Here is a 56,260-nt window from a genome sequence, read left to right on the forward strand (position 1 = left end):
TTCTCGGCACCGATACTTTCCAGACCACCGCTGCCGACGATGCTGAAGGCCGGGTAGAACGAGGCCGTGGAAACTCCCACCTTGGCGTTCGCCTCACGCATTTTCTGCTCTGCCGCGCGGATGTCAGGCCGACGCTGCAGGAGTGTGGAGGGCAGCCCGCCGGGCACTTTCGGCGGCCTTGGCAGGCTGGTGGCCTTGGCGATGTGGAAGTTCGAAGGGATTTCACCGCAGATGACCGCGAGAGCGTTTTCGGCATTGCCGCGCTGGCGCTCCAGTGCGGCCAGATCGTTGCGGGCGAGCTCCAGTTCCGTCCGGGCGCGGGCCACGTCCATTTCGTTCGCCAGGCCGCCTTTGAAGCGTGATTCCTGAAGCTTCAGCGCTTCTTCGCGCCAGGTCTGCGTGCCGATCACGACCTGCATCTGACGATCCAGCGAATGAGTTAGGAAGTACAACCGCGCCACTTCTGCGGCGAGGGTCAGACGCCTGGCGGAGAGAGTCTCCATGGCGGCAAACTGGGAGGCTTTGGAGCCTTCCACACCGCGACGCACCCGGCCCCAGAGGTCAAATTCCCAGCCCAGTTCGAGCAGGTTTTGAAACCGGCGGCGTTGCGTCTTGGGCAGGGAGACACCGGGGGGAAGGTTGGCACCAAAGGAGCTTTGCGAAAGGCGCTCATAATTCATCCCATTTTTCATGTCGAGCTGGGGGAACCAGTCCGCCTGCTGCACGCCGACTAGCGCGCGAGCGGTTTCGACACGTGCCAGAGCACTGCGCAGCTCCTGATTGTTCTCCATTGCGCGTTCTTCCAGCCGGTTCAGTTCAGAGGAGCCAAACAGCTTCCACCATTCACCGGGGACGGGGATGTCCGCCGTGCTGGCAGTGCCGCCATTCTTCCACTTGGAGGGCATCAGCACATCCGGCAGTTTGAAGTTTGGCCCGACGCTGCAGGAGGCACACGTCAATGTGGTCGTGAGGCAGAGAATTCGAAAGTGGTTCATGCGCGCCTATTCATGGGGTGAAACGTTCTTAGTGCAACCATCAAGACAGAGGTTCGTCCCCGGCTACTGAGGCAGACAGCCTGCCACTTTCTGCCGCCAGCTGGCGAGGACATCGTTTGCAACCTCATGCGCTTCCTCAGCGCTGACGTGCTCGGTGACAGCATGTGCGGCGGGCAGCCAGGAGGGAGTGGAGACTTCACCGATGTGATCGTGCTTTTCGGCACGGAGGAAGGCGCGCAGCTGCACGGTGAGCAGGTTTGTGCTGCGGTCATGGCTGGCGACCGCCTCAACACAAACTTCAAACGGAACTCCTTCAATTTCAAGGATGCGGATGACTTGAGTGGTATCGAGCAGTGAGTGAATCATGGTTTGAGGTTCCTGAGCAATGCCGGGGTGTCGCTGCCATGTATGCGCTTAATTTTGCGAAGGTTTACGCACCAAGCCCTCGTTATGACGCAGCCATGCGTTTTCTTCTTTGCTGCCTAGCCCTGACCACCCTCGCCACTGCGGCTGACAAGCCGCTGAACATCCTCTTTCTCTTTGCCGACGACTGGGGCCGCTATGCGAGCATCTACGCAGAGCACGAGAAATTTCCTTCGCCCAACCAGGTGGTGAAGACGCCGAACATCGACCGCATTGCCCGCGAGGGTGCGCTGTTTCGCCGGGCCTATGTGAACGCGCCAAGCTGCACGCCCTGCCGGAGTTCCCTGCTGTCAGGCCGCTATTTCTTCAACTGCGGACGTGCCGCCATCCTGAACGGTGCGGTGTGGGACCCGGCGATCCCGAGCTACCCGCTGCAGCTCAAGGACCAGGGCTACCACCTCGGCAAGTCCTTCAAGGTTTGGAGTCCCGGCGAGCCTGCGGACGCGCCGTATGGCGGCCAGCAGTTTGCGTATCAGAAGAGTGGCGGGCGTTGCAATCAGTTCTCTGAAGAGGTCACCAAGATGGTCGCCAATGGTGTGCCGCTGGAAACGGCGAAGCAGCAGATCTACGACGAAGTGCGGGGCAATTTTGACAGCTTCCTGGCCGCCCGCCCCCAAGGCGCGCCGTTTGCCTTCTGGCATGGCCCCACCAACGTGCATCGCAAGTGGGTCAAGGGCAGCGGGCAGGCGCAGTGGGGCATCAATCCGGACGACTTGAAGGGCAAGCTGCCCAAGCACCTGCCCGATGTGCCGGAATTCCGCGAGGACTTCGGCAGCTACCTGGGTGAAATCCAAGCCTTCGATGCGCAGGTGGGCGTGATCCTCAAGCGTCTGGAAGAGGCGGGCGAGTATGACAACACCGTCATCGTCATCAGCGGCGACCATGGCGCTCCCGGATTCCCCGGCGGCAAGTGCAACCTCTATGACTTTGGCGTGAATGTGACCCTGGCGATCCGCTGGCCGGGACAGCCGGGCGGACGGTATATTGAGGACTTCGTGAACCTCATGGACCTGGCGCCCACGTTCATGGAGATCGGTGGGGCCAAGATTCCTGAAGGGGTGAACGGCAAAAGCCTCGTGAGCTTGATGAAATCCGGCAAATCCGGCCAGATTGAGAAGGAACGCGACTACGTCATCACAGGGCGTGAGCGCCACGTGAGCATCGCCCGGGAAGGCAACCTCCCCTACCCGCAGCGTGCGCTGCGCAAGGACGGCTTCCTTTACATCCACAACTTCAAGCCCGAGCGCATGCCCATGGGTGACTACAAATCGCTGACCGACAGCTTCACCCCTTCACAGGACGCGCTGGAGAATGACACCTATGCCGCTTTTCCTGACATGGATTCCTCTCCCGCCAAGGCCTGGCTGATCGAGCATCGCAATGACTCGCAGTACAAGTGGCACTTTGACTATGCTTTTGCCAAACGCCCCGAAGAGGAGCTGTATGACCTCAGCAAAGATCCCGACTCCACGATCAATGTGGCGAAGGAACCTGCGTATGCGGACGTGAGAGCCAAGATGGCTGCCGAATTGCAGGAGAAACTCAAGGCCGTGGGTGATCCACGCGTGACGATGGATCCCGTGCCGTTTGAGAACCCGCCGTTTACGCTGGACACCAAGTCGGACAAACCCGGCAAGGGGAAGAAGGGTAAAGGGAAGGCGAAGGCGGAGTGAGCACTGCGCCACACCCGCTTTTCCTTGTTTCCCATTCCCCCTCTAGAGAACTTTTTGTGAAAACGAGGCGTGCGGACCCCCTCGCATTCGGGCGTTTTTGACGGAGAATGCGCCATGAATCTTTACGAGGTCATTTTCCACGGTTCGTATGGTAAGGCGGACGACGCTGATACGATTTACCTCGTGTCAGCACCCGATTTCAAGTCAGCCATTGACGCGGTCTGGTGCAACGCATCATCGAGCAATCATGGCGGCGAGCGATTCCCGTTGGCTGACGTTGTTCACGAGATTGGTGTAGATTCATCACGTCACGCAGAAGCCGTCGGCACTCGGATCATACGTGGACCATATATCCAGTGCGCTTATAATTACGGCTGGAAGTCGTGGAACCGAAAGATTGATGGTTCTGAAAAAACAAACGAGTGGGAGGAAAATTGACAAAGTCAAAAGCTGGCAGCAGTCACTTGTTTAGACTAGCACGGGAGCAGCGGCACCTTTCCAGAGTGAGCTAAAGCTCACGAGTACTTTCGTCACTCCCCCTGCTCCTCCCAGAACTTGCGCAGTTCACGCAGTTGTTTCTTGTCCGGTTTGGCGACAACTTCATGCGCGCGGGGTTGGATGAGCTCACGCTCGCGGCGGAGTTCGCTTGCGCGTTGAATCCACTCGATGGGGGTGAGGTTTTCGCAAAACTCGGGGACTTTGGGCGGGCCGAGGCGCTGGGGAGAGAAGGCGATGACACGCAGGCGCAGGCGGAGATCGCCGCGCACCACTTCGAGGATGTCGGTCGGTTTGAGATCGCGGGAGGCTTTCACGGGCTGGCCGTCGATGGTGACGTTGCCGCGGGCGCAGGCCTGGGTGGCGAGGGTGCGGGTTTTAAAGACGCGCACGTGGTGCAGCCATTTGTCGGCACGCTGGCTCATGCAGCGGTCTGGTAGGTTCGTTCACCAAAGATGGCGCTGCCGACGCGGACGATGGTGGCGCCTTCTTCGATGGCGATTTCGAAGTCGTGACTCATGCCCATGCTGAGGCGCGGGAGCGGTGCGCCGCCGCGTTGGGCGAGTTCGTCGCGGAGCTCGCGCAGGTGCGTGAAGTAGGGGCGGCTTTTCGCAGGGTCGGCATCGAAGGGCGGAATGCACATGAGGCCCTGGATTTCGAGGCGCTTGAGCGCATAGAGTGCTTCCAGGCTGGCGCGGAGCTGCTCGGCGCTGAAGCCGTGCTTGCTGCTTTCGGCGGCCAGATTGACCTCGATGTAAACCTGGGGAAAGAGGCCGAGTTCTCCGGCGATGCGGTCCACATCGCGAGCAAGATCTAGCGAGCCGATGCTGTGGATGGCCTTCACATGCGGCAGGACTTTGCGCACTTTGTTGGACTGCAGATGGCCGATGAGATGCCAGTGCAGATTCGCGGGAAGCTGCGGGGCTTTGGCGAGGATCTCCTGCACCTTGTTTTCACCAAAGAGAAGCTGACCGGCATCCACGGCTTCGCGGATGGCTTTGACGGGGAAGGTTTTTGAGACGGCGAGCAGCTCGATCGAAGCAGGATCACGGCCGCAGCGCTGGGCGGCGGCGGTGATGCGGTCGCGGATGGCTTGCAGGCGGTCGGAGAGGGCGTTCATATCTTGGCAAAGAGAAACGGAAGATGGGCTGGCCGCGCAACGTATTTTCGCGCTCCACCTATTCATTCCACATGCAATCACGCCGCCATTTCATCCGTCAGTCCGCCGCCACGCTGTTCGCCGCCCCCTGGGTCACCACCGGGATGCGTGCCGCTTCTCCGAACGGCAAGCTGCGCCATGCGGCCTTCGGCGCCTCGGGCATGAGCATGGCGGACATGAGCGCCATGTCCAACCACCCGATGTGGGAACTGACGGCGGTGTGTGATGTGGACACCCGCAACTTCAAGAAAGCGCAGGAAAAATGGCCGAACATCAAGGTGTATCAGGACTGGCGCGAACTGCTGGAAAAGGAATCTGCCAACATCGACAGCGTGAACGTTTCCACGCCTGACCACATGCACGGCAGCATCGGCCTGGCCGCCATCGCGAAGGGCAAGCATGTGTATGGCCAGAAGCCGCTGGCGCACAATCTGTGGGAGTGCCGCCAGATGGTGGAGCGTGCACGTGACAAAGGCGTGATGACGCAGATGGGCATCCAGATTTCATCGGCATTCACGGAACGCCATGCGGTGGCGCTGATTCAGATGGGGGCCATCGGCAAGGTGAAGGAAGCCCACACGTTTTCGAACAAGAAGTGGGGCGATCTTGAAGTGCGTCCGACGAAGAGCGATCCGATCCCCGAAGGCTTCAACTGGGACAAGTGGCTCGGCGTGGCGAGCGAGCGCAGCTACATCCAGGGCTACGATCATCCGGGCCAATGGCGCAAACGCCGCGACTTCGGCACCGGCACCCTCGGAGACATGGGCTGCCACATGTTCAGCGGCTGGTTCCGCTCGCTGGATCTCGCCGCTCCGATCTCGGTGAAGTCCAGCGGTCCTGTCCCCAACAAGGACAACTGGGCCATCAATGCGGTCGTGGAATACACCTTCAAAGGCACGAAGTACACCGCTGGCGACACCATGAAGGTGACCTGGACCGACGGCGATGCGCGTCCGCCGGCAGAAGTCATGGCTTTGGTGGGTGATGTGGCCAAGTTCCCCGGCCAGGGCACCATTTACCTAGGCACCGAGGGCGTGCTGCTCTCCCCGCACGGCTCCACACCGCTGCTGTACCCGCGTGAAAAGTTTGCCAAATTCGGCGCTTATCCCAAGCTGGAGCCCCGTGACCACTGGGCAGACTTCATCGACTGCTGCCTGAAGGGCGACAAGAAGCCCTCCGCCAATTTTGACTACGCAGGACCGCTGACAGAGGCGGTGCTTCTCGGCTGCCTTGCGAGCGCCTTCCCGAATGAAAACCTCATCTGGGATGCGCCCGCGCTCAAGATTCCAAACAGCGCCAATGCGGACAAAATGGTGCGCCGCGACTACCGCAAGGGCTGGGAAATCGTGTGAGGAGGCGCGACCTTTTTACCTTCAGATCTCAAAGTAGCGAGCCGCTTCGTAGGATGGGTGTGGCGACAGCCCGCCCGTCTATGAGCGTTTAGCAAACACACCGGCATAGTTACGCCCTCGCAGTCGGGCGGTTTGGCGAAGAGGCATTCGCATGTTGATGAGTGTCTTGGTCGCCAAACACACCCATCCTGCTATGAGGGCTCTGTCAAAGGTGTGTTGTTGTTTTCTTTGTCTTTCGTTTTTTGGGGACCTCTGCGGCGAGTGATTCGCCTCGTGTCGGGGGTGGGTTGTTGATGGGATTGGTGACGGCTTCCTCCAGCTAGGGCGCCTGGACTCAAGCGCTTTCCATCCTGCTATCCGCACGTGATCTCTGCGGATCAGTGCATGTTACTTCATTCGTTTGCGGCTGGAGGAACGGGCGGCGGCTCCATCTACGAGTCGGTCAGCTCTCACTGACCAGGACGGGTGTCGAGCGCGCCGCGCCGTTCCAAAGGGGTCTCGGGGGAAAGGGGGGCTGTGTGGGTGGTGGCTGTGTCTTGGGGCTTGATGTCGCGATGGGTTCACTCGGGTTTGGGGATGAGTCACTTCGCGTGCTCACCAGCACCGCGTCATGCGGCCGTCTTTGCTGCGATGAGTCCAAGGGCCTCCAGCGTGCTGCGTCCGGTGTTGAGCCGCCAGAGGTCCACGGCAAGCTCGCGCGCCAGGGCCACGGCGATCTTTTTCTTGTTGGCCGGAGCTCTGCCGCCATCGCCCTTCAGGCGCTCCACCACTTTGAGCAGCCGCTTCCATCCGGGCTGCAGCCGGATGAACCGCCACACCGATTCCACCAGCGCGTGCCGCAGCCGGGGATTGCCATGTTTATTAATGCCGCCCTGCCTGCGTCTGCCGCCGCTGCTGTGCTCGCTGGGACACAGCCCGGTATAGCTGCTGACCTGCCGCCGGTTGTTGAACCGGGTCCAGTCGAGCACTTCGTTTTCGATGATGCGTTCGGTGAGCGCTCCGAGCCCCTTGGGCCGCGACGTCGCTGCCGTGGCCCGCGCTTCGATCTCTGCCTCGCGCTGCCCGATGAGTTCATCAAGCTTCACGAGCACCTGCATCAGCGGCTCAAGCAGATCTTTGAGATGCTGCGGCAGCCGTTTGCTCAGCGCACTCCACGCGCCCTTGCGCCACCAGTTCCTGCGGCTTCATGCGCTGGGCGGGCTGCACGGTGGCGGCGGCGGTCTTGCGGCAGACCACGTGCTGGCGCAGATGCACGTCGATGCCCAGATGAATGATCTCGGGCAGCGGCGCAGACTGCGCGGCCGATGTTTCCGGCTTCACCGCGATGCTTGCGGCAGCCGGCTCCTTGCTGCTCAACGTCGTCTTCGCCGCTTGGCCGCTCTTGTTTGTCTTGATGCTTTGGGTAGTTTGCTTGGCCATGTGGGTGGTGTGTTCAGGGTTGCTCAACACTCCCTTCTTATCACCGATCCGCTTCGGTGACTCCGCCCACATGGTATCTACGGTCCAGAGAGCCCGCATGCCTTGTCAACTAACAGACCTGTTTTCACTTGAGCTTGTTATGATATCGTCAGCGATTGAAGAAGAGTCTAAGGGAACCCAAGTCGTGAAAGGCGGTAAAACAGAGCTTACTCCGTTAGATTGGGACATGGCAGCAATCCGACCAACCACCGCTCCCGCCGTTCCACACTTCAAGGACGGCGCACCTTTTTGAGCGCCCGCGAAACCATAGACCCGAAAATTCGGACCCGCACAGCGTTTCCCTACCTGCGCTGCGTCACGCGCGCATCTTGAATGGCAGGGATGCACGGCATGCTTCCTTTTTCTGGATTGCTGATCAAGCATGTCACAGACATGAAGCCTTGAGCATCCCTCAAAATGCCCAGCGAAATGGGGCGTTGGGGATCAGTTTGGACTTTGGATAGGCGGAGATGCGCACCTGATTGTGGGAGTTGCCGCTGAGGAGCCAGACGTTGGTGGCGTCCTGTGCGTGCAGGAATCCGATGTGGCCGCTGCCGGCCTGATCCACTGTGAGGGGCTGCAAGATGCAGATGGCACCGTAGGTCGCGACCACCGGGCGGCCCCAGCTCCACCAGTCGGAAACTTTGGCGCTGCCGCGGGGCTGGTAGCCGGAATTCTTCACGCACCAGTTCACGAAAGCGGCGCACCAGGCGGTTTCATCGTGCAGCAGATTGCCGCTGATCCCGCAGCTCCGCAGATACTCCAGAATGCGCGGATTGTCTGCTGCTCCCGCCCACTCCTGCACGCCCACTTCCATGATGGCGATCTGCATCCAAGGCGGCGGTGCCGCAAAATTTGTGGGAGCAGCCGCAGCGGTTTCAGGCGCTGCGTAATCTCCACCGCCGTCGATGGTCACGATCTGGCCCGGAAACAGCACCTTCCATTTCCCGGAACCCCAATCAACCAGCGCGGGGTTCAGCTCTTGAAAGCGATCCAGCGTCATGCCAAAAGAATTCGCGATGTGAGTGGGATTGTCGCCGGGCTGAACAATGTATTGGGCCATGGGATGGGATCATTGCAGCAGTGCGGGAGAGAGTTCAAATGGCAAAGAGATCCAGATGCGCGGAGGCGCGTGCCACGCAGGGAATCTGCGGACTGCTGCGCGGAGGGATGGGTGCTTGCGGAGTGCTGCGGGTTCGGAGACCCGCGCTCCCTGGCACCGTGGACTTCACTCTGCCCGATTCAGGCGGCAAGGCCGTAGTGCTCGCCGATGACTTTGCCGCGGAGGCGGTCGGCTTTGGCGCCGGCCTGGTCGTGTTCGATGACGCCGTCGCGGAGGCGGATGATGCGGGTGCAGCGCTGGACCATGCGTTCGTCATGGGTGACGAAGACGAGGGTCTTGCCCTGCTGATTGAGATCGTCGAAGAGATCGAGGATTTCCTTGCCGGACTTGGAGTCGAGATTGCCAGTGGCTTCGTCGGCGAGAATGACGAGCGGGCTGTTCGACAGGGCGCGAGCGATGGCGACGCGCTGCTGCTGACCACCGGAAAGTTCGTTAGGCTTGTGATGGAGGCGGTGCTCAAGGCCGACCTGGCTGGCAAGCCGGGTGCCGGTTTCGATCATCTCTGAGTCTTTCGCGCCGCCATAGTACATCGGCACGGCGATGTTTTCGATGACGCTGAGCTGCTGGATGAGATTGTAGCTCTGGAAGATGAAGCCGAGGTTTTTGTTCCGCGCGGCGGAGAGATCGTCATCCTCAAGATGCGCGACATTGAGACCGCCGAGGAAGTAGTCGCCAGAGGTGGGCTGATCGAGACAACCGAGGACATTGAGCAGGGTGGACTTGCCGCAGCCGGAGGGGCCCATGATGCAGACGTATTCTCCAGGATAGATGGAGAGTGAGACGCCCTGCAGCACGTGCTGGGTGGTCTCCCCCATCTGGTAACTCTTGCAGATGTCCACCAGCTTGATGATGGGATCGGTGTCCGGCATCACGGTTTGGCGATCGCCACGGCTTTGTCCTTGGGCTTGGAAGGTTTGGCTTTGGGCTGACCGCCTTCAGGTTCAGATTTGACCGCACCTCCCATGTCGGTTTCGGCTTTCTTCGGGAGTGCCAGGGCCACGGCTTCGCCGCCCTGCAGACCATCACGCACCTCGATGAATTCATCATTGAAGAGACCGGTGCTGATCTCCCGGCGTTCCAGATTGCCGTTGTTGCTGATGTAGCAGAAATGATGATCCTGATCGACCTCAATGGACTGAACCGGGACGTAGAGCACATCGGCCAGTTGATCGACGATGATCTCGACCTTGGCGTTCATACCCGGCTTCATCCAGGGGTGGTAGCCGTTGATGTGAATGGTGCAGGGATAGACTTTCAGATTGGGCGTGTAACGGCTGCTGCTGGAGTCTGGTAGCACGGCGAGTTCGGCAACGCGACCATCCAGCTCCTTGCCGGGTTCGGCATCGACGCGGACTTTGACGGGCTGGCCGATGCGCACCTTTTTGATCTGGGATTCATGAACGTTGACGCGGACACCCATCTGGCTCATGTCCGGAATGGTGAGCAAGGTCTGACGCAGGCGGACCGTGGCTCCTTCTTCGATGCTGTTGTTGTAGTTGTAGGATGAGCTGGCGTTCAAATCGCCGTAGGCGACCAAGCCGGGCTGCGGGGCCTTGATGACGCAGGCCTTGAGCTGGAGCTCCAAGTTTTCACGCTGAGCGAGCTCCATTTCATAGCGCCGCTTGGCGGTGCTGAACCGGGTCTCCGCCTGGGCCATGCGGGAGCGATTGGCGCGGATGGTGCGCTGCAGCTTGTTGAGCGCCTCACGATAGGCGGCGAGGTAGGTGGCGCAATGCTTGCTGAATTCGTACTTTTTATACAAGGCGAGCGCCGTTTCCGAAGTTTTCACGGAGAGCTGCACTTTTTCGAAGCCCACCAAGTCATTCTCCATCTGGGCGGAGGTGACGAATTTTTTCTCCGCGAGACGCTTGGAGGATTCCACCTTCTGCTTGGCGAGGGCCAGTTCCGAGCGGTGCAGCAACAGATCGTCCTCGAGCTGCCGCAGCTTCTGCTGGGCCTCACCATCACTCTGCGCCTTCTGTTCAAGGAAGGGAGTGAAGTTGATCATTTCGCTGACCGGAGGTGCTGCAATTGTTTTTTTGGCCACGCCGGGCTTGGCATTGGCACCGCGTTTGGCGAGGGCCGCCTCCGAAGAAACTTGGGCGTTGGCCTGAGTCTCTAGGACATCCGCGTATTTTTCAAAGGCATCCACGTCCGGGGGCAGACCTGCCGTGGTGAGAATAGCGCCGGTGACTTCGCGCCCGAGGTACTTTTCAAAGTCCATGAGGGCGAAGATGGCAACCTGCTTCACGTCGCGGACCAGAGTTTGGTTTTCACTTTTCTGGATCTCGCGGTTCTCATCGGCGTCGATGTAGTTTGAAACCGTGGTCTGAAAGTCGATCTCGTGGGTCTCGATCTTGGTTTTGAGGTCGGTGCTGTCGAGTTCGATCAAGACCTTGCCATCTTTGACGTCTTCCTCGCTGATCAGATAACCTTCAGGAATGAGGCTGAGAATTTTGGTGGGGATTTCGATTTCGCTCTTCACCTCATTGTTTTGCAAGGCGCGTATTTCCCCGCCCTGGAGCACGGTGATCTCGAGCGGGCCACGCTGCACAATGCGCGTGGGCACCTTTTCAGCTGCAGCGCCACCGCCGGACATGCTCCACCAGCCGACGACAGCGAGGACGCTGACGCCTGCGATGATGATTCCTGTGTTGGATGTTCCCTTCTTCATTCTCCTTTTGGCTTCTCCTTGTTCAATACGTCCACCCAGCCGCCGTCTTTCTCAATGAACAGCACTCCCATGTCCCGCCAGAGGCGGAGACGGACGAGCGTGTGATTGATGGTGGTGGAAACCATGAGGTTTCGCGTGGTGTTCATGTCGCGCTGGGCATCGACGAGATTGATGGCGGTGCCGAGGCCTTCGGCGTTGAAGGCTTCTTCGACCTCCAGACGCTGCGTGCTGATCTCCATGCCCAGCTTGGCGAGTTCGTACTGCTTGCGGGCGAGCTGCAAATCACGCCAGCCGGTGCGGACATCGCTGCGGGTGTTTTCTTCAAAGAGATCGAGGGCACGTCTGGCCTGCTGCTCGGCGACGATGGATGAGCGCAGGATATTTCTCTCAGGCTTTTGATTGAGGTTGAGATCGGTGTTCAGGCCCACGCTGTAGCTCTTGTTGCGGGGCTCGATTGTGAAGTCGTTGCGATCCGGGTTGTCGAGCATGTTGTAGTTGACCAGGGCGTTGACACTTGGGAGCGCCTGCTGCTTGGCGATGAGAACGCGCCGACTGGTGTCCTCCACTTGATCCCGCAGGTTCCAGATGTCGAGACGGTTGGTCATGGCGATGGAGATGGCCTCATCCAGCGTGCCGGGGGATTCGATGATCTGGAGGGCGTCCTTGTCCTTGTAGTCCACGACGAAACGCTCGGTGACGGGCAGTCCGAGATTAACCTTCAGGTCATCCAATGCCTGCTCGTAGTCGCGGATGGCGCTGATCCATGAACGCTCAAACACGATGCGGGACTGAACGAGACGAAAGACGGAAGACTTGGTGCTGTTGGCGGCATTCTCCTTCTGCATGGCGGTCTCACGAGCCACGACAAAATCAAAGGCTTTGAAGGCGAGGTAAGCATTGCGCGCGGTCTCGCGGGACTGGATGACGCCGTAGTACTGGGCGGCGATGTCCACAGCGAAGGATTTGCGATACTGGGCAAAGGTACGAATCGCGTAGAGGACACTGCGCTCACTTTGAGTGAGTACTTCCGAGGCGGAGAGATAGCCGGCACCGCTGAGGAGCGGCTGCGCCAGGGAGAAGCCGAGCTGGGAGATGCCGCTGTCTTTGCCTCCAGTGAAGAACCGCACAAAATTGGTGGTCAGGTTTGTGGCCAGCAAGGTCCCTGTGCGAGTGAGCGCGGAAAACCCCAGATTTCCGGTGGTGGTGAGCGTGGAGGTGCGGACCAGATTGTTGATGCCGGCGACCGCATCGGTGCTGGCCTTGGTGGTGGAGCCGCTGCCTGAAATGATGGGGCCGTACTGCTGCCGGACGAGGGTGAGGTTCAGCGCGGCAAGGTAGACCGTTTCCTTTTGGACCAGATAGGTGCGATTACGATGCACTGCGTAGTCCAAGGCCTCAGCCAGACTGATCACGCGTGCATTCTCCTCCAAGTAGGCGCGGTCCCCCAGAAACTCCTCCTTCTTCATGTTTTTGCGGAGTTCCTCCATCCTCACCGGTGGCGGTGGAGTAATGTCTAGAAACGCCTGCCCTGAATTTGGCACCTTGCTGGCTTTTTTGCGGAGGATGCCATAGGTCTCTTTGTCAGCCCATTTCTTGTAAAATCCCGTGCTGCATGAGCTCAATCCCAGGGCCAGCAGCGTGAGAGACGCGACGGCAGGCTGGAAGAGACGATGATTTGGCATAGGAAGTCTGACCGGCATTTGGGGTGGTTGGGCCGGGAGGGTTGGTTTTGGGGACAATGCAATACGGCAGCCTGCAGGGCGATCTATCGAATGGATGACAAAACGTCGTTGCCTCCACTCAAGCCGCCGTTACTATCCACCCCCGCATGTCCGACCTCCCGAAAGTCGCTGAAACTGAAGAACTCCTCAGAGAGACCTCTGGATCGCCCCCGACCCGGAAGACGCTCATTGAAAAATTGGACAACTGGGATGATTGGGCCAGCTGGGATGAATTTTACCGCACCTATTCGGGTTTCGTCTTCCACGTGGCGCGCAAGACGGGCCTGAGTGATGACGAGGCCAATGATGTGGTGCAGGAGACCTTCATCGGCGTGGCCAAGAACCTGCAGAAGAAGAAGTTCGACACCAGCCTGGGCTCCTTCAAATCCTTCCTCCTCAACCAGGCACGCTGGCGCATTCTGGACCAGTTCCGCCGACGCAAGAAGCAGCAGAGCCGTGAGGCCAATCTGTACGCGGACGAAACCGACGAGCGCCGCACGGCGCCGATCGATCGCTGCGCGGATCCGAATGGCGTGGCGCTGGAGAAGCTGTGGGAAAAAGAGTGGCAGGACAAGGTGATGGACATCGCGCTGCGCCGGGTGCGTGCGCTGGTGTCTCCGCGTCAGTTCCAGATTTTCTCCTGCTATGTGATCAAGGGCTGGAGCCCTGAGCGCGTGAAGAAGGAGCTTGGCGTCAATGCGGCACAGGTGTACCTGGCGAAGCATCGGGTGGGACGCATCCTGAAGCGCGAAGCGGCGAAGCTGTCTGAGGCGGAGCAGTAGGGCTTGCTGCGGTGCGGGCTTGGAGAGCACTGAAATCGTGGGACGTTTTCAACATCCTCGCAGACGGGTGGGCTGTCGCCATCCCCATCCTACGGTTGGGAGCATGTTTCGTTTACTCAACGGACTGATGACGATACTCCAGACTGCTATCGAGCTTCGTGAAAGCGCCGGCCCTTCTCACGCGTAGCGGTATGCATGCGCCGCACTCTCGCTCTCCTCTTATTCGCCGTCTCATCTCTGCATGCAGCGGATCCAGCACCGCTGTTCATCGAAGGCTATGCCGGGCAGCGGAGCATCGCGCAGGGGGAGGAAATTCCGATCCATGTGAGTACGACGGCGGCGAAGTATGAGATCGAGGTGGCGCGCCTGGGCGCCACGCGGGAGGTCGTGTGGAAGAAATCGGATGTGCCCGGTGCTGCCCATCCGGTGCCGGAGGATGCGTCTGCGAATGGCTGCCGCTGGCCGGAGAGTGTGCGCGTGCCCAGCGGTGCAGCGTGGAAAAGCGGCTACTATGAAGTGAGCCTGCGTGCGGCTGATGCGGGCGGCAAATGGACGCACCGTGGCAAACGCACCGCAGAGAGCAGCACGTGGTTTATTGTGCGGCAGGCCCAACCGGGCACGACCTCGAAGATCCTGCTGCAGCTTTGCACGAACACGTACAACGCCTACAACAACTGGGGCGGATTTTCTGTGTATGCCTACAACAGCCTTTCGAACAACCAGGGGCATCGGGTGAGCTTCGAGCGGCCTGGTCCTTCGCAGTTTGCGCGGTGGGAGCTGCCCTTTGTGCAATGGGCGGAGAAGAATGGCTACGCGTTGGAATTCGCCGCGAATGACGATCTGGAATTTCGCCCGGAGATGCTGACGAGCTACAAGCTGGTGCTGAGCGTGGGCCATGATGAGTACTGGAGCACGCCGATGCGGGACAACCTGGAAGCGTGGATCGGCAAGGGTGGCAATGTGGCCTTCTTCAGCGGGAACACGTGCTGCTGGCAGGTACGTGCCGAAGACAACGGCCGCGCCTTCACCTGCTGCAAACAGAACTACCACCTGGACCCCGTCTTCGCGACGCGTGACTTCAAAACGCTGAGCACGGCATGGAGCCATCATCTGCTGAAGCGTCCTGAGAACGAACTGACGGGGGTCGGCTTTCTGTGGGGTGGCTATCGCAAAAGCCATGGGCAGTTCATGACTGATCCGGCGGAGTATGAGGTGCACCGCCCCGACCACTGGGTGCTGGCAGGCACCGGTTTGAAGCGTGGCGACAAGTTCGGCGGCAAGGACACCATCGTGGGCTATGAATGCGATGGCTGTGAACTCCAATGGAAGGAAGGCCTGCCATTTCCGACTTTCAAGGATGGCACGCCGAAGACCTTTGAAGTCCTAGCCACATGCCCGGTGCGCTGGCACCCCGATGATGCGGAATGGTATGAGCAGTGGGAGAAGGGACGCACGGGCGCGGCCTGTCTGGGACTCTACACACGTGGAGGCACGGTTTTCACCGCCGCCACCACCGACTGGGCGCACGGCCTGCAGGGTGGTGATGCCGCAGTGATACGCATCACGCAGAATCTGCTGGAACGACTGGGAAAATGAGGTGGCGAGGATGTCGGTTTGAGAGCATCTTCCGCCCAGCTTCACGCAAGATGCGTGAAGCCACCTAAGCGAGATGGGATACGTTTAATCTGCCATGAATCCTCAAACGCCACCGCACGCAGCTGAGCTCTCCATTCACCAAACTCTGAAGCGAGTGGAAGAATGTGTGCGACGTGAACCGACGAAAGTGGTGGTGGTGGCACTGGGCACGGGCCTGATACTCAATCTCCTGCCCTCACGCGTGCTGGCCAGAGCGACGGCGAGCATCGCGACGCGGCTGCTGCCGCCGGTCCTCCTGGGACTGGGCGTGCTGAAAGCCTTTGAGATTTGCTGTGAAAAAGATGCCGCCAAGATGCCGCAAGGCCGTTGAATTCGAGTTAGCCTAGATCTCACAACAAGGGGTCGGCGTCTGCCCAGACTAGCAGCGCGTCTTCAGGATCATCTTCCTGATTGTCCCAGTGCAGACTGCCGTCCGGCCTCACACAGGGTGGCAACTCATGGGGGTAGTACATCGACTTCACGCCTGAGAACTGCGCGCTGCCGAGGTGGCCACCTAGCACGACGCTCGGCTTCACGAGAAGCCGCAGGCACATGCAACTGCCTCTCCATGGACAGTCCAGAGAGCATTCCAAGCTGGTGGCGTGCTTGTTCATGGTTGTGTGCACCTTGAGCTAGTGGGCAACTGCGTGCTCTGTCCATGCGCAATATCCCTTCGTCACTCCTACTGGATTCCAGTAGGGTTCGGAGCAGGCAGAGGTGGGAACAGAGATTGTGTCATTGCAAATTTCGTGGCTGCGCCTGACAGGTGGTGCGCATGGACATTCACCTGCTTACTATTGACGCCGCACTGGCGCAGGTCAGTTCAAACCGAGATGGCCTGACGTCCTCTGAGGCTGCGGCAAGGATGGCGCGGGACAAAGCCGGAGTGCACAAATCTGGCGGCGGCCCATCGCGGCTGCTGCTGAATCAATTCCGCAGCCCGCTGGTGATTTTGCTGCTTGTGGCCATGGTGATCTCCTCCTTCCTTGGCGACAAGATGGACGTGGTGATCGTCTCGACGGTGGTGCTGATGAGCACGCTGCTCGGATTTTGGCAGGAATATCGTGCAGCGAATGCGGTGGCGGCGCTGCTGGCGGTGATCCAGGCGAAGGCCACCGTGCTGCGTGATAACAAGACGATGGATCTGCCGGCCGATCAGATTGTCTCAGGGGATGTGGTGATGCTGAGCGCGGGAGACACCATTCCAGGGGACGGGCTGCTGATTGAATCCAAGGATCTGTTTGTCGATGAATCCGCGCTGACGGGTGAAAGCTATCCTGCGGAGAAGAAGGTCGGTGCGGTGGCTGAAAACGCGAGGCAGAGCGAACGCTTCAACGCGGTGTTTGAAGGCACGCATGTGGTGAGCGGCACGGCGCGTGTGCTGGTGGTGCACACCGGCGCGGAGACGGAGTTTGGCGCCATCTCCGAGAGGCTGAGGCTGCGCGCGCCGGAGACGGATTTTGAGCGCGGGCTGCGCCGCTTTGGTGAGATGCTGATCAAGGTGACGCTCGTTTTCGTCATCGCGATTTTTGCCATCAATGTTTTCTTCCACCGCCCGGTCTTGGAGTCGTTCTTGTTTGCGCTGGCCCTTGCTGTGGGCATGACGCCGGAACTGCTGCCGGCCATCGTGAGCATCACGCTGGCGCGCGGCGCGAAGCGCATGGCGGAGGACCAGGTCATCGTGCGCAGGCTGTCCTCAATTGAAAACTTTGGCAGCATGAACGTGTTGTGTTCTGACAAGACGGGCACGCTCACTGAAGGGCGCGTCAAGCTGCTGGGGGCGTATGATGCGCAGGGCAGTGCCAGCGAACTGGTGCGACTGCAAGCCGTGTTGAACGCCACTTTTGAAAGCGGCTTCACGAATCCGATCGACGCCGCGCTGCGTGCGGAAGCCGGCCTCGATTTGAGCACCTTCAGCAAGTTTGATGAAGTGCCCTATGACTTCATCCGCAAGCGGCTCAGCGTTGTGGTGGAGCACGCCGACGCGGCACGACGCCATGTCATGATCACCAAGGGGGCCTTTGCCAATGTGCTGGCGGTTTGCACCAAGGTGTCCACACCCAAGGGGGATCAACCGATGGCGGAGTTTCATGCCGATTTGCTGCAGCGATTTGCCGACTACAGCAATGCCGGCCATCGAGTACTGGGAGTGGCCAACCGGGATGTGACCGACGATCCCGTGATCAACAAGGATGACGAGCAGGAGATGACCTTCACAGGCTTTCTGCTGTTTGATGACCCGCCCAAAGCGGGTGCGGCCGAGGCGATTCAAGAGCTGCGGCAGCTGGGGGTGGACTTCAAGGTGATCACGGGAGACAACCGCCTCATGGCCCAGCGCCTGGGCACGCAGATGGGCATTGCGAGGCCGGATGTACTCACGGGTGAAGAGCTGCACCAGATGAACGACGCCGCGTTGATCAATCGCGTGAGCGAGGTGGACATCTTTGCGGAAACGGAGCCGAACCAGAAGGAGCGAATCCTGATCGCGCTGCGCAAAGCCGGGCATGTGGTGGGTTATCTGGGTGATGGGATCAATGACGCCTCCGCGCTGCATGCGGCGGACGTGGGCATCTCGGTGGAGGGAGCGGTGGATGTGGCCAAGGAGGCGGCGGACATCGTGCTGCTGCGGCATGATCTGGGTGTTCTCGCGCGGGGTGTGCGCAATGGGCGCATCACGTTTGCGAATACGCTGAAATACATCTTCATCACCACCAGCGCGAATTTTGGAAACATGTTCAGCATGGCGGGGGCATCCCTGTTCCTGCCGTTTTTGCCGCTGCTGCCGAAGCAGATTTTGCTCAACAACTTCCTCTCCGACCTGCCTGCGCTGACCATTGCGACGGACAGCGTGGATCCCGAGCAGGTGCTGAAGCCGCGGCGCTGGGACCAGAAGTTCATCCGGCGTTTCATGGTGGCCTTCGGCCTCGTGAGCTCGGTGTTTGACTACCTCACCTTCGGCGCGCTGCTGCTGATGCTACAGGCGAGCGAGGCGCAGTTTCAAACGGGGTGGTTCATCGAATCACTCATGACGGAGCTGTTCATCGTCATGGTCATTCGCACGCATCGCTCGATCTTCCAGAGCAAACCCGGCCGCATCCTCGCCATCGCCACGCTCGTCGTCGCCGGCAGCACCATCGTGCTGCCTTACACCGCTCTTGGCGCCATGTTTGGCCTTGTTCCCCTGCCCTGGTATTTCATGGCCACGCTTGTGATCATCACCATGCTTTATTTGCTGACCAGCGAGGTGGTGAAGCGGGTGATGTTCGCAAAGCTGGAGCAGGCGGCAGCGCCCCATTAATCGCGGCGGTTTCGCAGGAGACGCCGTGAGCAGATCAGACCGGGAATCATGGGCAGCCAGAAGCTGAGGCCACGGAATAGCAACGTGGCTGACAGGCCGACTGAGAGCGGCATGCCAATGCTTTTCAAGGCCATGACGGAGGCTGTTTCAAAGGTGCCAAGGCCACCCGGGATGATGCCGATGGTGCGGAACAAATTTGAAACCATGAAGCTGGCAAACACGCCGCCGAGGGATGACGTCACGCCGAGAGCGCGGGCCGCCACCCAGATCGTTGCGGCATCCAGCACAAAGATCAGCGCGTGCATGACGAAGGCGAGGAGCAGCACGCGGTGGTTTTTAAATGAGCCGGCGGGTGCGTGCTCCACCCATTGCAGGAGGCGAGTCAGTTTGGTGAAACGCTGGAGTCTGGTTTTCACCCAGTTCAAGCCTCCGCTGGGCAGGTAGATCAGAAAGGCAACCACACCCAGTTCCACCAGCAGAAAGACCAGCATGGCGGCGTTCACCCATCCAGGCAGATAGGCATGGTAGAGGGTCACTCCTAGAGCCACGGCCATGCAGGAGGCATAGGCGAGGTGATACAGCGCCACGTCCACCAACACCGCAGACGCGACAACGGCACGTGGCATGCCCAGACGTGAGAGGGCACCGGACACCACCGCCACGCCGCTGATGCCACCGGATGGCAGCGCCTGATCCACAAAGAGCATGGCAAGACTCAGCTCAAAGGATTTGCCCAAGGACAGCACCTGTCCACCCGCGCTGACAACCACGCGCCAGACGATGCCCTGTAGTATGTAAGTGCCCGATTGCAGCAGCAGAGCCAGGACGAGCCAGGACACATTGATCTGGTTTAACAAACGCAGAAACTCCTCCTCTTCGGTGAGGTGCGTCACGACCAAAACCAAGGTGCCGCAGGCGGCGGCCCCCACCAGCCAGATCAACCACGGTCTGGATGATGCCGCCCCTTCAGGCAGGAGCGAATCATCAGATGCGGCTGGGCTCTTCAGTTCTGGCATGCTCTTTAGTTGCAAGCGCCAGTCTTTGCCGTCAATCGCGAAACCTGCCGTCAATGCGCAGCGCTGTGGTCCAAGGACAGCATGACATAGACCGCATACACAGCCAGCAGGAGGAAGCCGCGGAAGCGGCCGATGTAGCCGCCAGGGCCGGGAATGATCAGCAGGGTGGTCAGCGCACCAAAGAGCAGGCTTGGCATGATCTCAGGCAGGTTCACCTTGTAGGGGTGGATGAAGGCGGCAACAGAGGCGATGAACATCACATTGAAGATGTTGCTTCCCAGTATATTGCCCAGGCCCACATCATGATGGCCGCGCATGCGGGCAATGAGAGTGGTGGCAAGTTCTGGAGTGCTGGTGGCCATCGCGACGATGACCGCCCCCACGATGAAAGGACTCCAGCCCAGTGCCGCAGCAATCTTTGTGCCGCCATGCACGACGAACTGGGCCGAACTGATCAACAAAATCAGGCCAACAAGGATGCAGCCCACCATCCGAGCCAATGGCACTTTTTGCGCTGGTGCTGCTTGAGCCGCCGCATGGGTGCGGGCATGGGAGATCACCACCAGGAGCCAGACGAAGAAGATGCCCATCATGATCATGGCATCCGAGCGAGAGAACCAGCCGTCCATGAGCAAGGCATACACAATGCCCGGCACCAGCAGGGAGACGAACCAGTCCCGCAGCACACCGCTGTCCTCCGCCTTCATGCCGGAGAACGACAGAACCAGACCGAGCACAAGGGAGACATTGACGACGTTGCTGCCCAGCACATCGCCGAGGGAAATCTGTGGCACACCATCGCGCGCAGCATGGATGGCGACCATGAGCTCCGGGGAGGATGTCCCGAATGCAGCGACAGTGACGCCAATGACTGCCGTGGGCCAGCGAGCCCAAGCGGCCAGCCCCACGCCGCCTTTCACAAAGAGTTCACCGCCAAACCAAGCGAGCACGACACCGGCGATGAGATACAAAATGGCTATAGTCATAAACGTGAGGGGATGTGCGGCATCCCTCGTCAAAGGCGCATGCAGTGGCAAGTGCGATCGGCGTGTGTTTTTGGAATGGACAAGCAATACTACACAATGCTGAAGCGGTGCCAACCTTATGGTCACTTCCCCTTCCCCACTGCCGGCAAGACGCGACCGGTGATCTGCTGGCTGAGGAGCTGATACGCCTGCGACTGCCAATGGAAATTGTCGCCAGAGGCGAGATCAAGGTGCGCGGCAAGCAAAGCATAAGCATCGATTACTTCGACATTTTCCTGCTTCATCACCTGGGCGGAAAGCGTGTTGAGGCGCAGCACCACGTCATTCTTGTCGCCAAAGGCGGTGACGGGTTTATCGGGCGCAGGACGTGCTGCCGTATGCGGCGTGGTCATGAGGTAGAAGATTTTTGCCTGCGGTGCGCCGGTCTTGAAGCAACGTGTCAGCTTCTGCATCCGCTCCATCACGAGAGTGTCGGGGACTTTGTCCGGTGTCCAGCCCAGGGAATGCAGGCCATTGTTGAAGACCACCGCGTCAAACTTGAACCGTCCGCCCATCTCTGTCAGCGCCTGCTCGGGCACGTCACGACCCACGAAGTGGACGCAGTGGAAGACATAGACGTGCTGCTTGAGCATCTCGGCAATGAAAGGGCCGCTGTAGCCTCCCGAGATGGAGTCGCCGTAGATCAGCACCTTGGGCCACTCCGGGTGCTCGACCTTCGGCACGTCCAGCGCCCAGCCTTTTCCGGCGACCGCGCCGCGTGGAAACGCGCCAGTGGTCTCCTTCTTCGAGACGTAGCTGTAGGCGGGGCCGAAGACCTTCACGGCATGCACCGTCACCGGCATGGTTTTGGCCTTCGCGTTGTCGTTGCGCCCAATCCACATGGGTTCGCCATTTGGGATGAGCTCCATGTAGCATTTTTTGATGGGAGCGTCATTGATGTAGAAGGTGGCCAGGCCGTTGCGCACGGCCATGGTGAATGTGACGGGCTTGTTGATCTCCGGCTCGTTTCGACCGTTGAGCGCGCCGCCGACCATGAGGATCTTGTTCACGACCGAGTTCACCTGTCGCGCATAGTAGGGCTTGTCCTTGTAGTTGAAGAACATGGCGAAGCCGTCGTCCTTCACTCCGCTCTGCTTGTTCATCAAGGTGAAGACGGCGTCCTGCACTAGGGCATCGAGCGAAAGGGTGACCTGCACGGTGAAGTTCTTCTGGTCAGGAAAAGCTTCCGCAGGCACGGCGAAGGATGCGCCATCGCGCAGTTTCACCACGCCGTCTGCTTTTTCCACCGCGCCGGACTTGTGCGCCGCAGGGATTTCGTTTTTGGCCAGATCCCAGAGAACGGGTTCATCGGCGGCGGATGCTGCGCTGGTGAATGAGAGCAGCAGGATGGTGAGAAGTGTGGGTGTGTGGATCATGAGCGTGTACTACTTGGTCGCTTTGCCTTCAGTTTTCCTGCCTGCAGCAGCCCAGCGGATGCCCTCCAGCACATGCTGGCGGACGAAGGGGGTGCTCAGTGAACGCAGATCGTGGCCGAACTCGGTGTAGAAAAAGCGACCGCCTGCCGCCGGCTCATGCGTCCAAGCGATGGGATGATCCGCGCCCATGGGCTTGCCGCCGCGGGTTTTGAAATAGTCGCGCACGGGTGTGTAGGTGTTCTCATCCACGCGCAGCAGGACTTGGAAGCCGGGCAGGCCGGTGACGGAGCGGTCGTGATTGGTCCAGTCGGCCTCGATGAAAAATTCCGCAGGCTGGCTTTTCACAGCGGGATGGTCTTTTGCGGCGGGATCGACGATTACTTTTGCCTTGGAGAAATCCGAGTCGCTGTTGAAGTCGCAGCCGCCCAACTGGTTCAACCATGGCCAGCCGGTTTGATGCACGAGAGCCGCATGCAGGCCGACGACGCCTTTCTTCCCGCTGGCAAACCATGCCTCCACCGACTGCCGCTGGGCCTCGGGGATGATCTTGTCGAGTTCGTTGGCGTTGTTGAGCAGCAGCACATCGTACTTGGCAATCACCTGAGGCATGAGGTCTTTCGGGCTCTCGGTGATGTCCACATCGAAGCCGTTTTCATGGCCGAGCAGCACCAGCCAGCGGTTGATGGCGGGGATGTCGGGATGGCGGTAGTAGGCTGTGGCGGAGAAGACGAGCACCTTCATGCGGTCTGCGCTGGGTGTGGTGGGAGCAGGGGTGTCGTGAGCGAAGGTGAAGCTGGTGAGAGCTATGAGGAAGAGGATGGGGAGGGCGCGGAGAGTCATTGGGGGAGGCAGCGGCTGGTGGGTGGGATGGGGCGGGATTCGGATTCCAGGCCGGCTAAAGCCGGTACTACAATACGAAGAGCCGGAAGCCGGACGGGCTGAAGCCCGAACTACGTACGATGAGGCTGGCGCTTGGGCGGAGGTGGGGTGGTGACTTGGGAACTTGAAGCAAGGCGCTGTGATCGAGGACGATGGTGTCCGTGCGCGTGTGCGCGGTCAGTTTAGCGCTGGCCGATGACGCTGAAATCGAGGTCGCCTTTGCCGGCGTCCACTCCGGCGCGCATGGCGGCAGCGGTGCAGTCGAGGGCGGGGGTCTTGAGCTTTGCCTCTGCTGCGAGTTCGCGGGCAAAGTCGGCGTCCTTGAGCATGTTACGCAGGGCAAAGTGGGGCTCGAAGTCGCTCTTGATGATGGCGGGGAGCTTCATGCCGATGAGGGTGGAGTAGTTGGCGTTCGACTCCAGGGCTTCGTGCAGGCGTTCGAGCGAGATGCCATTGGCCTTGGTGATGTCCGCCGCTTCGGCCACGGCCTCGACGATGACAGCGGAGACGAGGTTGGTGACGATTTTGAGCACCATGGCTTCGCCGATGGCCCCGAGAGGCAGGATCTTGGCAGCGCTAGCTTCGAGAACGGGCCGGGCGCGCTCCAGCAGCAGATCACTGCCGCCGATGTAGTAGCTGAGCTTGCCGTTCTGTGCGGCCATCTTGCTGCCGGTGAATGGCGCGTCGAGAAAGGCTGCGCCGGTTTCCTCGACGAGCTTGGCGGCCTGCAGCGTGGCTTTTTTGCTGACGGTGGCGTGATTCATGACGAGATGCCCGGCCTTGAGAGCGGGCTTCATGTCCTCGATCGCCTCGATCAGCGCCACACTGTCGCGCACGAAGATCTGGATGATGCCAGCCGCCTCGGCCACCTCATGAGGTGATGCGAGAAAGTTGGGCACGGGGCGCGCGCTGCGGCTCCAGACAAACACCTCATGCCCCGCCTTGCGCAGATTGTCCGCCACACGACTGCCGATGATGCCGAGCCCGAGAATGCCAACGTTTTGTTTCATGCCCACGCCCTTAGCGCGCATTTGCCACAGCGCAACGACCGCCTCTGTGTCAGGTCATTTGCACCCATGGGGTGCATTACCCATGGCGCTTGTCGTGATCCAATTTATCGTGGGGCATGCAGGCACTTACACCGCTCATCTGGCACGCTGTAGAATCTGACAAGACTGTGACGGCGCTGCAGACCGATGCACAGGCCGGACTGAGCGGCAGCGAGGCCTCTGAACGACTGAAACAGCATGGGCTTAATGAGCTTCCAGAGGATAAGCACAAGCCGCTGTGGCGGGTGTTTGCAGCGCAGTTCGCGAGTCCTTTGATCTACATTCTGTTTGTCGCGGCGGTGATCTCCTTTGCAATGGGGCATGCCAGTGATGCGGTGGTGATCCTGATCGTCGTGCTGATCAATGCGCTTATCGGTGCGGTGCAGGAAGGGCGGGCGGAGCATTCCATGACGGCGCTGCGCAAGCTTTCGGCGCTGAAGGTGCGCGTCATTCGGGATGGCAAGGAGTCGATCATCGAAGCACGGGAACTGGTGCCAGGAGACATCCTTTTGCTGGGAGCTGGAGATCAGGTGGGTGCGGATGCGCGGCTGCTGGAAGCCGCTGCATTGGAAGCCACTGAGGCCGAGCTCACGGGAGAGTCGCTGCCAGTGGTCAAAAGCACGGAAGTGGTGACTGAAGACGCAGGTCTGGGAGACCGCAGGAACATGATCTACTCCGGCACACACCTTACCGCAGGCCGTGGGCGTGCGGTGGTGGTGGCCACGGGCCTGCAGACGGAGGTGGGAAAAATTGCCCGCATGACGACGTCTGCGGAGCAACCCAAAACACCGCTGGAACTGCGGCTCAAGCAGTTTGGGAACTGGCTGGTGATTGCGTCCATTGTGCTCTTTGTTTTGATCGTCGGCTTTGGCCTGCTGCGCGGCATTCCCTTCGTGACCATTTTCATGGTGGCCATCAGTCAGATGGTTTCGATGGTGCCCGAGGGCCTGCCGGTAGCCATGACGATTGCGCTGGCAGTGGGCATGCAGCGCATGGCACGGCGCGGTGCCATCGTGCGGCGACTTGCCGCCGTGGAGACGCTTGGATCCACCAGCATCATCTGCAGCGACAAGACTGGCACGCTGACGAAGAACGAGATGACCGTCACCAAGCTGATCCTGCCGGATGGACGACAAATTGAAGCGACGGGAGCAGGTTATTCGCCCGAAGGCAAACTTACCGGCGATGGCCATGACGACGATGCGGTCAAAGTTTTGCTGGAGGCCATCTCCCTGTGCAACGATGCGAATCTGGTGCCGCCAGATGGTGAAGAAACGCGCTGGCGACCGCTGGGAGACCCCACCGAGGCCGCGCTGCTCACGCTGGCGCACAAAGGTGGAGTGAAACCTGAAACGCTGAGCCTGGACTGGCCGCGCGGCGCGGAGATCCCCTTTGACTCAGCCGAGAAGATGATGGCCACGCAGCATGACAATGATGGGAAGTACCGGGTGTTGTTCAAAGGGGCGCCTGAGAAGCTGCTCGAACTCTGCGATCAAACGACGCTGGATTTGGCCAAGCTTCAGCAAACGTCCGAAGAACTCGCGGCGCAGGCTCTGCGGGTGCTCGCCGTGGCGGAGATCTATGACGTCCCGCTTGATGAGAAGGCTGGTTTTGAACCCTGGCGCGGGAGGCTGCGCTTTCTCGGGCTGCTGGGCCAAATGGATCCACCGCGTGAAGAGGTGAAGGCGGCGGTGGTCGAGTGCCTGGCGGCGGGCATCCGGCCGGTGATGGTCACGGGAGATCACAAGGCCACCGGGCTTGCGATCGCGACTGAGCTGGGCATCGCGAGGCTGGGTGACATCGCCGTGGACAGTGCCGAGCTCGAAGCGATGTCTGAAGACGAACTGCGTGGCAGCCTGGACCGCATCTCTGTTTTTGCGCGGGTGCATCCGGCGCAGAAGCTGCGGATCGTCAAAGCCTTTCAGTCGCAGAAGCAGGTCGTGGCCATGACCGGAGACGGTGTGAATGACGCACCGGCGCTGGCCGCAGCAGATGTGGGCGTGGCCATGGGCATCACCGGCACGGAGGTGGCCAAGGGTGCGGCGAAAATCATCATCACGGATGACAACTTCGCCACCATCGTGAAAGCCATCGAGGAGGGACGGCTGGTGTATCAGAACCTCAAGAAGGTGGTGCTGTTCCTGTTCGCCACCTCCATTGACGAAGTCGTCATCCTGCTGCTGGCGCTGCTGTGTGGCTACCCGCTGCCGCTGGCGGCGGTGCAGATCCTGTGGATTAACATCGTGACCGAAGGAGCGGTGACGGTGAACCTGATCATGGAAGGGCTGGAGGGCGATGAAATGCGCCGCCAACCGACGCCCATGAACGAACAGCTCATCACAGGACCGATGCTGCAACGACTGCTGCTCATGGTCATCACCGCGGTGGTGGCGGTCTTTGGTTTCTTCATGTGGCGGCAGGCCAGTGGCGTTCCGTTTGCTCTGGTGCAGACGGAGACCTTCACCCTGATCGCGGTGACGCAGTGGTTCAATGTTCTCAACTGCCGCAGCGCCACCCAATCCGCGATCAGCCTCGATGTGCTGCGCAACCGGTGGCTCGTCGGTGGACTCATTCTTGGGAATGCGCTGCACCTCCTCGTCATCTACAACGCATCGATGAACCACATTTTCCACACGGTGCCGATCCCGCTGGCGGACGTCTTCCTCCTCGGCCTCATCGGCAGCAGCGTGCTGTGGATTGAAGAAATCAGGAAGTGGCGCGCACGCCGCCGATTGGATCAAGGTGCCGGTGCAGCGTGATCAATGACCGCAGCGTGGTAAACCACCGGCTGCGGCGAGCGTTCCCGTAGTTCAGCGAGGAGGGCCTTCAGCGCCACTTCGCGCCGTTTGGTGGTGAGCAGCGCGGTGATCTCGGGTGTTACTTCTGCCAATGCAGGCAGCCGTGAGGCGTGACGCTCCAGCACGATGATGAGATGCCAGCCGAGTTGGGTCTGCACGGGCTCGCTGAGCTGGCCGACCTTGATCTTTTCGACCACCGCGATGAAATCCGACGGCATTCGCTGCTGCGTGAACCAGCCGAGATCGCCGCCCAAATTTTTGCTGCGATCGTCCTCGGAATCTTCCTTCGCCAGTTGCGCAAAGGTCTTCTCCTTTGCCAAGAGCTGGCGATGGATCTCGCGGATCTCTGCTGAACGGTCTGGCTTCGCTGGGTCATGCCGGGTGAGGAAAATGTGCGCGGCATGATGTGCCTGAGGAATGCGCAGCGTCTCTTTGAATTCGGCGTACCAGGCGCGCAGTTCCTGCGGCGATACAGCCTTGAATCGAGCCTGAATTGCCGTCTCAATCCATGCTTCATCCTGCTGTGCGTCCTTGATCCGGGCTTCCAGAGATTTTGGCGTGAGGTGCTGGGCAGCCAGACGTTTGGGAAATTCCGCCGCATCGGCAAACTGCCGCTGCATCCGCTCCGACTCACGTTTCACTGCGTCCTTTGACAAGCCTGTGTCGGAACTGCTTTTGCTGCGGCTGGCGCGCAGGAGGCGATCGTTCACCAGATTTTCCAAAACCTGTGAGCGTGTCTGCTGGCGAGCCTCTGGACTGAGACTGTCCCATGCTGCATTGCACTTCCACAGTTGCTCCCGCATCGCCGCCTCCAGTTCCTGCCGTGTGATCGGTTGGCCATCCACCTCTGCGGCTACTCCCCTGCCCTGACTCTTTAGACACATCTTATGCAGCGGGCCTTTGAAGGCGTACAGGTCTGCCAAAAGATAGCAGACAGCCATGAAAGCGATGGCAAGCCGCCACGGAAAGGCTTGAGAGGAACGAGGCATCAGGATTCGCAGCGTAGGATCGGACCACCCATTGGCAAGCCAGCGCTTTGGCTGATTAATTAGTGGCGAAGCACTGGTTAATTGTTATATTTTTATAATTGTCATAAAAATAAAGCTAGATTTATTGAGTGATGATCATAAATTTCACATAACAATGACATTCCGAAGTCTCATTCCCCTGTTATTTGCGGCCTGCACCGTCACGGCAACGGCTGCAACCGTCAGCGTGACCGGACTGGATAACAATGGCGATGCGATTGGCGAGTATGTCATTGGCGGGCAGACCTATTGGTGGTTTTGCATCGAGCCTGGCGAGCCTGCTTTGAGCAACCAGACCATCAGCGCAGACACCTTGTCGCTTCAGAATGGCTGGACAGTGCAGAACGTTGAACGGAACAACATCTACCAGTCCGATCCTCTTTTCTATTCCGGCATCGTTCCGAAACAAGTGGCCGTGATGGAGTACGTTCTCGACACGTATCTGCCTTGGAACACCCTGGCTGGTGCCTCGGGCCGGTTCCTCGAGCAGAGCGGCGACTACCATGACTTCGGTAATAACGACCCTTTCTTCAATGCGATGTTCGCCATTCAGGATTTCCTCTCGCAGACCGCAGGCAAGCCGCCGAAGTCGGACTTCACGGACATGAGCGACTATCTGGACTACTTTGCCCCGCTCGGCACGCCGACGGGTGACGCCCGCTCTGCGCTTTTCCAGAGCATCCTGAGTGACGTGGCCTCCAAAGACACCCCGGGCTTTTTCGACAGCTACGTGGCCCAGCACAGCTACTTCACCGTTAATACTTTCTATAGCGAAGCCGACCCGAACAACTGGCAGGATGGGCTCGTGATCGGTGGTTTTACCCCTGTGCCGGAGCCCGGCGGAGCCGTCCTCATTGCAAGTTGCGGCCTCGCATGGACACTGCGGCGTCGCCGTCGGATTGGCTGAGGTGGGACTGAGGTCTCTCAGTGCCTGATGCGTACTACTCAAACCGAGTGAGCTGACTTTAAGGCGTGGGCCTCAAGCCCATATGAGCGACATGGCGGCCACCGGGCCTCCGTCTTACAAACACCTGACTTGTGAGTCTATTCTCATTCTAAAAAGTGTGCCGCCCACGATAAAGGTCGTTGTTTATGCACTGCATCTTCATGAGAACCCTGCTTTCCAAGATGCCGCTTGGGGTTTGGGCGATGGTGACTTGGATGCTCGGGCTGTCTGCATGGGGGCAGGACCTACAGTTGCAGATTGTGCCGGTGGTGAATGGACAGACGCTGCGGCTGAATGAGCCGCTGGCGCATGTGGATGCGGCCAAGGTGACTCGACTTGATTGCCTGCTCTCAGGGCTGGCTTTGCAGAGAGAGGATGGCACCTGGCTGGAGTCGAAGGACTGGTTTGCGTACGTAAGTGCTGCGTTGGGTCGGCAGACAGCGAAGGTCTCGGGCATGCCTGCAGGCGAGTACAAGGGGATCCGCTTTCGCATCGGTGTGGATGAGGCCACGAACAAATCGGACCCGAATGGTTATGCGCCCACTCATGCGCTCAATCCTCAGGTCAACGGCTTGCACTGGGGCTGGCAGGGGGGGTATATTTTCATGGCGCTGGAAGGCCGATTCTCGAAGGACGGCAAGGAGAATGGGTTCTCGTATCACATTGCCAATGCGCCGCAGTTGATGACGGTGGAGGTGCCAGTGGCCTTTCGTGGAGGGCGACCGCTGACAGTGGTGCTGGAGTTTGATGTGCAGCGTGCGCTGGCAGGAATCGACTTTGCCAAAGATGGTACTTCGACCCATTCGCGCGCGGGTGATGCCCTCGCGGCGAAGCTCAAGGCGAACATCGAGAAGGCGTTCCGGGTGCGCAGCATGCACTACGATGTGTATCAGACACCGGCGTTTGCCACCAAGCCTGCTCCCCTTCCCGCTGGCACTCATGCGCTGACCCCGGCGATGACGCAGCGTTTTCCTCAGGTGCAGCTGCCGTCCGACAATCCGCTGACGCAGGAAGGCGTGGCGCTGGGCCGGCAGTTGTTTCATGACGCGCGGCTGTCGGTCAACCAAACGCAGTCCTGCGCCTCCTGCCATGACCAAGCGCGTGCCTTTGCCGATGCACGGCGTTTCAGCCTCGGTGCGCAGCAGCAGATGGGGAAGCGCAATGCGATGCCTTTGTTCAATCTGGCCTGGCAGCCGTCTTTCTTCTGGGATGGCCGTGCCGCCACGCTGCGGGAGCAGGTGCTGATGCCGATTCAGGATGTGCATGAGATGAATGAGACGCTGCCCAAGGTCATTGCCAAGCTGAGCGCGGATCCGGAGTGCACGCAGGCGTTTGCGAAGGCGTTTGGCTCCGCAGAGATCACGCCGGAGCGTGTGGCGAAAGCGCTGGAGCAGTTTTTGCTGACACTCGTCTCGCAGGAATCACGCTTTGACCGTGCGGCACGCAAGGTGGCGGAACTGAGCGAGAGCGAGAAGCGCGGGCTGCAGCTCTTTGTGACGGAGTTTGATCCCAAGCGCGGGCTGCGCGGTGCGGACTGCTTTCACTGCCACGGAGGCACGCTGTTCACGAGCCAGCCGTTTGCCAGCAACGGACTTGAACTTGCGGAGGATGACCTCGGCCGCATGGCGGTGACCAAAAACGCGGCTGATCGTGGGAAATTCAAAACGCCGAGCCTGCGCAACGTGTCCCTCACCGCGCCCTACATGCACGACGGTCGCTTCAACACGCTGGAGGAAGTGGTGGAGCATTACAGCAGCGGGGTGCGACGCAGCGCGACGCTGGACCCGAACCTGGCCAAGCATCCGGAGGCTGGCATTCAACTCACGACGCAGGAGAAAGCGGATCTCGTGGCGTTTCTCAAGACGCTGACGGATGAGAGTTTCACGGGTGCTGCTGCCACTGCCGCCCGATGATGGGTGGCGGTGAGAAGTGGATGTCACCCAATCCAACACCCTATTTGTGGTGGTTACCCCGCAAGGATTCGAACCTTGAACGAGAGAATCAAAATCTCCTGTGTTACCATTACACCACGGGGTAGGAGGTGCGCCGAGCGCGATATTAGAGCCTCATTTCCGCTGTGCAAGGACGGCTTGGCGCTGAATTAGGCAGTCCGAAGGAGATTTGCAGCGTGCACCGGGGGTAAAGGGGCAGCTCGACCAAGGTTTGAGTCACTTTTTTCACCATTGGGCGAATGACGCTCCAAGCCTTGAATCTACTAGCCTCCAGCTCCTAAAGATATCCTTAGGGTGTTGAAATTATGGAAATGCGAAATATTTATTCTTGCAATGTTTATTATAACCACCATAATAACTTTGTAATTTAAGAAAATCATTATGAAGAAGCTCATCCTCATCCAAAACGATTATCCTGGCACCGGCAAGAGCACCCTGGCGCTCTGCTTCCACCGTTACCTCCAGCAGTATGGAGTCTCTCATCAGCTCCTCTCCCTCACGGAAGAGGATTCCTACAATGCTTCCGGTGTTACCGCGCTTGATGCCAGTTCATTGACACCGAGATCTTTCCTCGCCCATGTGGATGCCTCCCCGCTGACCATTTTGGACGTGAGCACGGGCTTGGGTGAGTTCTTCAACAAGTTCTATCAAGGCTGCGAAATGGACCAGATTCTTCAGGCGGCGGGAGTGGCCCTCTCCGTGGTCTTGCCGGTGACGGTTGATCATGAGAGCTTTGATTCGGTCATCGATGCGGCGGAGGTTTACTCCGACAACGCCGAATACCTGATCGCCCATCTGGTGACGAGCTGCTATGATGAAGACGACAAGGTCTGGGACACCAGCTATGCCGCGCGCGTGATGGACATGTTTGAAGCGGTGGAGCTGCACATCCCGGAAATCACCTTCCAGGCCGAACTGAGCACCGAGCGCATGAGCCTCGACAGCGCCCTGCAGCACGATGACGCCGAAGAACGTCTGGGCAAGGAATACACCAAATGGCACCGCCGCGTGATGGGCCAGGTGGACAGCGCCCGCCAGTATCTCTTTGGTGATGCCTTCCGCCCCACGATGGCTCCGAAGCCAGCCAAGCTGGTGCGCAAGAGCAAGCCCAAGCTCGCTGCTTAATCCCCTCAAAACCAAAGGACTACTCGAACAATTCGGGATAGTTCTTGTCCGCCACAGCCCGGCTGAGAGCCCGTATCTCGGCCGGGCTGGTGCATTTCAGGACGGCTTGCGCTAGGGCCTCGCACTCCGGCACGTCGAGACGACGCACGGCATGCTTCACGCGGGCAATTTGCGTGGTGGCCACACTTAATTCATTCAATCCCAGACCGATCATCAAGGGAGTGAGAGTCAGATCCGACGCCATCTCACCGCACATGCCGATGCGGATGCCCGCCGCACGCGCCGCCTGGACCGACATCCCGATGAGCCGCAGCACGGCAGGGTGGGTGGGCTGGTAGAGCTTTGCCACACGGTCATTGAGGCGGTCCACCGCAATGGTGTATTGAATGAGGTCATTCGTCCCGAGGCTGAGGAAATCGACTTCCGCCGCGATCAAATCCGCCGACAGGGCTGCGCTGGGAATCTCGATCATGGCACCGATCTCGATCTCATCCGGCACATCCACGCCTTCCGCGGTGAGTTCATCCGCGCAGTCATTGAGAACGGCTTTTGCCTCCAGCACTTCCTGGACGCCGGACACCATCGGAAACATGATGCCCACGCGACCATGCACGGCGGCGCGCAGCAGGGCACGCAGCTGGCGCTTGAAGAGATCCAGCCGACCCAAGGAAAGGCGGATGCCGCGCCAGCCGAGGAAGGGATTGGGCTCCGGCTCCACAGCGAGACGTTCGTCCACCTTGTCACCGCCGAGATCCAGGGTGCGGAACACGACGCGCTTCGGAGCCTGGGACTGCACCACTTTGCTGTAGGCCTTGGTGAGCTGGTCTTCGGTGGCATCCGGATTTTCCAGATGGAGGAACTCCGTGCGGAACAGCCCGACTTCCTCGGCGCCGCTGTCCTCCACGATCTTCATTTCCTCGATGAATTCCGCATTCGCCCCCACGCAGATGGCGGTGCCGCAGCGTGTGAGGGAGGGTTTGTGCCGTTCCAGTTGAAAGACATCCTCGCGCCGTTCAGCTTGCTCTTCCCGCAAGCGGTAGCGCGCCAGAGTTTCAGCGGTTGGATTTTGAATCAGCAATCCGCCTTCACCATCCAGCAGGACGGTGTCACCGCTGTGCAGTTCATCGCAGATGCCATGCAGTCTCACCACCGCTGGAAGTGCCAGGGAGCGGGCGATGATGGCTGCGTGCGATACTGCGCTGCCCGTCTCCAGTGCAAAGCCCAAGACCTTGCTGCGATCCAGCTGCACGGTGTCGGAAGGGGTCAGATCATGCGCCACGACGATGACCGGCTCATCAAACATCGGGTGATCCAGAAGTTCTCCTCGCAAATGGCGCATGACGCGATGCGTCACGTCTTTCACGTCCAGAAAGCGTTCACGCAAGTAGGCGTCCGAAAGCCCGCGCAGGGCGTCCATGTGCTTGCACATGAGCTTGTAGTAGGCCCAGTCCACACACACCTGCTGCTCGCGCACGATTTTTTCCGTCTGCTTTAGAATCGTGGAATCCTGCAGGATCAGAAGATGGGTCTCAAAGATCTCGCTTTCGGCGCTGCCGTGCTCCCCTGCCATCACACGCTGCAGTTCTTCGATCTCTTTGGCGGTGACGGCCAGAGCGGCATGCAGGCGCTCCATTTGGTTAGCTTCCGTCCCGGGCTCGATGGTATCCTCATCCGGCTCGTCAAAGTGATCCTTAAGGACATGCACCACCGCATGCGCAACCCCATCGGACACCGCGGTGCCGGTCCAGGTTTTTTCTTGCAAAGGGGGTGATGAAATCATTTCCGCTCCTACCTTTCATGCGGACGAAGCGTTTGGCAAACGCCACCGTGCATCAAACTGACGCCAGAACCTTTTCCATGCGCTTTTTCAAGGCGCTGGCCTTGCCTTCCTCGCCAATGATCTCAAGCATGGCGACGTAATCGGCCCCGATGGCCTCATAGCTGCGTTCTTCCTGGGGCAGCTGGGCCTCCAAGATCCTCAGGCTTTTCTCAAAATGCTGCTGAGCCGCCTCATTATCCTTAAGTTCATGGCATGCCGTGGCCAGATTGCAGAGGGACTGGGCCACATCCCGGTGGTTCTCACCGAGGACCTCGATGCGGATCTGCAGCCCGTCCTCAAACATTTCCTTGGCCTGATCTGGAAAGCCGGCCGCGTAGTAAAGGCTGCCCAAGTTGTTGAATACGCAGGCCACGGACTCGGATTGACGCCCGCGCTTGTTTTCCAAGGTCTCCAGCGCACGCAGGTAGTGCTGCTCCGCCAGGGCAAACTTGTCCATGCACTTGTAGGTCATGGCCAGGTTGTTGCGCAGCTGGGCCGCCACCTCGAGATTGTCACCGCCCAAGGCTTCGTGGTTGCTGATCGCCTCCTCGTAATAGGGCAGCGAATCCGCCTCCCGCCCGTTGAAATCCAGCAGAGTCGCGAGACTCGTGCGAACATTGGCCATCACATCCGCCGGCATTTCAAGCTTTTTCCCAGCCTCCAGAGCATCGAGAAAGGACGCTTCCGCTCCGGCGATGTCGCCCGCGTCGCGCTGGGCATCTCCCAGCGCCTGAAGCGCGCGCACCAGACCGGGAGCTTTCCCCGGAAACTCCTTAACAGCTTCGCGCTGAACCTCCACCGCCTTGCGAGCGGCATGGATGACAGAATCGGCAGTGGCAGCTGAAGAAGTAATTTCGGGCATGATCTCGACAAAAAGCTGGTCGGGGTGGTGGAAGTGTACCTTCGTGGACAGAGCCGCCCCCCGTCAAGTGCCGCGTTTGCCCCAAAGCACAAAACTCGGGCAGACTGGACGAGCCTCCAGCCCCCTGGCTCAAGGCTTGAGCCAGTATTCGAAGAAGCGGTAGATCTGCTCGTTGGATTCCTCGTTGGGATCGTGCTTCTCACGGTTCGTCATCGCCACGCGGCTGGTGACGCCGAGAAGTTGATTTACGGCGATGGCGTGATTGAGCGCGGCCCAGCGTTTTGGCGGGTCTTCGGCGCCGCCGGAGACGAGGAAGGGGCGCGGTGCCATGAGGGCATGGAGTTCCTGCAGATCGTGACCTTGTTCGATGAGCGCCTTGTAGGCGCCGGTGCGCGGGCTTTCGGCGCTGACGAGACCCGGCTTGCGGGTGAGGGCGGGATCAAGGCCGAGATACCAAGGCTCCTGATAGTTGATGCTGCCACGTGTTTCATCAAAGACGATGCCCGCATCACTCCACGCGGCGCAGGCATACTTGTCCCAGAGGCAGGAGCCAAACAGCGACCACTTGCCACCATACGAATGGCCGACGATGCCGATGCGGGCAGCATCGACTTCAGGCAGTGTGGCGAGCGCCTGCCACATGTTGGCGCTGATGTAGCCGAGGTAGGAGAGGGGCTGGCACTTGGCAGCCTCACTCAGCACGGGCTTGCGTGCATCTCCGCCGGGTGAACCGATGGAGAGCGTGACGAAGCCGCGACGCGCGAGCTGCCAGGCGAAATCGCGCAAGGGTTTCGTACTGAGGCCTGCGCTCGTTTCGGGATCGTAGTAGGGCACGAAGACGGCAGGGCGCTTGCCCTCGTTCGCAGGGAGCAGCAGGTAGCCATCGCCGGTTTGTCCGGGGGCGATTTCGACGCGGACCTTGCGCTGGGTGATGCCCCCTTCCCGCTGTGTGGTTTCCAGCACTTCGATTTTTGGTTTCTCAATGACCGCAGGCCATGCGCCCATGATGGCATGCCAGTCCGCGAGGATTTCGGCGCGGCGTTTGGGCCAGTCTTCTGTTTTCTTCACCTGGCTGCCGTCTTTGAAAACGAGGGGTGATTTCCCCGGTGAGAACTGGCCGGCGAACTCAGTGGGGACCTGGGTGAAAGGGAGATCATCGGCATGAGCCAGCACTGCGGCGGCCAGCAGGCCGGAAAGGAGGAAAGGTTTCATGGGGGTGTTATTTCAAGAACGTGACTTCGCGGCGGTTCCATGCGGACAAGTCGGTGCCATCAGAATTGAATTGCCGCAAAAAACGCAAAAAGGGTCAAAAAATCCTGAGTTCAGAAGGCTGAACGACAAACACTGAGGTGTTCAGCGTGCTATGCGCCCGCTTTCCTGCAGGTGCTCGCGGAGGACGCGGACGACTTCCTGCACCACTTCGGGGCGCTCGACACAGCCGTGCCAGCAGGGGACGATTTTTTCGGACTTCGCGCCTTCGAGATGGGCGCTCCAGTAGGGGACTGCGCCGTCGGAGCTTTCTAGGAGGGGCTTGCGACCAAACTGACCGATGATGGAGTGGTAGGGCACGGGAATGGGCACGGCGTTCAGCCCATCATAAAAGGGATGCTCATTGGAAAGGGTGCCGATGCTGAGGAAGGCGAAGAAGCCCCAGTCGCGAATCTGCGGCGAGAGCGCGTCGGTGTTCCCCTTGAGCAACTGCTGTGACATGAGCAGCGTATCCACCGGCAGGCGAATGAACGAGGCGAGACGACGCACGATGTTCTTGCCGGCGAGATTGCTGCCGCGCTGTGGCGTGGTGATGAACAGCAGACGCTTCACCTCGGGCTGAGGCTTGAATTTGAGGGCGCTGACGATGCGCGCGCGCACAGGCTCCGAAACGTCCAACTGCTCCGGCGGCTTGCGAAACATGGCGTCCCACAGCTTGTCTTTGGGATCGATGGCCTGCATGCGGCTGAGGAGCCCGCCCATGCTGTGGCCAACCAGCACCATTTGGCTCATGCCGGGATCGTTATGATCAGGATCGAAGTAGTCACGGGCCTGCTGCAGCGAATTGCGCAGGCGTGCGGACGTCTGCGGCACACTCAGGCCGGTGGGATACAGGAAGTACCAGGGCTGATACTTGGCGCGCAGTTCGGGGTCTGAGCTGATGGCATTGACGGCGTTCAGCCAGATGTGCGGATCCGACATGAGGCCATGCACAAAGACGACGGGGATGCGCTTGGGGTCATACCCGTCCATGCAGTAGAGATGGCTGTCTCCCAGGGTGCGCTCGGGATAGAACAAGCCCAGCAACGAAAAGAGGCCGAGGGATTTCTTGGACAGGGCGAGATCCTTGGCCGCAGTGAAGTTTGCTGCGAGCAGGCGCTCATCACTCTGTACCTTCACGGTTTCCACGTTGAGGGCATCGTGCAAATGCAGGCGGCAGCGCCGTGGGGTGGCGGGATCGGCGTCATCATCCGCCATCTCCAGCACGGCGGTGAGGGTGAGGTTGCCACCGTTTGGTGGCAGGAAGGGCTGCTCTTTGCGCGTGGTGTCCGTGCGGTAGATGTGGCCAACGACGGGCACGCCCAGGCCGGGCCGCTCCGAGAGCGTGTCCTCTCCACGCGACCTCTTGCGTGAAGCAAGCAGGAGTTGGTCAAGCTGCTTGGGCAGCACCTCGCGCTTGGGGCTTGTCTCGTTGGTCAGTTCGATCTGAAAGGACTGCTGCCTGGAGGTGAACTCGGTGCCGCTTTGCCAGTAGCGCGGGCACTGATGGGAGTCCCATTCACGCAGAAACTTGGCGAGTGCATTTTCATAGCGATCCTCGGCTGCCCGTCGTGCGGTGGACTTGCCGTGCTGCATGCCATCCCAGCCTGAGGCTACCTCATCCAGAAGGGCGGCCATGTGGCGCTTCTCACGAGCACTGAGCTCCGTCTCGTCACGGGTGGTCTCCACACGCAGGGCGGTGTGGCAGGAGGTCAAGGCTCCGCAAAATGCGAGAGCGAGCAGGCGCAGCGCAGAGATCGGTGGCATCACTTCGGCTCTGTGATCGGAGTCAGCTTGACGTTGCGGATCGCGGCCATGGTATTGAAGGTCGTGAGCGAGAGCGGCAGGTAGCTTTCGATGGGGCCGGAACGCACGCTGATTTTTTTGCCTTCGATGTCCTCGTCGATGATCTGTTTGTCCCCCAGCCAGACGCTGATGTTTTTCGGGGTGACGCGCAGCTTGATGGCGTACCACTCGTCATCCTTGTAACGCTGGTAGCTGGAGGTGTTGTTGTCGGAGGCGTCCATGCCGTCGATGCAGGAGATGCCGGTCACGCTGCCGCCCCAGCCGCCGCAGATCAGGCTGGCGCAGTGTTTGAGATCGCCCACGGGAAAGGTGAGGCCCACGAAGAAATCGACGCCCTGCATGCGCTTGGCTTCCAGCGTGATCTCGTAGTTGGTCGTTGGCAGTGCGGCAGCTTTCTTGTAAATGGCACCGCTCACATTCTCGCCTTGATTGATGATCATGAGACCACCCTCCAGCTCCACCTCCCCGCTGCCGCCGACGTCCACGGACTCCCAGTCGTCGAGCGATTTGCCGTTGAAGAGGATGATCTCCTTGGCAGCCTCCGGCTTGGCAGCGGCAGGTTTGTCTTCAGCAATGGCAAAGGCGGTGCCGAGCACCAGAAGAGCGGTCAGGATCGAGTATTTCATGGCTTCGGTTCACACCCTCAGCGTGGCATGCCCCACGGTCAAGCTTCACAAAAATCACCTTCACACATGCTCCACCCCGATCTAAAAACCATCATCATCATGGGCGTCTCCGGCAGCGGCAAGTCCGTCGTCGGCAGCCTGCTCGCAGCCAGGCTCGAAGGCGTCTTCGAGGACGGCGACGATTTTCACCCGCCGTCGAACAAGGCCAAGATGTCCGCAGGCACACCGCTGAATGATGACGACCGCTGGCCCTGGTATGCGACGCTGCGCCAGCGCATCGAGGATATGCGCCACCTCACGCCAAACTACGTTCTGGCCTGTTCCGCGCTGAAGCCGATCTATCGTGACAAGCTGCGGGCGCATGACCACCCCGAGACGCTGCGCTTTGTGCTGCTGGACGGCACGAAGGAGCTCATCGCCACCCGTCTTGCGGGGCGCAAAGGGCACTTCATGCCGCCCACGCTGCTGGACAGCCAACTGGCCACGCTGGACCCGACGCCCGACATCATCCGTGTTTCCATTGATCAGACGCCCGAAGAGATCGTGAACGACATCCTCAAGAAGCTGGGAGACTCATGAGCGCCCAGATCCAGCGGCTGTTCTGGGGCTGGGATACCCCCGTGCTGGACCAAGCCGTGGCACTGCTCTGCCGCGACTGGGATTCTGCGCGTGCGCTGGATCTCAGCAGCACGCTGCTGCTGGTGCCGAACGGTGAAGCCGGACGCCGACTGCGCGAGGCGCTGGCGGTGGTGACGAATGAGACGGGAACCGCAGCCATCGTGCCGCATCTCTGGCTGCCGGAGCAGGCGCTGCTGCCGCAGACGCGCCGCTTTGAAGCAGCGACTGCGGTGCAGTCACAGATGGCGTGGCAGCGGGCGCTCGAAAGGGTGCCGCTGGAATCACTCACGGCGCTGTTTCCCAAGCCTCCCACTTCTTCCGGCTGGGGCTGGCAGGCGGAAACCGCACGCATGCTGGCGGAACTCAAGATGCTGCTCGGCACCGGGGGGCTCACTTTTGCCGACACGGCTGACCATCCTGCTGCGCAGCGCGAAGCTGCACGCTGGCAGGATCTGGCGAAGATCGAGCGCGTGTACTTCGAGGAACTTGCACAAGCAAAAGTGGCGGACGCGCAGATGCTCAAGCGCGGGTATGCGCAGGAACCGGCGCTGCCGGAAGGGGTGCGGCGGATTGTCGTGCTGGCCTCGCCGGATTTGCCGCCATTGCTGGATGACTGGATTGCAGGCTGCGCCAAACGCGGACTGCAGGTGGACATCGCGATTCAGGCGCCGCAGTCCATGGCGCACACCTTTGACGCCAGCGGACGGCCGCTGCCCGAATTCTGGGGCGAAGACGCGGGGTGCAGCCTGCCGTTTCAAGATGAGCAGATCCATGTGGCGCGTGATCCTGCCACGCAGGCGGCGCTGACGCTGGATCTCATGCGCGAACTTGTGCCGACGGGCCGCACGGCGCTCGGTGTGTGCGACGCGGAAGTCGGCAGCCTGCTGCTGGAAAAGCTCACGCTGGAGGAAGCGCGCAGTTTTGAACCCGGTGGCATTCCGGTGCAGCGTGAGGGCATGTGGCATGTGCTGGATTGCTTCCGCCTGCTGCTAAGTTCGGGTGCCTGGCGTGCCTTTGCCGCGCTGCTGCGCATTGATGAATTTCGCAAAGCCGTCATTCCCGGCAATGAGAGCACTTCCCAACTTCTGCGTGAGGCGGATGACTTTGCCAGTGAGCATCTGCCGGTGACTTTGGCGCATGCGCTGGAGCTGCCGCTGGCGGACTGCCCTGCCCTGCTGCCAGCCATCCAGAACACGCTCGCATTGCTTGAATCGCTGCGTCGGCTCACTCCGGCCAAAGCGGCGCGCACGCTGATCTTGAAGCTGCTGGGTGAGCAGGAGTTCAATCCTGATGCACCAGGTGACCGTGAACGTACGGAGCTGGCCACGGAGTGGCTGCGCATCACGGAGGAGCTTGAGCAGGAGGCGCAACGCTTTGGATTGCAGCCCAAGGCTGAAGACATGTTCTCGCTGTCACTCGAGTGCCTCGCTCAAAGCCGCCTCGCTGAACCGCGTGGGGACATTGACCTCGTGCTGCAGGGCTGGCTGGAGTTGCTGTGGGAAAAGGCGCCGAACTTGATCGTCACCGGTCTCAATGAAGAGCATGTGCCGGGCATTTTCATCAGCCATCCGTTTCTGCCGGACAGCCTGCGCAAGGCGCTGGGGCTGCCGTGTCAAAACACCCGCTTCGCGCGTGACGCCTTCATCCTCGCCGCACTGGCGCAGCAGCGTCTGGGTAAACGTGGACGTCTGAGGCTGCTGTGCGGGCAGTGGAGCGAGGATGGCGATGCTTTGCGCCCGTCCCGGCTGCTGTTTTTGTGCGACAACCAAGTGCTGCCACAGCGTGTGGCCCATCTGTTTCCGAAGGAGGAGGATCAGCCGTCCGCAGCCGAGCCACCGCGTACGCTGGCCTGGAAGCTGCAGCCGGACTGGAGCGCGAAGCCGCTGGACACCATCTCGCCATCACGCCTGCGCGAGTATCTGAGCTGCCCTTTCCGCTACTACCTCGGCTGCACGAAAAGCATGAGCGCCATCGAGACTGGCAAACGTGAGCTGGATGCCGCTGAGTTTGGCAATCTCATTCACCATGCGTTTCATCGGCTGAGTCTGGACCCCGGCATGCGCGACAGCACTCACCCCGCACACATTGCCGACTGTCTGGAAGCTGCGGCACGGGACCGGGTGAGAGAGATTCATGGGCAGCGGCCCGCGCCGCTGATCACGCTGCAGCTGGAAAGCATTTTGCAGCGCCTGCGGAAAGCGGCCGAGATCGAAGCCAGGAACCGGCAGGAAGGCTGGCAGTGCATTGATGCGGAGCTGCTGATCGGCGACAATGAAGATGCCATGCCCTTCCTCATCGCCGAGGCTCGTTTGAGAGGCCGCATTGACCGGGTGGAACGCCATGTGGACGGCACCCTGCGCATCGTCGATTTCAAAAGCTCCGACAAACCGCGCACGCCGCAGGAGGCGCACGTCAAAGTGATCACGGCCCGCACGAAGCTGACCGAGGCCGATGAATGGAAGTGCTTTGACCTGCCCGATGGCAAACGCGGACTGTGGCTGGATCTGCAACTGCCGCTCTACGCCGCCGCTTTGCAGAAGCGCGGTCAGTCCATCAGCAGCGTGGCCTACTTCGCGCTGCCGAAAAGCATACAGGACACCGCCATTCTCCAGTGGGAGGGATTTGATGCAGAACTGATCGAGGCTGCGCATCAGTGTGCCGCCGAGGCGGTGCAGCGCATCCGCAGCGGTCAGTTCTGGCCACCGGCTGAGCGCTCCCCCAATGCTAGTTTTGACGAAATCCTGCTGCACGACCCAATGCACAGTGTTCAGCCGCCTCTTGCATCATTACAGCTGCCCGTTTATTAAACCGGCTCATTATGTCCGACATCAAACTCCTCATCACCGGCAGCAAAGGCCGCATGGGCCAGGCCATCATCCGTGCCGCAGAGGCTCAAAACGTCACCGTCGCCTCCACCGTTGACGTGGGCGATGCATTGTCCCCGGCGCTCGCGAAAGCGGACATCGTGATCGACTTTTCCTCCCACACCTTCTGCGATGAACTGCTGGGCGAATGCCTCAAGCAAGGGAAGAGCCTCGTCATCGGCACCACCGGCCACACCAATGAGGAACTGGCCCACATTCGCGAAGCGTCCAAGGCCCTGCCGATTGTCTTTGCCTCTAATTACAGCATCGGCGTGAACACCTTGTTCTGGCTGACGCGCAAAGCCACCGAGTTGCTCGGACCGGACTTCGATCTCGAAGTCGTGGAAATGCATCACCGCATGAAGAAGGACTCTCCGAGCGGCACGGCACGCACGCTGGTCGAGATCCTCGCGGATGTGCGTGGCCTGGAGTATGACAAGGACTGCAAGCATGGCCGCTTTGGTGATGTGGGTGCCCGCACGCCGAAGGAAATCGGCGTGCACGCCATCCGTGGCGGCGATGTCGTGGGCGATCATACGGTGATCTTTGCCAATGTCGGCGAGCGCGTTGAACTCACGCACAAAGCCAGCAGCCGTGACACCTTTGCCACCGGTTCCGTCCGTGCCGCCCAATGGCTGGCGGGCAAGCCTGCGGGGCTGTATGACATGCAGGATGTGCTGGGACTGAAGTAATAGTTTGCGGTGGCTGAACGGTTGTTGACGATGGTTGACGGTTGTTTTCCAAGCCATCGCTAAGAACTGCAAACCATGAACTTCGGTATCGCTCTTGGCTCCAATCTTGGTGATCGTGCTGAGAACATGCGGCGTGGTGTTGAGATACTGATGGCGCGCGTGCCGGGCATCAGGCTCAATGCGAGTGCGCAGGTGTATGAGACCGAGCCGGTGGATTGTGCGCCGGGGACGCAGGCGTTTTTGAATACCGTCATTGAAGTCAGCGCCGACTGTGCGCCGCATGAACTTCATTCGCACCTCAAGGCCATCGAGCAGGCGCTGGGGCGGCCGGAGCAGCGGGAGCGCAATTCGCCGCGCACGCTTGATTTGGATCTGCTGTACGCGGATGATGTCGTGAGCGATGATCCCGTGCTCACGCTGCCGCACCCGCGCATGCACCTGCGGCGTTTTGTGCTGGAGCCGCTGGCGGACATCCGGCCTGAGCTGGTGCTGCCGGGGCAGAAGGTGTCGGTGGCCGAACTTTTGGCGGGTTTGGAGTGATGCCGGCTTTGCCTTACTTCGCGGATTCTGCGTGGCATGGAGCGGAATCTTGCTATGGAATGATGGACCATGACTGAAGCCCAACCCACCTCTGCTGATCCTGGACGCTGGATTCGTTTTGCCCTCGTCATGTTGCCGGTCGGCACCATCCTGCTGGGGATTGCTTCCTTTGGCATCTGGCAGTGGAAGAAGGACCAGGCGGCGGATCGTTCCTTCAAGTATGCGCTGGCGCTGCGGCGGCAGATCAGCCCGGAAGGCATCGAACGGTATGCGGGAATCGTACGCACGGCTTTGGGCAAAGCGGACCGGGACCTGAGCATCCCGGGCTATCTTGAGTCCACGATGGGCGCTGAGAACATGGGCTACACGGTGCGGCGCGGGCGCTTTGGCAACGAGAAGTCGGTCATCGACGCCGAACTGACGGGGGCCAAGCGGCCGCTGGAAATCGTGATGGTCCTGGCTCTCTACGGTGGCCCGGCGGATCAGCAGGAAAGCACGGTGCAAGCCATCGCCGAATCCTTGTCTGTCGCGCATGAACTTACGGGTGAGAAAGTGGTGCGTTCATTGCGCTTCGCCTTCATCCCAGACACACCTGAAGCACTGAAGCAGTTGAAGGATGGACTGCAGCGCGATGGCGAACGCCTGATGCATCTGCTGGTGCTAGGCGGTCCCGAAGTGGCAGGCATTGAAGGCATCTCCAAAGCCTTGGACACGACGGCCAAAGGCACGCGCGTTCTTTCGCTGCCTGCCACAAAAACGACCCAGGAAACGGTGCAGTCGGCCCATCAACTCAAAGGCATGCTGCTGGAAGCAGCGGAAATCCCATGATCGTCACATGCCGCCAGATGCAGCAATGCGAAGAGGCCGCCTTTACACGTGGCGTGAGTGCGGCGGCATTGATGGAGGAGGCGGGACGTGGCATCGCGAATGTGGTGCGTCAGTTTGCGCCGCGTGCGGGATCGCTGGTGCTGTTTCTCGGCAAAGGCAACAACGCGGGTGATGCGCTCGTCGCGGCGCGTGAACTGGTCGCTGACGGTTGGCGGTTGTATGCAAGGCTGAGTGGGGAGCCCACGGCGATGAAGCCGCTGCCGCGCACGCATCTGGCCATGCTGGGCAGTCTGGTCCGCATTTTGGAGGATGCCTCGACCTTTGATTTTCCAGCCGGACCGATCGTGAGCCTGGATGGACTGCTCGGCATCGGCGCCCAGGGGCCGATGAAGCCGGATCTGCAGGTCCTGGCGCGTGAAATGAACACGCTGCGCACGCAGCGGCATGCGCTGACGATTGCGATGGATATTCCCTCCGGTCTCGACGGCGATCATGGTGACGCCTGCGAGGACGCGGTGGAAGCGGATGTGACCGCCGTGGTGGCGCAGATCAAAGCGGGTCTGCTGGAAGACGGCGCTGATCATTACGTGGGGCGCATCGCGCTGGTGCCGCTGCCTGATTTGTCGCACACGGATGGCGATGCACAGGCCGAAGTGCTGACGCCGCAGATGCTGCGCTCCTGGCTGCCGCGCCGTGCCAATGACATGCACAAGGGCGATGCCGGGCGCATCGGCATTCTGGCTGGCTCGCCGGGATTTCTCGGTGCTGCGGAACTGGCCTGCCGTGGTGCTGTTCGCGCGGGTGCGGGACTCGTCACGCTGCTGGTGAAGGAGGATGTTTATCCGCTGATCGCGCCGCGCATGCCTGCGGAGGTGATGGTGAAGTCGATCGACGATTATCGTGATGTACTGGAGATGCGCTTTGATGCCCTGGCCATCGGGCCAGGGCTGGGATTTGCGCATGAAAAGGAAATCCTTGAAGTGCTGAAGCGGGCCAAGGCCCCCACCGTCGTGGATGCCGATGCGCTGACGATGCTGGCGCAGCACCCCGAGGTACTGGATGCCACGGGCAAGCTGCCGCGCCTGATGACGCCGCATCCCGGCGAGATGGAACGCCTGCTGCGGAATTTCCCCGGCTGGCATGGCATGAGCCGCCGCAGGCTCGTCGAATCACTCACGGAAACTGCACCGGGACGCACGCTGCTGCTCAAAGGCACGCGCACCGTGATCGCCACGCAGGGCAAGCCGACTTTGTTCAACACAACAGGCCACGCCGGCATGGCCAGCGGTGGCATGGGCGATGTTTTATCCGGCGTGTGCGCCACCTTTGCCGCGCAGCATCTCACGCTGCATCAGGCAGCGGGTCTTGGGGCGTGGCTGTGCGGTCGTGCGGCGGAGAGGTTTGTCATTCAGGAGCGCACGGCCATGGAGTCTGTGGGCGCGAGCGATGTCACGGCGCATCTGGGTGGTGCGCTGCTGGATTTGAAGGAAGGCCGCTTCTGAGGAAGTGGCCTGGTGCGTACCGTTTTAGAGCGCTGTAAATTATGTTACCGCCCTTTAGCACACAACATTGTGCGGCCACAAAGCTGATCCCCTCTCCCCGCCGCTGATGGGGCAATGCTCAAGAGGTTCTTGGGGGAGAGGTAGGGTGAGGGGCATCCCACCCTGTCAAAAGGCACGTGTCGTCCCCTCACCCCAACCCTCTCCCCGAAGAAAAAGCTTCGTTGTCGCCGTATGTCAGGGGCGGGGAGAGGGAGTCCCGCTTTGGCCGCCCTGGATTTACCTGCCCCATCATTATTCAAAACGCTTTAAGCCAGCAGCTTGTGCAGGACTTTGCCGTGCACATCGGTGAGGCGGAAGTCGCGGCCTTGGAATTTGAAGGTGAGCTTTTCGTGCTCAAGGCCTAGGAGATGAAGAATCGTGGCGTGCAGATCATGCACGTGGGCGGGATCTTCGGCGACGCCGAAGCCGAGTTCGTCGGTCTTGCCGAGGGTCTGACCGGCTTTCACGCCGCCACCGGCGAACCACATGGTGAAGGCGTCGATGTGGTGATTGCGGCCGGTCTTGTCGCGGTTTTCGCCCATGGGGGTGCGGCCAAACTCACCGCCCCAGATGACCAGTGTCTCTTCCAGCAGACCGCGTGACTTCAGATCGCGAATCAGAGCGGCGCAGGCTTGATCGACGTCTTTGACGACTTTGGGGAAATCGTCTTCGAGGGTTTCGCCTTTGCCGCCGTGGTTGTCCCAACTGGTGTGGTAGAGCTGCACGAAGCGGGTGCCGCGCTCGACGAGGCGGCGTGCCAGCAGGCAGTTGCGTGCAAAGGAAGGCTGGGAGGGATCGACACCGTAGAGATCGAGGGTCGCCTTGGATTCGCCCTTGAGGTCGATCAGTTCCGGGGCGCTGCTCTGCATGCGCCAGGCCATCTCGTAGGCGTTGATGCGGGTTTGGATTTCGTCGTCACCGGTTTCCACGAGGCGGGAGAGATTGAGCTCGCGCGCGGTGTCGATGACACGGCGCTGGCTGGCCGCGCTGTAGCTGGCGGGCGTGGAGAGATTCAGAATGGGCTCGCCCGTGCCACGCAGCGGCACGCCTTGATAGGTGGTGGGCAGGAAGCCGCTGCCCCAGAGCACGGCACCGCCGCGGGGACCGCGCGGACCGCTCTGCAGCACGACGAAGCCGGGGAGATCGCTCGATTCACTGCCGATGCCGTAAGTGACCCAGGAGCCCATGGAGGGCCGCCCGAACTGGCCGCTGCCAGTGTTCATGAAGAGCTTGGCCGGGGCGTGATTGAACAACTCCGTTTTGCAGGTGGTGACGATGCTGATGTCATCCACCACGCCCTGCATGTAGGGCAGCATGTCGCTGACCCAGGCTCCGCTCTGGCCGCGCTGCTGGAACTCGCGGCGGGTGCCGAGGAGCTTGAAGCCGTTGCTGGTGCCCATGAAGGCAAAGCGCTTGCCCTCGATGTAGCTCTGCGGGATCGGCTGACCGTTTAACTCAACGAGCTTCGGCTTGTAATCAAAGAGCTCCAGTTGTGAAGGCCCGCCGGCCATGAAGAGGTAGATGACGTTCTTCGCGCGGGGCGTGACGTCCGCCTTCTTCATCACGCCCGGCCCTGCCGCCGCCGCAGCGCTGGCGGCATGCAGTCCGCGCTCTGCCATCAGCGATGCCAGCGCGACGGAACCAATCCCCATGCCGCACTGGCTGAAGAAGTGGCGGCGGGTCTGGTCGCGGAGAGCGGTGTCTGAGGGTGGGAGCATCTGATGGGCTTACGAAACACCCAGCGCCGATGTTTCATCAAGCGTCTCCAAGGATCGTAGAGTCCCAATTATCAAATTCGTCCTCTGGACGCCTCAAACCACTTTTCCGATCACGGCAACTTCCCCGATGGATCCCGCCACGAAGCGCTTGTCACGTTCCTTTTTGCATCCATCGTATTCACATGAGTGAGTTGACTGCCTCTCACGCAGCGTTCCAACCCCTGGCAACAACCTCTCAAGTTGAGCCGAGCGGCCTTGAGAAAGCTCGCGCCACCTTCCAACATGCAGGCCTGACTCTACCGCATATTCCTCAGGAGCTTGCCTGCCGACTGGAGCAACAAGATAGGTGGATCTTTTCTACACGCGATGACACGATGTCACCGGGCGAACTCACCATGTACGTGAACGAGAGCTATGATCCTCCGCCACCTTATGTCATGCTGGCCTACTCAAGGCATTGGGCAGATGCGATGGTATATTATCTTGTTTTTGGCCCGTTGCGTCTGTTTCTGTACCTCTCCTGGGGCGAAGGGGTCTTGGATGCCACGGAAGAAAAAGCCGAAATTCAGAAGTGTTTTGCCCTGGCCGACGAAATTCTAACTGCGGCCATGACTTCGGGGAAGCTTTTCCCAGATGAATATCTGACCGTCTTAGGCTCCAATCTCCATCCGAGCCATTGGGGATTGTCAACTCATGGACACATCCGGCGCTCGAAACTGATCAACTCAAGGCGACCGTCGGTATTGCTAACCAAAATCCTGAGGTGGCTGAATGACCCCAAGCCCAGACGAGGCAGACCTACTGTGGCTCGCAAAGCAGGGTGAAAAGCCCTCCGGTCATACCGTCACCCCCAACGCGGCCAGTGTCTTCAGCACGATGGGTTCACCGGGCTGGAGTTTGTCGCGTTCTTCAAACAGGAGGCGTGTCACTTTTTCATAAGGGGGGAGTTTGCCGGTGCGACGCTGGGCGAGGAGGCGGACGTAGCGGACGGCGCGGTCGATGAGCTTGTTGTTGCTGGGCTTCACGTAGGTCATGAGGTTGTCGAGGTAGCGGCCCAGACGACCCATGACGAGGGTGGAGTGGATGTTGATCAGCAGCTTGAGCAGCAGGTGGGCATGGAATTCGTGGATGCCGGTCAGATCGATTTGGTGCTTGAGGCCGTCGAACTCCCAGACCATCTCCCCTGCCCCGCCGTCGATGTGAAACTGCAGATGCTCGGCCTGATGGGTGCGGATTTGACGACGGGCCGCAAGCTGCGCGGAGAAGTCATAGGAGGCCAGCACCTCGGCTCCGGCGACGTGGCGTACGTCCGGCCATTCCAGGGTGCGCGGCTCACGGTGCAGCAGCGCCTGCCATGCAGCCCGCGCACCGGGCTGCTCCGGCATGAGGAAATGGCACCACGAGGCCGGGGCGGCAGGATCATCCTGTTTTTCAAAGGGCACGAGGCTGAAGGTGGGGGCGCGCTCGGTGGTGTCCGTGACGACGGTGATGCCGAAGCGCGCGCTGCTGTAAAAGACATAGGCCCCGCGATCATATACCGCCGCCTCATGCTCGATAAAGGGCACGAGAAACTGGCCATCGCAGTGAGCGACGTGGCGCAGCAGCTGGAGCACCTCCCCCGGGGCGTGTTCTGGATCGTGCTGATGCATGAAGGCGAAGCCGATGGCCGCCATGAGCACGGTGCTGGCCTGCAGGCGTGTGCTGCCGGAGACGGCCATGGCACCCACCGAGAGATTGAGTTTGTGGATGGCAGGATTTTCGATCACGCGCCTGGAGCGCGCGGCGACTTTGACCAGCTGTTCGTCCGGATTGCAGTAGAGGAACCAGGGGTGATTGGTGGAGAGTTCCGCGGCGCGTTCCGTTGCGCCGATGACAAAGGGGGTCTCGCCGCCTTCGGTGGTGGCGATGAGCAGGTCGCCGTTGATGAAGCCCAGCTCTTCGAGCTGTCGTGCGCCGTATTCGGGATGGTCCTCAAAGGTTTCGATGGCCTTGATCAGGGCGAGATCCCCTCCGGCCATGAAGGCGACGATGCGTTCCGGATCAGTCACCGGCAGGACACCCATGCGACAGAAAACCTCGATGCTCAGCGACAGCCGCCCGGTGGCGCCGCAGCCGCAGAGGAAGACCCGGTGCCCGGCAGCCAAAGTGGCGGCGATGGCCCGGGCGAGGTCCGCGAGAGGGGCGGATTTGGCGGCAAACTGGCGCAGGGCGAGCACATCCACCTGATGCATGAGCTTGACGGCCTCCCCCACATCCGAGCGTGCCATTTGCGACAAAGAGGTGGTGAAAGGATGCTGTGATTCCGTATCAAGCGCTCCGAGCTGGTAGTCGGTGGCGACTTTGAGGAATTCGTCAGCAGCATTCATGCAATAGTGATTCGACTGGCGAGGCGGGAAGGATGTTCACATGTGACTGTTTCCCATCTTGCACGCAGCGCGGTGCGTTTCACTATGCATGCAAAATCGCATGATGGAATTCGCATTGTTCAGGCTGCCCGATGGGCGGGCATGGCTGGGAGAAGGCCCCTTCACCGCGCTGGCCACCGCACCAGCAGCGGGAGGAGCCTTCTATATCAATGACTTCGACCTGAAGGACCCCAAGCCCTGGAAAGTGCCTGCGCGGCTGCATGAGATCACCGCTGGCAGCCTCGCGGAGACGATTCACCTCAATGGCTCACAAAAGCCTCAGATTCAATGGGCTAAACCCGCCACGGAGTGGTTCAAGATGGCCTTCCGCCGCATCCGCCGCGAAGTCCAGGCCAAGCGACTGGAGAAAATGGTGCCGGTGCTCACAGAATCCGGGACTTTGACCGCTGGTGACCCGAGGCGGCTGCTGGATGCCATCATGCACGCCCCCGCGAACATGTGGGGCTACGCCCATGTCCAAGAGGGCGGCGGATTTCTCGGCGCCACGCCCGAACTGCTGTTCAAGGTTAAGGCGCAGCAACTGGAAACGATGGCGCTGGCGGGCACGGCCAAGCCCGGCAATCAGGATGCGTTTTTGACGGATGTGAAGGAGATCGAGGAGCATGAAATCGTGGTGCGCTACCTCACGCAGCAGTTGCAGGCCCTGGGGGCCGTGACCCGTGATCCGCGCACCTTGTGCCAGACCTCCGGGCTCGTGCATTTTCAGACCAAACTGAGCGTGCAACTGAACGCCGCCGCCGATCCGGCGCAACTGGTGCCGCTGCTGCACCCCACACCGGCGGTGGGCTGCCTGCCGCGCGATGATGAGTCGATGGAGAAACTGCGCGAGTACCGTCAGCAGCTGAAGGTGCCGGGATTTTTTGGCGCACCGTTTGGCTTTGCCGAAACCGATGGCACCACGCACATCGTCGTCTCCATTCGCGGCATCTGCTGGGAGGGGAATCAGATCAGCCTGCCCTCCGGCTGTGGCATCGTGGGTGGCAGCGCCTTTGACCATGAATGGCGCGAACTGCGCCTCAAACGCGAGGCCGTGCTGAGACTGCTGGCTCTTCAATCATGACGCAGACCCAGCTTATTCAACAAACCCTGCACACCATCGCCTACCTCGGGGTGCGTGAAGTGTGTGTCGCCGCCGGTGCGCGCAATGCGCCGCTGGTGTCCGCCCTGCTGGCGTGCAGCGGCGTGAAGATCTGGAATTTCTTTGAGGAACGCAGCGCGGCCTTCTTTGCACTGGGCCGCATCATGGCCGACCGCCAGCCGGTGGCGGTGGTGACGACGTCAGGCACGGCGGCGGCAGAACTCCTGCCGGCCGTGATCGAAGCGCATTACCAAAATCTGCCGCTGGTGCTGGTGACGGCGGACCGCCCGAAAAGATACCGTGGCAGCGGGGCTCCGCAGGCCATTGAGCAGGCGGGATTGTTTGGTGTTTATGCGACCATCGTGGGCGACTGGGATGCCACGGATGAATCCCACGAAGGCCACTGCTCCGACGGGCCGATGCACCTCAACGTGTGCCTGGATGAACCGCTGGAGACGAACGTGGCTGGCGTGGATTTTTCCGCCGCTCCGCCACTGCCAGCCTCTGAAGAAGGACCGCCCGGGGCTCTGCAATGTGATCTCGTGCTGGCCGCGGGGATGCACCCGCGTGAAGCCGCTGATGCGGCCGCTTTGCTGGCCCGGATCGGTGCGCCCATCATCGCTGAAGCCACCTCAAATCTGCACGGCTTCCGTGAGCTGCAGCCACTGCTGATTCCCGGTGGTGAACAGGCGCTGCAGTCCGCACGCCCGGCGCATGTGCTGCGCATCGGCGCGGTGCCTTCGTGGCGCTGGTGGCGGGATCTGGAGGATCTGCCGAAGATCAAGGTCACCAACATCACCCGCACAGGGTTCAGCGGACTGGCGCGGACGGAGAATGTGGAAACACTGGCGTGGGAGAACATCCGCAGCACGCAGTTTACCCGCATCGATCCGCCCTGCGGCATTCTGCGCTTTGAGCCTGACTTCGAAAAATTCCCGGAGTCCGAGCCGTCCTGGGTGAGCAAAATCGCGAAGGCCATTCCCGCAGGTTCGCGGGTGTTTTTGGGCAACAGCCTGCCGATTCGCGAATTCAATCTGGCGCTGCAGACGCCGAAGCCGGGCATCGAGCTTTTTGCCAATCGCGGTGCCAATGGCATCGACGGACTCGTTTCAACCTTTCTCGGCACCAGTGCGGTGCATGGCGGCGAATGCTGGCTGATTCTCGGAGATCTGAGCGCGCTGTATGATCTCGCTGCGCCGTGGGTCATCGCGCAGATGGAGCATCCGCGGCTGCGCATCGTGGTGATCAACAACGGCGGCGGCAAAATTTTCTCCCGCGTGGCCAGCATGCGCGCCCTGCCTGAGGCCGCACGCAACGTGATCGAAAACCGTCACTCGCTGGGGTTTGAGCCCTGGGCGCAGCTGTGGGGCATGGAGTATCTCCAGACCGATGATGCGAATGATCTCGCAGACCTGCTGCCGATGCCGATGGTGATCGAAATCCGCCCCGATCCCATGCACACGGAAGCGTTCTGGAAGGACTGGCAGAAGCCGGTGATCAGGCCACGATGAATGGAAGCTCGTTCGTCAGGATACGAAGGAGGAGGCCACAACAACCTGCAAGCACCAGCGCTCATGCGAGTGCGGAGCGTCTTGGACTGCGGCGGCAAGCCTAGGCGCGACGCCGCTTTCGCTGGCTGGACGATGGGATGAGGCCGTAGCACGCACTTCACCTCGCGAAAGCGGTGGCTACGATGCAGGCTTGCGCCGTGCATCTGCGCGACCGCATTGATTCGCTCTGCTCACCCTTCGGGCAGCCTCCGGCTGTCTACCTCCGCTGCGCTTCGGTTCCAAAAGGCTGTCGCGTACTCGCAAACGATGAGGCGCTTGCATAGCGCCCCGCAAATTAAGCCACGATGAAGTCGCGGAAGGCGGTGATGATCACCACCACGGAGCAGGCTCCGGCATCGGGGAAGCCGATGCAGGCTTCGCCGAGGGTCTTGGCGCGGCCAAACTTGGCCACCATGGCTTTACTGGCTTCCTTGCCTGCCTCGGTGGCGGCGGCCACGGCGGTGATGGCATCAGGGAGGGACTGCGCAGCGACTTCTGCAGCCTTGGTGGCGGCAGGCTCCATGGCATCTACGCAGGTTTTGTCGCCGATGGCGGCACCACCGCGCTGCTTCACGCCATCCACACCGGCCTGGAGGAAAGCGGCCAGTGCGGCGGCATCGAAGGATTCTTTGCCGTTGAGGGCTTTGCCGCCATTGCGGAAGAAGGTGCCGAAGATGGCACCGCTGGCACCACCCATGCTGCTCATCATCGCCATGCCAACGGTGGAGAAGGCTTTCTCGATGCTTTCCACTTCGCCGGCGTTGAGCTTCTCCGTGGCGGCACGCATGCCGCGCTCCATGCCCATGCCATGATCCCCGTCTCCGAGATCACGGTCGGCCTGGGACAGCATCGGCTCGGCAGCGATGATGCGCTCGCAGGCGAGCAGGAGCATGGCTTTGACTTCGTCTTTGGAAAGGTTGGCTTTGGGCATGGGACCGCGATTGTTGGCGCGCTGGCGGGGAAGTCAAATGCGAAGCCTGCACCCACCCAGCGGTCACGTAGACCCGGAGGGGAAAGGCAGTTCGTCAAAAAGTGCCTTCAACCAGCAGCAATTCACGCAGCAGGACTGAATCAGGATCGTTCATTTCCAGAACCATCACCGTCGTGCGTCCGATGGGCGTCTGCCCGTGCAGCCACGCCCCCTGCCACTTGAAATGCTCCTCCCATACATCCTGACGTGGACGAAACAGCCTGATCACCTCGCCTGTCACTGGATCAATTCCCGCCACATTGGCCCCTTTGTGCATGTTGCAGGAAAAACACGCCCAAGCCAGATTCTCCAGAACAGTGGGACCACGATGCTTCTCCGCGATGATGTGATCTGTGTGAAACGGAAGATCGGAGACATGCTCGGGCAACCGACAGTACTCGCAGCGCCCAGCAGCCTGCGCGATCACCTGCCGTTCCAGCTTACGGGACGGTCTCGGCATAACTCATGCAGCAGCCTGTTGCAGAGAGATGCGCGCCCGGGCCTTCATCAGCTCCAACGTGCGTCCGGCTTTTTGGAAGCTCGTGAGTTCGTTTTGTTCTGCTTCGTCCAGTGCCGCTGCTTTGGCCTTCTCCAGGAGCACAAGCATCCGTTCACGATCATCCGCAGAGAATGAAAAACTCAGAATGGCAGTGGCTGCCGCCTTGTCCCATCCGCCTGTTCCCGGCTGAATGAGGCGGCTTAAAATGCCGGCTTCCGTGGTGGTCACTGAGTTCATGGGGAAAAGTATGCCTCATTCCGCCCATTTCAACCCCTACCCCGCTGAGCGTTTGTCGGCGCGGCGCAACCTGTCGGCCATGCTCCAGGCATTTTGATTCCTCAGCTTCTCCCCGCCCGGGTTAATACTCGGCTCCTGAAGTCCCACGGCAACTCAAGCCCCCCTTCAAGTTGCCACTCTTTCGGCGTCTATCGGCCCGAGCAACTTCCTTTATTTGCACACCCATGCCATTCCTCGCAGCCGCCTGCTCTCGGCTGCCACTGGTTGCATAGCCTTCGGAAGCCGTGTGAACAGCGTGGTTGCCGGTTGCCACCCCTAAGCACGGCAACCGGCAACCAGAGGGAAAAAAGGGAACCGGGAAGCCCCCTACACCTGCGCGCGTTGGTCTGCCTTGCGCAGCCGGTCGGCCATGCCTTTCATGACGTGCAGGGCAAACTGCGGCATCTCATCGACCATGTAGAGGAAGTGATGCCGGTTCACGGGGAGGAGCTTGCAGTCGGTGCGGGCGATGGCATCGGCGGAGCGAACGGAATCCTCAATGAGGGAGATTTCGCCGAAGAACCCTTCGGGCCGCACGGTCTCGACGATGACGCCGTTGATGACGATGTCCACTTCCCCGCTCTGCACCACGAACATCTCCCCTGAATCGTCGCCTGCATTAAAGATGGCGGTTCCTTGCAGAACAGACCGCACGTTGGCAGGGCTGGCGAAGATCTCGGGGAGTTTCATGGGGTGGACGGGGTTACAGCTTGGTGTAGCCCACGCTTTCGCAGGGCAGGTCCCAGAGTTTTTTCAGCTCGGCATCCAGTTTGGTGATGCTGAAGCTGACGCCGGCCATTTCCTGGCAGGTGACGATGTTGTCGACGATGGTCTGGTGAATCTTGATGCCGCGCGCGTCGAGGATGGGCTTGGCGCCGCGCAGCAGGATGAGCAGCTCCATCATGTGCGTGGAGCCGAGGCTGTTGACGAAGAACACGATTTCATCTCCAGCGGTGAGGGCCAGATCGTCGGCAAACAGGAGATCAAGAATCTTGGCCGCCAGTTCATCGGCGGTGCACATCGGGATTAGACCCACGCCTTTTTCGCCATGGATGCCCATGCCGAGACCGATCACGTCATCGGCCAGTTCGAAGGTGGGCTTGCCGGTGGCTGGGATGCTGCCTGGCTTGGTGGAAACGCCGACGGTGCGGGTGTTGTCGCAGGCTTTTTGGGCGATGCGGACGAGTTCATCCAGGGAATCCACGGTTTGCGCGGCGGCGCCGGCGAGCTTGGTGATCGGCACGAGGCCGGCCACGCCACGACGCTTGTGTTTTTCCGCAGGAGGTGCGGAGCAGACGTCGTCGGCGATGATGACGGTTTTCACGGCGATGCCTTCATCCGCAGCGAGTTCCGCGCCAATGTCGAAATTCATCACGTCCCCGGCGTAGTTGCCGTAAAGGAAGAGCACGCCCTTGCCACGATTCACCGCCTGGGCGGCTTCCAGCACGATGTCCGGCGGCGGTGCGGCGAAGATTTCACCGACGGCAGCGCCATCGGCCATGCCCTTGCCAACAAGGCCATGATAGATCGGCTCATGCCCGGCACCACCACCCACGAGGAGCGCAGGAGCATCCGGCCGCAGATCATTCATGACGATGGAACGCGTGCCCACGCGGCGCGCCTTGCCATCATAAGCCAGCACGAGCCCCTCAAAGAGTTCGTCGGCGCACTTGAGCGGATTGTTGATGATCTTCTTGGCAGGATTGGCTTGGCTCATGGTTTGAATCGTCGGGGTTGGAAAAGAGAAACGCCATTTTTACGGCGTGCACCGGGGCTGTCAAAGCCGATTGCCACCCTTCCACCTGCCGCCTTGCCTCACTCAAACCCGTTGCCAATCAGCAGAACCAGCCGTGCTGTAATCCAAATTCCAAGAGCCAGGAGCAGGCAGGTCATGCCTTTGCGCACATTGTACAGCTTGGCCTCCAGAACGATGCATTTCGAATGAACCTGCCCCAGCACAGAGCGTTTGACCCCATCATTCGACTGCAGGCAGAACAAATCGGCATATTCATCCCCCGGAATTTTGGCGATCTGACCTGAGAAATACAAGTTGGGATGCCGGTTCGTGTCAGGAGCTTTTTTCACGGCACGAGGAAAAGCTGCGGCAATGCCGCGACCAAAGGCAAAGCTCATGCACAGGATGAACAGAGCATACAAAGCCAGCACGACATACTCAAACAAGCGCAAGCCCGCCCAGCCATGCATGCGCAACCCGGGCCCCATGTTCACGATCATGGCCATCAGGACGGCGGAGGTGCTCAGAGTGAGCTGGGCTTTCAAATCCGCCCGGTTGATCTGATGCTCAATGTCCTGATAA

The 56,260-nt window shown here is 60.3% G+C and carries 50 protein-coding genes and 1 tRNA gene (1 of these 51 cut by a window edge); 20 read left to right on the top strand and 31 right to left on the bottom strand.

What is annotated here, in order from left to right; all coding sequences use genetic code 11:
• Window positions 1-995: efflux transporter outer membrane subunit (locus WAW39_RS10750; protein ID WP_422318596.1), on the bottom strand; the 995-nt coding region annotated here is incomplete at its 3' end.
• 63 nt (window positions 996-1,058) lie between these two features.
• Window positions 1,059-1,361 carry a hypothetical protein gene (locus tag WAW39_RS10755; RefSeq protein WP_422318598.1) on the bottom strand — a complete coding sequence of 101 codons (303 nt, stop codon included), beginning with the start codon at window positions 1,359-1,361 and terminating at the stop codon, window positions 1,059-1,061.
• Window positions 1,362-1,456: 95 nt separating this feature from the next.
• Here WAW39_RS10755 and WAW39_RS10760 point away from each other — a divergent pair, with 95 nt between their 5' ends.
• Both WAW39_RS10760 and WAW39_RS10765 read left to right on the top strand, forming a co-directional pair.
• Window positions 1,457-3,091 (top strand): sulfatase, encoded by a 1,635-nt coding sequence (locus WAW39_RS10760; protein WP_422318600.1) that lies wholly within the window; start codon window positions 1,457-1,459, stop codon window positions 3,089-3,091.
• A gap of 114 nt (window positions 3,092-3,205) precedes the next feature.
• Window positions 3,206-3,529, top strand: coding sequence for a hypothetical protein (locus tag WAW39_RS10765; RefSeq protein ID WP_422318602.1), 324 nt, complete (start codon window positions 3,206-3,208; stop codon window positions 3,527-3,529).
• Window positions 3,530-3,621: 92 nt separating this feature from the next.
• Here WAW39_RS10765 and WAW39_RS10770 read toward each other — a convergent pair whose 3' ends face one another.
• Both WAW39_RS10770 and WAW39_RS10775 read right to left on the bottom strand, forming a co-directional pair.
• On the bottom strand, window positions 3,622-4,011 hold the full coding sequence (locus WAW39_RS10770; RefSeq protein WP_422318603.1) for an RNA-binding S4 domain-containing protein: 390 nt from the start codon (window positions 4,009-4,011) through the stop codon (window positions 3,622-3,624).
• Window positions 4,008-4,706, bottom strand: coding sequence for a YggS family pyridoxal phosphate-dependent enzyme (locus WAW39_RS10775; protein WP_422318605.1), 699 nt, complete (start codon window positions 4,704-4,706; stop codon window positions 4,008-4,010). Before WAW39_RS10775 ends, WAW39_RS10770 begins: the two co-directional genes overlap by 4 nt.
• Before the next feature lie 71 nt (window positions 4,707-4,777).
• On the opposite strand from WAW39_RS10775, the gene WAW39_RS10780 reads away from it, so the two are divergent.
• On the top strand, window positions 4,778-6,097 hold the full coding sequence (locus WAW39_RS10780; RefSeq protein ID WP_422318607.1) for a Gfo/Idh/MocA family protein: 1,320 nt from the start codon (window positions 4,778-4,780) through the stop codon (window positions 6,095-6,097).
• A 608-nt stretch (window positions 6,098-6,705) separates the two neighbouring features.
• Here the strand turns inward: WAW39_RS10780 and WAW39_RS10785 are convergent.
• The 6 genes from WAW39_RS10785 to WAW39_RS10810 all read right to left on the bottom strand — a co-directional run bounded on the left by WAW39_RS10785 (window position 6,706) and on the right by WAW39_RS10810 (window position 13,052).
• Window positions 6,706-7,194 (bottom strand): transposase, encoded by a 489-nt coding sequence (locus tag WAW39_RS10785; RefSeq protein WP_422318609.1) that lies wholly within the window; start codon window positions 7,192-7,194, stop codon window positions 6,706-6,708.
• A 7-nt stretch (window positions 7,195-7,201) separates the two neighbouring features.
• Window positions 7,202-7,516 carry a hypothetical protein gene (locus tag WAW39_RS10790; protein WP_422318611.1) on the bottom strand — a complete coding sequence of 105 codons (315 nt, stop codon included), beginning with the start codon at window positions 7,514-7,516 and terminating at the stop codon, window positions 7,202-7,204.
• Window positions 7,517-7,967: 451 nt separating this feature from the next.
• Window positions 7,968-8,618: a C40 family peptidase gene (locus WAW39_RS10795; protein ID WP_422318613.1), complete on the bottom strand. Its 651-nt coding sequence runs from the start codon at window positions 8,616-8,618 to the stop codon at window positions 7,968-7,970.
• A gap of 179 nt (window positions 8,619-8,797) precedes the next feature.
• The gene (locus tag WAW39_RS10800; protein WP_422318615.1) at window positions 8,798-9,547 is read right to left on the bottom strand and encodes an ABC transporter ATP-binding protein; all 750 of its coding nucleotides are present in this window, start codon (window positions 9,545-9,547) and stop codon (window positions 8,798-8,800) included.
• Window positions 9,547-11,352: an efflux RND transporter periplasmic adaptor subunit gene (locus WAW39_RS10805; RefSeq protein ID WP_422318617.1), complete on the bottom strand. Its 1,806-nt coding sequence runs from the start codon at window positions 11,350-11,352 to the stop codon at window positions 9,547-9,549. Before WAW39_RS10805 ends, WAW39_RS10800 begins: the two co-directional genes overlap by 1 nt.
• Window positions 11,349-13,052 carry a TolC family protein gene (locus WAW39_RS10810; RefSeq protein ID WP_422318619.1) on the bottom strand — a complete coding sequence of 568 codons (1,704 nt, stop codon included), beginning with the start codon at window positions 13,050-13,052 and terminating at the stop codon, window positions 11,349-11,351. Before WAW39_RS10810 ends, WAW39_RS10805 begins: the two co-directional genes overlap by 4 nt.
• A gap of 128 nt (window positions 13,053-13,180) precedes the next feature.
• Between WAW39_RS10810 and WAW39_RS10815 the strand changes: the two genes are divergently transcribed.
• From WAW39_RS10815 to WAW39_RS10825, 3 genes are all read left to right on the top strand, one after another.
• Complete coding sequence (locus WAW39_RS10815; protein ID WP_422318621.1) at window positions 13,181-13,855, top strand: sigma-70 family RNA polymerase sigma factor; 675 nt, start codon at window positions 13,181-13,183, stop codon at window positions 13,853-13,855.
• Between the two features lie 195 nt (window positions 13,856-14,050).
• On the top strand, window positions 14,051-15,451 hold the full coding sequence (locus tag WAW39_RS10820; protein WP_422318623.1) for a N,N-dimethylformamidase beta subunit family domain-containing protein: 1,401 nt from the start codon (window positions 14,051-14,053) through the stop codon (window positions 15,449-15,451).
• Between the two features lie 94 nt (window positions 15,452-15,545).
• The gene (locus WAW39_RS10825; protein ID WP_422318625.1) at window positions 15,546-15,821 is read left to right on the top strand and encodes a hypothetical protein; all 276 of its coding nucleotides are present in this window, start codon (window positions 15,546-15,548) and stop codon (window positions 15,819-15,821) included.
• Window positions 15,822-15,840: 19 nt separating this feature from the next.
• Here the strand turns inward: WAW39_RS10825 and WAW39_RS10830 are convergent, their stop codons facing one another.
• On the bottom strand, window positions 15,841-16,104 hold the full coding sequence (locus WAW39_RS10830) for a hypothetical protein (RefSeq protein ID WP_422318627.1): 264 nt from the start codon (window positions 16,102-16,104) through the stop codon (window positions 15,841-15,843).
• A 161-nt stretch (window positions 16,105-16,265) separates the two neighbouring features.
• Between WAW39_RS10830 and mgtA the strand changes: the two genes are divergently transcribed.
• Window positions 16,266-18,788 (top strand): magnesium-translocating P-type ATPase, encoded by a 2,523-nt coding sequence (mgtA, locus tag WAW39_RS10835; protein ID WP_422318629.1) that lies wholly within the window; start codon window positions 16,266-16,268, stop codon window positions 18,786-18,788.
• On the opposite strand, the gene WAW39_RS10840 is transcribed toward mgtA, so the two are convergent.
• The 5 genes from WAW39_RS10840 to WAW39_RS10860 all read right to left on the bottom strand — a co-directional run bounded on the left by WAW39_RS10840 (window position 18,785) and on the right by WAW39_RS10860 (window position 24,094).
• Window positions 18,785-19,804 (bottom strand): lysylphosphatidylglycerol synthase transmembrane domain-containing protein, encoded by a 1,020-nt coding sequence (locus WAW39_RS10840; protein WP_422318631.1) that lies wholly within the window; start codon window positions 19,802-19,804, stop codon window positions 18,785-18,787. The two genes, mgtA and WAW39_RS10840, sit on opposite strands and share 4 nt — an antisense overlap.
• 50 nt (window positions 19,805-19,854) lie before the next feature.
• A complete protein-coding gene (locus WAW39_RS10845; protein ID WP_422318633.1) occupies window positions 19,855-20,790 on the bottom strand; it encodes a sodium:calcium antiporter in 936 nt (311 codons plus the stop codon).
• A gap of 122 nt (window positions 20,791-20,912) precedes the next feature.
• The gene (locus WAW39_RS10850; RefSeq protein WP_422318635.1) at window positions 20,913-22,205 is read right to left on the bottom strand and encodes a hypothetical protein; all 1,293 of its coding nucleotides are present in this window, start codon (window positions 22,203-22,205) and stop codon (window positions 20,913-20,915) included.
• Window positions 22,206-22,214: 9 nt separating this feature from the next.
• Window positions 22,215-23,045, bottom strand: a complete 831-nt coding sequence (locus WAW39_RS10855) for a ThuA domain-containing protein (protein WP_422318637.1) — start codon at window positions 23,043-23,045, stop codon at window positions 22,215-22,217.
• A 221-nt stretch (window positions 23,046-23,266) separates the two neighbouring features.
• Window positions 23,267-24,094: an NAD(P)-dependent oxidoreductase gene (locus tag WAW39_RS10860; protein ID WP_422318639.1), complete on the bottom strand. Its 828-nt coding sequence runs from the start codon at window positions 24,092-24,094 to the stop codon at window positions 23,267-23,269.
• A 116-nt stretch (window positions 24,095-24,210) separates the two neighbouring features.
• Between WAW39_RS10860 and WAW39_RS10865 the strand changes: the two genes are divergently transcribed.
• Window positions 24,211-26,892 carry a cation-translocating P-type ATPase gene (locus tag WAW39_RS10865; protein ID WP_422318641.1) on the top strand — a complete coding sequence of 894 codons (2,682 nt, stop codon included), beginning with the start codon at window positions 24,211-24,213 and terminating at the stop codon, window positions 26,890-26,892.
• Here the strand turns inward: WAW39_RS10865 and WAW39_RS10870 are convergent.
• Window positions 26,871-27,920, bottom strand: coding sequence for a peptidylprolyl isomerase (locus WAW39_RS10870; protein WP_422318643.1), 1,050 nt, complete (start codon window positions 27,918-27,920; stop codon window positions 26,871-26,873). The two genes, WAW39_RS10865 and WAW39_RS10870, sit on opposite strands and share 22 nt — an antisense overlap.
• Window positions 27,921-28,074: 154 nt before the next feature.
• On the opposite strand from WAW39_RS10870, the gene WAW39_RS10875 reads away from it, so the two are divergent.
• Together WAW39_RS10875 and WAW39_RS10880 are read left to right on the top strand one after the other, a co-directional pair.
• Window positions 28,075-28,866 carry a hypothetical protein gene (locus WAW39_RS10875; RefSeq protein ID WP_422318645.1) on the top strand — a complete coding sequence of 264 codons (792 nt, stop codon included), beginning with the start codon at window positions 28,075-28,077 and terminating at the stop codon, window positions 28,864-28,866.
• Between the two features lie 200 nt (window positions 28,867-29,066).
• Window positions 29,067-30,818: an MbnP family protein gene (locus WAW39_RS10880; protein WP_422318647.1), complete on the top strand. Its 1,752-nt coding sequence runs from the start codon at window positions 29,067-29,069 to the stop codon at window positions 30,816-30,818.
• A 50-nt stretch (window positions 30,819-30,868) separates the two neighbouring features.
• Here WAW39_RS10880 and WAW39_RS10885 read toward each other — a convergent pair.
• Window positions 30,869-30,942, bottom strand: a tRNA-Gln gene (locus WAW39_RS10885).
• Window positions 30,943-31,238: 296 nt separating this feature from the next.
• Here WAW39_RS10885 and WAW39_RS10890 point away from each other — a divergent pair.
• A complete protein-coding gene (locus tag WAW39_RS10890; RefSeq protein WP_422318649.1) occupies window positions 31,239-31,982 on the top strand; it encodes a hypothetical protein in 744 nt (247 codons plus the stop codon).
• A gap of 19 nt (window positions 31,983-32,001) precedes the next feature.
• Here WAW39_RS10890 and ptsP read toward each other — a convergent pair whose 3' ends face one another.
• The 5 genes from ptsP to WAW39_RS10915 all read right to left on the bottom strand — a co-directional run bounded on the left by ptsP (window position 32,002) and on the right by WAW39_RS10915 (window position 38,343).
• Complete coding sequence (ptsP, locus tag WAW39_RS10895; protein WP_422318651.1) at window positions 32,002-33,744, bottom strand: phosphoenolpyruvate--protein phosphotransferase; 1,743 nt, start codon at window positions 33,742-33,744, stop codon at window positions 32,002-32,004.
• 70 nt (window positions 33,745-33,814) lie between these two features.
• Entirely contained in the window at window positions 33,815-34,663 is an 849-nt protein-coding gene (locus WAW39_RS10900) for a tetratricopeptide repeat protein (protein WP_422318653.1), read from the bottom strand.
• 129 nt (window positions 34,664-34,792) lie between these two features.
• The gene (locus WAW39_RS10905) at window positions 34,793-35,875 is read right to left on the bottom strand and encodes an alpha/beta hydrolase family protein (protein ID WP_422318654.1); all 1,083 of its coding nucleotides are present in this window, start codon (window positions 35,873-35,875) and stop codon (window positions 34,793-34,795) included.
• Between the two features lie 141 nt (window positions 35,876-36,016).
• Window positions 36,017-37,678: an esterase/lipase family protein gene (locus WAW39_RS10910; RefSeq protein ID WP_422318655.1), complete on the bottom strand. Its 1,662-nt coding sequence runs from the start codon at window positions 37,676-37,678 to the stop codon at window positions 36,017-36,019.
• Window positions 37,678-38,343: a 3-keto-disaccharide hydrolase gene (locus WAW39_RS10915; protein ID WP_422318657.1), complete on the bottom strand. Its 666-nt coding sequence runs from the start codon at window positions 38,341-38,343 to the stop codon at window positions 37,678-37,680. The genes WAW39_RS10910 and WAW39_RS10915 overlap by 1 nt, the downstream gene beginning before the upstream one ends.
• Before the next feature lie 66 nt (window positions 38,344-38,409).
• On the opposite strand from WAW39_RS10915, the gene WAW39_RS10920 reads away from it, so the two are divergent.
• The 6 genes from WAW39_RS10920 (at window position 38,410) to WAW39_RS10945 (ending at window position 45,387) form a co-directional block, all read left to right on the top strand.
• Entirely contained in the window at window positions 38,410-38,922 is a 513-nt protein-coding gene (locus tag WAW39_RS10920; protein ID WP_422318659.1) for a gluconokinase, read from the top strand.
• On the top strand, window positions 38,919-41,768 hold the full coding sequence (locus tag WAW39_RS10925; RefSeq protein WP_422318661.1) for a PD-(D/E)XK nuclease family protein: 2,850 nt from the start codon (window positions 38,919-38,921) through the stop codon (window positions 41,766-41,768). Before WAW39_RS10920 ends, WAW39_RS10925 begins: the two co-directional genes overlap by 4 nt.
• Before the next feature lie 11 nt (window positions 41,769-41,779).
• On the top strand, window positions 41,780-42,517 hold the full coding sequence (gene dapB / locus WAW39_RS10930) for a 4-hydroxy-tetrahydrodipicolinate reductase (RefSeq protein ID WP_422318663.1): 738 nt from the start codon (window positions 41,780-41,782) through the stop codon (window positions 42,515-42,517).
• A gap of 75 nt (window positions 42,518-42,592) precedes the next feature.
• Window positions 42,593-43,057, top strand: coding sequence for a 2-amino-4-hydroxy-6-hydroxymethyldihydropteridine diphosphokinase (gene folK / locus WAW39_RS10935; protein ID WP_422318665.1), 465 nt, complete (start codon window positions 42,593-42,595; stop codon window positions 43,055-43,057).
• 69 nt (window positions 43,058-43,126) lie between these two features.
• Window positions 43,127-43,885, top strand: a complete 759-nt coding sequence (locus WAW39_RS10940; RefSeq protein WP_422318667.1) for a hypothetical protein — start codon at window positions 43,127-43,129, stop codon at window positions 43,883-43,885.
• Window positions 43,882-45,387 carry an NAD(P)H-hydrate dehydratase gene (locus tag WAW39_RS10945; RefSeq protein ID WP_422318669.1) on the top strand — a complete coding sequence of 502 codons (1,506 nt, stop codon included), beginning with the start codon at window positions 43,882-43,884 and terminating at the stop codon, window positions 45,385-45,387. The genes WAW39_RS10940 and WAW39_RS10945 overlap by 4 nt, the downstream gene beginning before the upstream one ends.
• 305 nt (window positions 45,388-45,692) lie before the next feature.
• On the opposite strand, the gene WAW39_RS10950 is transcribed toward WAW39_RS10945, so the two are convergent.
• A complete protein-coding gene (locus tag WAW39_RS10950) occupies window positions 45,693-47,144 on the bottom strand; it encodes a DUF1501 domain-containing protein (RefSeq protein ID WP_422318671.1) in 1,452 nt (483 codons plus the stop codon).
• A gap of 182 nt (window positions 47,145-47,326) precedes the next feature.
• Here WAW39_RS10950 and WAW39_RS10955 point away from each other — a divergent pair, with 182 nt between their 5' ends.
• On the top strand, window positions 47,327-47,968 hold the full coding sequence (locus WAW39_RS10955; RefSeq protein ID WP_422318673.1) for a hypothetical protein: 642 nt from the start codon (window positions 47,327-47,329) through the stop codon (window positions 47,966-47,968).
• Window positions 47,969-47,980: 12 nt separating this feature from the next.
• On the opposite strand, the gene WAW39_RS10960 is transcribed toward WAW39_RS10955, so the two are convergent.
• Window positions 47,981-49,510: an SIS domain-containing protein gene (locus tag WAW39_RS10960; protein ID WP_422318675.1), complete on the bottom strand. Its 1,530-nt coding sequence runs from the start codon at window positions 49,508-49,510 to the stop codon at window positions 47,981-47,983.
• A gap of 100 nt (window positions 49,511-49,610) precedes the next feature.
• Here WAW39_RS10960 and WAW39_RS10965 point away from each other — a divergent pair, with 100 nt between their 5' ends.
• On the top strand, window positions 49,611-50,630 hold the full coding sequence (locus WAW39_RS10965; protein ID WP_422318677.1) for a chorismate-binding protein: 1,020 nt from the start codon (window positions 49,611-49,613) through the stop codon (window positions 50,628-50,630).
• A complete protein-coding gene (locus tag WAW39_RS10970; RefSeq protein WP_422318679.1) occupies window positions 50,627-52,159 on the top strand; it encodes a thiamine pyrophosphate-binding protein in 1,533 nt (510 codons plus the stop codon). The genes WAW39_RS10965 and WAW39_RS10970 overlap by 4 nt, the downstream gene beginning before the upstream one ends.
• Before the next feature lie 334 nt (window positions 52,160-52,493).
• Here the strand turns inward: WAW39_RS10970 and dhaL are convergent, their stop codons facing one another.
• From dhaL to WAW39_RS11000, 6 genes are all read right to left on the bottom strand, one after another.
• Window positions 52,494-53,129, bottom strand: coding sequence for a dihydroxyacetone kinase subunit DhaL (gene dhaL / locus WAW39_RS10975; RefSeq protein WP_397385680.1), 636 nt, complete (start codon window positions 53,127-53,129; stop codon window positions 52,494-52,496).
• Window positions 53,130-53,223: 94 nt separating this feature from the next.
• Window positions 53,224-53,628: an HNH endonuclease gene (locus WAW39_RS10980; protein ID WP_422318682.1), complete on the bottom strand. Its 405-nt coding sequence runs from the start codon at window positions 53,626-53,628 to the stop codon at window positions 53,224-53,226.
• A 3-nt stretch (window positions 53,629-53,631) separates the two neighbouring features.
• Window positions 53,632-53,904: a hypothetical protein gene (locus WAW39_RS10985; protein WP_422318684.1), complete on the bottom strand. Its 273-nt coding sequence runs from the start codon at window positions 53,902-53,904 to the stop codon at window positions 53,632-53,634.
• Window positions 53,905-54,270: 366 nt separating this feature from the next.
• Window positions 54,271-54,633 (bottom strand): Crp/Fnr family transcriptional regulator, encoded by a 363-nt coding sequence (locus WAW39_RS10990; protein WP_422318686.1) that lies wholly within the window; start codon window positions 54,631-54,633, stop codon window positions 54,271-54,273.
• A 13-nt stretch (window positions 54,634-54,646) separates the two neighbouring features.
• Window positions 54,647-55,660, bottom strand: coding sequence for a dihydroxyacetone kinase subunit DhaK (locus tag WAW39_RS10995; RefSeq protein ID WP_422318688.1), 1,014 nt, complete (start codon window positions 55,658-55,660; stop codon window positions 54,647-54,649).
• Between the two features lie 98 nt (window positions 55,661-55,758).
• Window positions 55,759-56,260, bottom strand: partial view of a Pycsar system effector family protein gene (locus WAW39_RS11000; RefSeq protein ID WP_422318690.1) — the 3' portion only. Its footprint extends 104 nt past the window's final position; only the last 502 of its 606 coding nucleotides appear in the window; the start codon falls outside the window, past its right edge — the gene reads right to left on this strand; the stop codon is at window positions 55,759-55,761.

The sequence above is a fragment of the Prosthecobacter sp. genome, assembly GCF_049294395.1.
In the GTDB taxonomy this organism is placed as follows: Bacteria; Verrucomicrobiota; Verrucomicrobiia; order Verrucomicrobiales; family Verrucomicrobiaceae; genus Prosthecobacter.

Excerpts from the sequence above, each read along its gene's own strand:
- WAW39_RS10850 (WP_422318635.1), bottom strand. The coding sequence starts at position 22,205 with ATGATCCACACACCCACACTTCTCACCATCCTGCTGCTCTCATTCACC.
- WAW39_RS10870 (WP_422318643.1), bottom strand. The coding sequence starts at position 27,920 with ATGCCTCGTTCCTCTCAAGCCTTTCCGTGGCGGCTTGCCATCGCTTTC.
- WAW39_RS10905 (WP_422318654.1), bottom strand. The coding sequence starts at position 35,875 with ATGAAACCTTTCCTCCTTTCCGGCCTGCTGGCCGCCGCAGTGCTGGCT.
- WAW39_RS10800 (WP_422318615.1), bottom strand. The coding sequence starts at position 9,547 with ATGCCGGACACCGATCCCATCATCAAGCTGGTGGACATCTGCAAGAGT.
- WAW39_RS10755 (WP_422318598.1), bottom strand. The coding sequence starts at position 1,361 with ATGATTCACTCACTGCTCGATACCACTCAAGTCATCCGCATCCTTGAA.
- WAW39_RS10990 (WP_422318686.1), bottom strand. The coding sequence starts at position 54,633 with ATGAAACTCCCCGAGATCTTCGCCAGCCCTGCCAACGTGCGGTCTGTT.
- WAW39_RS10810 (WP_422318619.1), bottom strand. The coding sequence starts at position 13,052 with ATGCCGGTCAGACTTCCTATGCCAAATCATCGTCTCTTCCAGCCTGCC.
- WAW39_RS10815 (WP_422318621.1), top strand. The coding sequence starts at position 13,181 with ATGTCCGACCTCCCGAAAGTCGCTGAAACTGAAGAACTCCTCAGAGAG.
- WAW39_RS10785 (WP_422318609.1), bottom strand. The coding sequence starts at position 7,194 with ATGCAGGTGCTCGTGAAGCTTGATGAACTCATCGGGCAGCGCGAGGCA.
- WAW39_RS10825 (WP_422318625.1), top strand. The coding sequence starts at position 15,546 with ATGAATCCTCAAACGCCACCGCACGCAGCTGAGCTCTCCATTCACCAA.
- folK (WP_422318665.1), top strand. The coding sequence starts at position 42,593 with ATGAACTTCGGTATCGCTCTTGGCTCCAATCTTGGTGATCGTGCTGAG.
- WAW39_RS10860 (WP_422318639.1), bottom strand. The coding sequence starts at position 24,094 with ATGAAACAAAACGTTGGCATTCTCGGGCTCGGCATCATCGGCAGTCGT.
- WAW39_RS10900 (WP_422318653.1), bottom strand. The coding sequence starts at position 34,663 with ATGCCCGAAATTACTTCTTCAGCTGCCACTGCCGATTCTGTCATCCAT.
- WAW39_RS10955 (WP_422318673.1), top strand. The coding sequence starts at position 47,327 with ATGAGTGAGTTGACTGCCTCTCACGCAGCGTTCCAACCCCTGGCAACA.
- WAW39_RS10910 (WP_422318655.1), bottom strand. The coding sequence starts at position 37,678 with ATGCCACCGATCTCTGCGCTGCGCCTGCTCGCTCTCGCATTTTGCGGA.
- WAW39_RS10775 (WP_422318605.1), bottom strand. The coding sequence starts at position 4,706 with ATGAACGCCCTCTCCGACCGCCTGCAAGCCATCCGCGACCGCATCACC.
- WAW39_RS10805 (WP_422318617.1), bottom strand. The coding sequence starts at position 11,352 with ATGAAGAAGGGAACATCCAACACAGGAATCATCATCGCAGGCGTCAGC.
- WAW39_RS10760 (WP_422318600.1), top strand. The coding sequence starts at position 1,457 with ATGCGTTTTCTTCTTTGCTGCCTAGCCCTGACCACCCTCGCCACTGCG.
- WAW39_RS10925 (WP_422318661.1), top strand. The coding sequence starts at position 38,919 with ATGAGCGCCCAGATCCAGCGGCTGTTCTGGGGCTGGGATACCCCCGTG.
- WAW39_RS10840 (WP_422318631.1), bottom strand. The coding sequence starts at position 19,804 with ATGCCAGAACTGAAGAGCCCAGCCGCATCTGATGATTCGCTCCTGCCT.
- dhaL (WP_397385680.1), bottom strand. The coding sequence starts at position 53,129 with ATGCCCAAAGCCAACCTTTCCAAAGACGAAGTCAAAGCCATGCTCCTG.
- WAW39_RS10865 (WP_422318641.1), top strand. The coding sequence starts at position 24,211 with ATGCAGGCACTTACACCGCTCATCTGGCACGCTGTAGAATCTGACAAG.
- WAW39_RS10875 (WP_422318645.1), top strand. The coding sequence starts at position 28,075 with ATGACATTCCGAAGTCTCATTCCCCTGTTATTTGCGGCCTGCACCGTC.
- WAW39_RS10940 (WP_422318667.1), top strand. The coding sequence starts at position 43,127 with ATGACTGAAGCCCAACCCACCTCTGCTGATCCTGGACGCTGGATTCGT.
- WAW39_RS10960 (WP_422318675.1), bottom strand. The coding sequence starts at position 49,510 with ATGAATGCTGCTGACGAATTCCTCAAAGTCGCCACCGACTACCAGCTC.
- WAW39_RS10890 (WP_422318649.1), top strand. The coding sequence starts at position 31,239 with ATGAAGAAGCTCATCCTCATCCAAAACGATTATCCTGGCACCGGCAAG.
- WAW39_RS10920 (WP_422318659.1), top strand. The coding sequence starts at position 38,410 with ATGCTCCACCCCGATCTAAAAACCATCATCATCATGGGCGTCTCCGGC.
- WAW39_RS10985 (WP_422318684.1), bottom strand. The coding sequence starts at position 53,904 with ATGAACTCAGTGACCACCACGGAAGCCGGCATTTTAAGCCGCCTCATT.
- mgtA (WP_422318629.1), top strand. The coding sequence starts at position 16,266 with ATGGACATTCACCTGCTTACTATTGACGCCGCACTGGCGCAGGTCAGT.
- WAW39_RS10950 (WP_422318671.1), bottom strand. The coding sequence starts at position 47,144 with ATGCTCCCACCCTCAGACACCGCTCTCCGCGACCAGACCCGCCGCCAC.
- WAW39_RS10795 (WP_422318613.1), bottom strand. The coding sequence starts at position 8,618 with ATGGCCCAATACATTGTTCAGCCCGGCGACAATCCCACTCACATCGCG.
- WAW39_RS10770 (WP_422318603.1), bottom strand. The coding sequence starts at position 4,011 with ATGAGCCAGCGTGCCGACAAATGGCTGCACCACGTGCGCGTCTTTAAA.
- WAW39_RS10995 (WP_422318688.1), bottom strand. The coding sequence starts at position 55,660 with ATGAGCCAAGCCAATCCTGCCAAGAAGATCATCAACAATCCGCTCAAG.
- WAW39_RS10830 (WP_422318627.1), bottom strand. The coding sequence starts at position 16,104 with ATGAACAAGCACGCCACCAGCTTGGAATGCTCTCTGGACTGTCCATGG.
- WAW39_RS10780 (WP_422318607.1), top strand. The coding sequence starts at position 4,778 with ATGCAATCACGCCGCCATTTCATCCGTCAGTCCGCCGCCACGCTGTTC.
- WAW39_RS10820 (WP_422318623.1), top strand. The coding sequence starts at position 14,051 with ATGCGCCGCACTCTCGCTCTCCTCTTATTCGCCGTCTCATCTCTGCAT.
- dapB (WP_422318663.1), top strand. The coding sequence starts at position 41,780 with ATGTCCGACATCAAACTCCTCATCACCGGCAGCAAAGGCCGCATGGGC.
- WAW39_RS10790 (WP_422318611.1), bottom strand. The coding sequence starts at position 7,516 with ATGGCCAAGCAAACTACCCAAAGCATCAAGACAAACAAGAGCGGCCAA.
- WAW39_RS10965 (WP_422318677.1), top strand. The coding sequence starts at position 49,611 with ATGATGGAATTCGCATTGTTCAGGCTGCCCGATGGGCGGGCATGGCTG.
- WAW39_RS10945 (WP_422318669.1), top strand. The coding sequence starts at position 43,882 with ATGATCGTCACATGCCGCCAGATGCAGCAATGCGAAGAGGCCGCCTTT.
- WAW39_RS10765 (WP_422318602.1), top strand. The coding sequence starts at position 3,206 with ATGAATCTTTACGAGGTCATTTTCCACGGTTCGTATGGTAAGGCGGAC.
- WAW39_RS10845 (WP_422318633.1), bottom strand. The coding sequence starts at position 20,790 with ATGACTATAGCCATTTTGTATCTCATCGCCGGTGTCGTGCTCGCTTGG.
- WAW39_RS10970 (WP_422318679.1), top strand. The coding sequence starts at position 50,627 with ATGACGCAGACCCAGCTTATTCAACAAACCCTGCACACCATCGCCTAC.
- WAW39_RS10915 (WP_422318657.1), bottom strand. The coding sequence starts at position 38,343 with ATGAAATACTCGATCCTGACCGCTCTTCTGGTGCTCGGCACCGCCTTT.
- WAW39_RS10855 (WP_422318637.1), bottom strand. The coding sequence starts at position 23,045 with ATGACTCTCCGCGCCCTCCCCATCCTCTTCCTCATAGCTCTCACCAGC.
- WAW39_RS10980 (WP_422318682.1), bottom strand. The coding sequence starts at position 53,628 with ATGCCGAGACCGTCCCGTAAGCTGGAACGGCAGGTGATCGCGCAGGCT.
- WAW39_RS10880 (WP_422318647.1), top strand. The coding sequence starts at position 29,067 with ATGAGAACCCTGCTTTCCAAGATGCCGCTTGGGGTTTGGGCGATGGTG.